Origin of the sequence: Altererythrobacter sp. KTW20L, from assembly GCF_023501975.1 — a bacterium.
GTDB lineage: Bacteria > Pseudomonadota > Alphaproteobacteria > Sphingomonadales > Sphingomonadaceae > Alteraurantiacibacter.
Map to the genome: position 1 here is coordinate 1 of NZ_JAMFLH010000013.1, position 57,671 is coordinate 57,671.

At 64.8% G+C, this 57,671-nt stretch carries 46 protein-coding genes, 1 tRNA gene and 1 pseudogene (1 of these 48 running past the window's edge); 24 read left to right on the top strand and 24 right to left on the bottom strand.

Going from position 1 to position 57,671, the window contains the following annotated elements; translation table 11 throughout:
- Nucleotides 1-369: pseudogene (locus M3P36_RS13170) on the bottom strand (hypothetical protein); the annotation flags it as partial.
- A 206-nt stretch (nt 370-575) separates the two neighbouring features.
- Between M3P36_RS13170 and M3P36_RS13175 the strand changes: the two are divergent.
- From M3P36_RS13175 to M3P36_RS13185, 3 genes are read left to right on the top strand one after another with little or no spacing between them, the layout of a single operon-like run.
- Nucleotides 576-1,253: a response regulator transcription factor gene (locus M3P36_RS13175; protein ID WP_249704155.1), complete on the top strand. Its 678-nt coding sequence runs from the start codon at nt 576-578 to the stop codon at nt 1,251-1,253.
- A complete protein-coding gene (locus tag M3P36_RS15285) occupies nt 1,243-2,631 on the top strand; it encodes a sensor histidine kinase (RefSeq protein WP_249704156.1) in 1,389 nt (462 codons plus the stop codon). Before M3P36_RS13175 ends, M3P36_RS15285 begins: the two co-directional genes overlap by 11 nt.
- Entirely contained in the window at nt 2,628-3,212 is a 585-nt protein-coding gene (locus tag M3P36_RS13185) for a hypothetical protein (protein ID WP_249704157.1), read from the top strand. Before M3P36_RS15285 ends, M3P36_RS13185 begins: the two co-directional genes overlap by 4 nt.
- Before the next feature lie 127 nt (nt 3,213-3,339).
- Here M3P36_RS13185 and M3P36_RS13190 read toward each other — a convergent pair whose 3' ends face one another.
- On the bottom strand, nt 3,340-9,759 hold the full coding sequence (locus M3P36_RS13190) for a beta strand repeat-containing protein (RefSeq protein WP_249704158.1): 6,420 nt from the start codon (nt 9,757-9,759) through the stop codon (nt 3,340-3,342).
- A 32-nt stretch (nt 9,760-9,791) separates the two neighbouring features.
- The gene (locus tag M3P36_RS13195) at nt 9,792-11,093 is read right to left on the bottom strand and encodes a tetratricopeptide repeat protein (protein WP_249704159.1); all 1,302 of its coding nucleotides are present in this window, start codon (nt 11,091-11,093) and stop codon (nt 9,792-9,794) included.
- 266 nt (nt 11,094-11,359) lie between these two features.
- Between M3P36_RS13195 and M3P36_RS13200 the strand changes: the two genes are divergently transcribed.
- The 5 genes from M3P36_RS13200 (at nt 11,360) to M3P36_RS13220 (ending at nt 16,520) form a co-directional block, all read left to right on the top strand.
- On the top strand, nt 11,360-11,773 hold the full coding sequence (locus tag M3P36_RS13200) for a sulfatase family protein (protein WP_249704160.1): 414 nt from the start codon (nt 11,360-11,362) through the stop codon (nt 11,771-11,773).
- Nucleotides 11,755-11,913 (top strand): hypothetical protein, encoded by a 159-nt coding sequence (locus M3P36_RS13205; protein WP_249704161.1) that lies wholly within the window; start codon nt 11,755-11,757, stop codon nt 11,911-11,913. Before M3P36_RS13200 ends, M3P36_RS13205 begins: the two co-directional genes overlap by 19 nt.
- Before the next feature lie 150 nt (nt 11,914-12,063).
- Nucleotides 12,064-12,447, top strand: a complete 384-nt coding sequence (locus M3P36_RS13210; protein ID WP_249704162.1) for a MarR family winged helix-turn-helix transcriptional regulator — start codon at nt 12,064-12,066, stop codon at nt 12,445-12,447.
- A 113-nt stretch (nt 12,448-12,560) separates the two neighbouring features.
- Nucleotides 12,561-14,531 (top strand): outer membrane protein assembly factor BamB family protein, encoded by a 1,971-nt coding sequence (locus M3P36_RS13215; RefSeq protein WP_249704163.1) that lies wholly within the window; start codon nt 12,561-12,563, stop codon nt 14,529-14,531.
- A 42-nt stretch (nt 14,532-14,573) separates the two neighbouring features.
- The gene (locus tag M3P36_RS13220; protein ID WP_249704164.1) at nt 14,574-16,520 is read left to right on the top strand and encodes a VOC family protein; all 1,947 of its coding nucleotides are present in this window, start codon (nt 14,574-14,576) and stop codon (nt 16,518-16,520) included.
- A 99-nt stretch (nt 16,521-16,619) separates the two neighbouring features.
- On the opposite strand, the gene M3P36_RS13225 is transcribed toward M3P36_RS13220, so the two are convergent.
- From M3P36_RS13225 to M3P36_RS13250, 6 genes are all read right to left on the bottom strand, one after another.
- On the bottom strand, nt 16,620-17,138 hold the full coding sequence (locus tag M3P36_RS13225; RefSeq protein WP_249704165.1) for a hypothetical protein: 519 nt from the start codon (nt 17,136-17,138) through the stop codon (nt 16,620-16,622).
- Nucleotides 17,139-17,250: 112 nt separating this feature from the next.
- Nucleotides 17,251-20,583 carry a TonB-dependent receptor domain-containing protein gene (locus M3P36_RS13230; protein ID WP_249704166.1) on the bottom strand — a complete coding sequence of 1,111 codons (3,333 nt, stop codon included), beginning with the start codon at nt 20,581-20,583 and terminating at the stop codon, nt 17,251-17,253.
- Between the two features lie 426 nt (nt 20,584-21,009).
- Nucleotides 21,010-21,085, bottom strand: a tRNA-Lys gene (locus M3P36_RS13235).
- A 20-nt stretch (nt 21,086-21,105) separates the two neighbouring features.
- On the bottom strand, nt 21,106-21,597 hold the full coding sequence (gene folK, locus M3P36_RS13240; RefSeq protein ID WP_249704167.1) for a 2-amino-4-hydroxy-6-hydroxymethyldihydropteridine diphosphokinase: 492 nt from the start codon (nt 21,595-21,597) through the stop codon (nt 21,106-21,108).
- Between the two features lie 117 nt (nt 21,598-21,714).
- Nucleotides 21,715-22,590 carry an N-carbamoylputrescine amidase gene (gene aguB / locus M3P36_RS13245; protein WP_249704168.1) on the bottom strand — a complete coding sequence of 292 codons (876 nt, stop codon included), beginning with the start codon at nt 22,588-22,590 and terminating at the stop codon, nt 21,715-21,717.
- Between the two features lie 45 nt (nt 22,591-22,635).
- Nucleotides 22,636-23,466, bottom strand: a complete 831-nt coding sequence (locus tag M3P36_RS13250) for a class I SAM-dependent methyltransferase (protein WP_249704169.1) — start codon at nt 23,464-23,466, stop codon at nt 22,636-22,638.
- A gap of 100 nt (nt 23,467-23,566) precedes the next feature.
- On the opposite strand from M3P36_RS13250, the gene msrA reads away from it, so the two are divergent.
- A complete protein-coding gene (msrA, locus tag M3P36_RS13255) occupies nt 23,567-24,103 on the top strand; it encodes a peptide-methionine (S)-S-oxide reductase MsrA (RefSeq protein ID WP_249704170.1) in 537 nt (178 codons plus the stop codon).
- Here msrA and M3P36_RS13260 read toward each other — a convergent pair.
- Both M3P36_RS13260 and M3P36_RS13265 read right to left on the bottom strand, forming a co-directional pair.
- Nucleotides 24,100-24,984, bottom strand: a complete 885-nt coding sequence (locus M3P36_RS13260; RefSeq protein ID WP_249704171.1) for a hypothetical protein — start codon at nt 24,982-24,984, stop codon at nt 24,100-24,102. The two genes, msrA and M3P36_RS13260, sit on opposite strands and share 4 nt — an antisense overlap.
- A gap of 69 nt (nt 24,985-25,053) precedes the next feature.
- Nucleotides 25,054-26,295 carry an RsmB/NOP family class I SAM-dependent RNA methyltransferase gene (locus tag M3P36_RS13265; RefSeq protein WP_249704172.1) on the bottom strand — a complete coding sequence of 414 codons (1,242 nt, stop codon included), beginning with the start codon at nt 26,293-26,295 and terminating at the stop codon, nt 25,054-25,056.
- A gap of 56 nt (nt 26,296-26,351) precedes the next feature.
- Between M3P36_RS13265 and M3P36_RS13270 the strand changes: the two genes are divergently transcribed.
- Nucleotides 26,352-26,510: a DUF1674 domain-containing protein gene (locus M3P36_RS13270; RefSeq protein WP_249704173.1), complete on the top strand. Its 159-nt coding sequence runs from the start codon at nt 26,352-26,354 to the stop codon at nt 26,508-26,510.
- Nucleotides 26,511-26,532: 22 nt separating this feature from the next.
- Here M3P36_RS13270 and M3P36_RS13275 read toward each other — a convergent pair whose 3' ends face one another.
- The 4 genes from M3P36_RS13275 to M3P36_RS13290 form a co-directional block, all read right to left on the bottom strand.
- Nucleotides 26,533-27,111 (bottom strand): hypothetical protein, encoded by a 579-nt coding sequence (locus tag M3P36_RS13275; protein ID WP_249704174.1) that lies wholly within the window; start codon nt 27,109-27,111, stop codon nt 26,533-26,535.
- Nucleotides 27,112-27,243: 132 nt separating this feature from the next.
- Nucleotides 27,244-28,266, bottom strand: a complete 1,023-nt coding sequence (gene hemH / locus M3P36_RS13280) for a ferrochelatase (protein ID WP_249704175.1) — start codon at nt 28,264-28,266, stop codon at nt 27,244-27,246.
- A 10-nt stretch (nt 28,267-28,276) separates the two neighbouring features.
- On the bottom strand, nt 28,277-30,679 hold the full coding sequence (locus M3P36_RS13285) for a molybdopterin cofactor-binding domain-containing protein (protein ID WP_249704176.1): 2,403 nt from the start codon (nt 30,677-30,679) through the stop codon (nt 28,277-28,279).
- A 36-nt stretch (nt 30,680-30,715) separates the two neighbouring features.
- Nucleotides 30,716-31,684, bottom strand: a complete 969-nt coding sequence (locus M3P36_RS13290; protein ID WP_249704177.1) for an Mrp/NBP35 family ATP-binding protein — start codon at nt 31,682-31,684, stop codon at nt 30,716-30,718.
- Between the two features lie 91 nt (nt 31,685-31,775).
- On the opposite strand from M3P36_RS13290, the gene hflK reads away from it, so the two are divergent.
- The 3 genes from hflK (at nt 31,776) to M3P36_RS13305 (ending at nt 35,549) form a co-directional block, all read left to right on the top strand.
- On the top strand, nt 31,776-33,008 hold the full coding sequence (gene hflK / locus M3P36_RS13295; protein WP_249704178.1) for a protease modulator HflK: 1,233 nt from the start codon (nt 31,776-31,778) through the stop codon (nt 33,006-33,008).
- Nucleotide 33,009: 1 nt separating this feature from the next.
- Entirely contained in the window at nt 33,010-33,843 is an 834-nt protein-coding gene (gene hflC, locus M3P36_RS13300) for a protease modulator HflC (RefSeq protein WP_249704179.1), read from the top strand.
- A gap of 167 nt (nt 33,844-34,010) precedes the next feature.
- Nucleotides 34,011-35,549, top strand: coding sequence for a trypsin-like peptidase domain-containing protein (locus M3P36_RS13305; protein ID WP_502798386.1), 1,539 nt, complete (start codon nt 34,011-34,013; stop codon nt 35,547-35,549).
- Nucleotides 35,550-35,634: 85 nt separating this feature from the next.
- Here the strand turns inward: M3P36_RS13305 and M3P36_RS13310 are convergent, their stop codons facing one another.
- From M3P36_RS13310 to M3P36_RS13330, 5 genes are all read right to left on the bottom strand, one after another.
- Nucleotides 35,635-37,821 (bottom strand): transglycosylase domain-containing protein, encoded by a 2,187-nt coding sequence (locus M3P36_RS13310; RefSeq protein ID WP_502798385.1) that lies wholly within the window; start codon nt 37,819-37,821, stop codon nt 35,635-35,637.
- 113 nt (nt 37,822-37,934) lie between these two features.
- A complete protein-coding gene (gene msrB / locus M3P36_RS13315; protein ID WP_249704182.1) occupies nt 37,935-38,360 on the bottom strand; it encodes a peptide-methionine (R)-S-oxide reductase MsrB in 426 nt (141 codons plus the stop codon).
- Nucleotides 38,361-38,503: 143 nt separating this feature from the next.
- Nucleotides 38,504-39,175, bottom strand: a complete 672-nt coding sequence (locus M3P36_RS13320; protein ID WP_249704183.1) for a glutathione S-transferase family protein — start codon at nt 39,173-39,175, stop codon at nt 38,504-38,506.
- An 81-nt stretch (nt 39,176-39,256) separates the two neighbouring features.
- On the bottom strand, nt 39,257-39,655 hold the full coding sequence (locus M3P36_RS13325) for a hypothetical protein (RefSeq protein ID WP_249704184.1): 399 nt from the start codon (nt 39,653-39,655) through the stop codon (nt 39,257-39,259).
- 37 nt (nt 39,656-39,692) lie between these two features.
- Nucleotides 39,693-40,220, bottom strand: coding sequence for a nuclear transport factor 2 family protein (locus M3P36_RS13330; RefSeq protein WP_249704185.1), 528 nt, complete (start codon nt 40,218-40,220; stop codon nt 39,693-39,695).
- 297 nt (nt 40,221-40,517) lie between these two features.
- Between M3P36_RS13330 and M3P36_RS13335 the strand changes: the two genes are divergently transcribed.
- The 7 genes from M3P36_RS13335 (at nt 40,518) to M3P36_RS13365 (ending at nt 50,802) form a co-directional block, all read left to right on the top strand.
- Nucleotides 40,518-41,948 carry an NAD-dependent succinate-semialdehyde dehydrogenase gene (locus M3P36_RS13335; protein WP_249704186.1) on the top strand — a complete coding sequence of 477 codons (1,431 nt, stop codon included), beginning with the start codon at nt 40,518-40,520 and terminating at the stop codon, nt 41,946-41,948.
- A 52-nt stretch (nt 41,949-42,000) separates the two neighbouring features.
- On the top strand, nt 42,001-43,560 hold the full coding sequence (locus tag M3P36_RS13340; protein WP_249704187.1) for an FAD-binding oxidoreductase: 1,560 nt from the start codon (nt 42,001-42,003) through the stop codon (nt 43,558-43,560).
- A 9-nt stretch (nt 43,561-43,569) separates the two neighbouring features.
- The gene (locus M3P36_RS13345; RefSeq protein WP_249704188.1) at nt 43,570-44,625 is read left to right on the top strand and encodes an amidohydrolase family protein; all 1,056 of its coding nucleotides are present in this window, start codon (nt 43,570-43,572) and stop codon (nt 44,623-44,625) included.
- A 42-nt stretch (nt 44,626-44,667) separates the two neighbouring features.
- Nucleotides 44,668-45,525 (top strand): SDR family oxidoreductase, encoded by an 858-nt coding sequence (locus tag M3P36_RS13350; protein ID WP_249704189.1) that lies wholly within the window; start codon nt 44,668-44,670, stop codon nt 45,523-45,525.
- Nucleotides 45,526-45,562: 37 nt separating this feature from the next.
- The gene (locus tag M3P36_RS13355) at nt 45,563-47,200 is read left to right on the top strand and encodes an MFS transporter (protein ID WP_249704190.1); all 1,638 of its coding nucleotides are present in this window, start codon (nt 45,563-45,565) and stop codon (nt 47,198-47,200) included.
- Nucleotides 47,201-47,202: 2 nt separating this feature from the next.
- Nucleotides 47,203-48,765, top strand: a complete 1,563-nt coding sequence (mdlC, locus tag M3P36_RS13360) for a benzoylformate decarboxylase (RefSeq protein ID WP_249704191.1) — start codon at nt 47,203-47,205, stop codon at nt 48,763-48,765.
- Nucleotides 48,766-48,939: 174 nt separating this feature from the next.
- Nucleotides 48,940-50,802 (top strand): DEAD/DEAH box helicase, encoded by a 1,863-nt coding sequence (locus M3P36_RS13365; protein WP_249704192.1) that lies wholly within the window; start codon nt 48,940-48,942, stop codon nt 50,800-50,802.
- Between the two features lie 62 nt (nt 50,803-50,864).
- Here the strand turns inward: M3P36_RS13365 and M3P36_RS13370 are convergent, their stop codons facing one another.
- Both M3P36_RS13370 and M3P36_RS13375 read right to left on the bottom strand, forming a co-directional pair.
- Entirely contained in the window at nt 50,865-51,440 is a 576-nt protein-coding gene (locus M3P36_RS13370; RefSeq protein WP_249704193.1) for a superoxide dismutase family protein, read from the bottom strand.
- An 82-nt stretch (nt 51,441-51,522) separates the two neighbouring features.
- Nucleotides 51,523-51,984, bottom strand: coding sequence for a DUF3237 domain-containing protein (locus M3P36_RS13375; RefSeq protein WP_249704194.1), 462 nt, complete (start codon nt 51,982-51,984; stop codon nt 51,523-51,525).
- Between the two features lie 92 nt (nt 51,985-52,076).
- Between M3P36_RS13375 and M3P36_RS13380 the strand changes: the two genes are divergently transcribed.
- A complete protein-coding gene (locus tag M3P36_RS13380; protein ID WP_249704195.1) occupies nt 52,077-52,343 on the top strand; it encodes a hypothetical protein in 267 nt (88 codons plus the stop codon).
- Here M3P36_RS13380 and M3P36_RS13385 read toward each other — a convergent pair.
- Both M3P36_RS13385 and M3P36_RS13390 read right to left on the bottom strand, forming a co-directional pair.
- Nucleotides 52,340-53,596 (bottom strand): serine hydrolase domain-containing protein, encoded by a 1,257-nt coding sequence (locus tag M3P36_RS13385; protein ID WP_249704196.1) that lies wholly within the window; start codon nt 53,594-53,596, stop codon nt 52,340-52,342. The genes M3P36_RS13380 and M3P36_RS13385 overlap by 4 nt on opposite strands.
- 26 nt (nt 53,597-53,622) lie before the next feature.
- Complete coding sequence (locus tag M3P36_RS13390; RefSeq protein WP_249704197.1) at nt 53,623-55,110, bottom strand: lignostilbene-alpha,beta-dioxygenase; 1,488 nt, start codon at nt 55,108-55,110, stop codon at nt 53,623-53,625.
- A 76-nt stretch (nt 55,111-55,186) separates the two neighbouring features.
- On the opposite strand from M3P36_RS13390, the gene M3P36_RS13395 reads away from it, so the two are divergent.
- From M3P36_RS13395 to M3P36_RS13405, 3 genes are all read left to right on the top strand, one after another.
- Nucleotides 55,187-55,651 carry a Saro_0803 family transcriptional regulator gene (locus tag M3P36_RS13395; RefSeq protein WP_249704198.1) on the top strand — a complete coding sequence of 155 codons (465 nt, stop codon included), beginning with the start codon at nt 55,187-55,189 and terminating at the stop codon, nt 55,649-55,651.
- Nucleotides 55,652-55,735: 84 nt separating this feature from the next.
- Nucleotides 55,736-57,046, top strand: a complete 1,311-nt coding sequence (locus M3P36_RS13400; RefSeq protein WP_249704199.1) for an MFS transporter — start codon at nt 55,736-55,738, stop codon at nt 57,044-57,046.
- 177 nt (nt 57,047-57,223) lie between these two features.
- Nucleotides 57,224-57,671 carry the start of an S-(hydroxymethyl)glutathione dehydrogenase/class III alcohol dehydrogenase gene (locus M3P36_RS13405; RefSeq protein ID WP_249704200.1) on the top strand. 665 nt of this gene lie beyond the right edge of the window, so only the first 448 of its 1,113 coding nucleotides appear in the window; the start codon lies at nt 57,224-57,226; its stop codon lies beyond the right edge, outside the window.

Below are 57,671 nucleotides of genomic sequence, written 5' to 3' on the forward strand. Positions count from 1 at the left end.
TTCCTCGCGCGCGCCAGAGGTGACTTGCGTGCCGGTGGAGGCGGCGCGCGGCAGCGGGCTGGGGCTGGGCAAAGGATTGGGCGGAGCGGACACCTCGCGCGCCGTTGCCTCGCGTCCGGGATCGCCTGCTGCGCCGGCATCGGGTTCAGGCTCCGGCTCGGGCGTTGGGGGCGGCGTGGTGACGATCACGGTAAAGCCCCGGCCCGCCTGCTCGACCATGCGCTGGGTGAATTCGGGCGCCAGCAACCTTATGAGCAAGGCGCCCAGCAGCAGGTGCCCCACCACGATTAGCCCCACCAGCCACCAGCGCGGGCGGCGGCGCGGGGCATAGCCACGGGGCGCAGGGTCTGGCCTATGGAGCTTCATCATGGTTGCGCGCTTCCGTTTTGCCGATAACCTAACGGTCAAGGGGACGAGGTGGCAAATCTAACAGCATATGTCATTGATGGGACAACGCGTGTCGCAAGCAGCCGTGCCGGGTGCAGGCTATGGCGGAATGGCGCAAATCGGCGCGCAGGCTTGCGGGTGGCCTTTCCGGGGGGCGTGCCGCGGGACGGAACGGTAAAGGATCGGGCATGAAGCTGCTCTATGTCGAGGACAATGCCGATGCCGCCGCCGACCTGACCGCGCTGCTGGCCCGGCAGGGGTGCCAGGTGGTGTGGGAAATGCGCGGGGCCGATGGCCTGCGCCGCGCCGCGCTGGAACAGTTCGACACCATCATCCTCGACCGTATGCTGCCCGACATGGACGGGCTGGAGATTGTCCAGCGTTTGCGCGCCAGCGGGGTCGATGCGCCGGTGCTGATGCTGTCGGCACTGGGACGGGCGAGCAACCGGGTCGAGGGGCTGGATGCGGGCGTGGATGATTACCTCGCCAAACCCTATGAGCCTGAGGAACTGATGGCCCGGCTGAAAGCGCTGGTCCGGCGGGCCGAGGGGCGGACGCACTCTGCCATCATCATCTACGGCCAGTTCGAATGCCACGTGAAGGCGCGCACCGCCTTCCGCCGCAATGTGCACGTGGCCCTCTCCCCCAAGGAATTCGAGCTGTTCCGCTACTTCATGGAAAACGCGGGCGAAGTCGTCACCCGCGACATGCTGCTGCGCGACGTGTGGAAGATGAACTTCGATCCGCAGACCAATGTGGTCGATGTCAACATTGGCCGCCTGCGCCGCAAGCTGGAGGCAGGCTTCGACAAGCCTGCGCTGGAGACGATCTGGGGCACGGGATACCGATTGACCCGTGGCGAGTAGTCCGATCATCCCCGCCAGCCGGTCCATCTTCACGGCCATCACCCGCCGCGCCACGTTGTTCGCGCTGGGCGCGCTGGCGCTGCTGTTCGCGGTGACCGGGTGGCAATCGTGGAGCGCGATGGAACGATCACTGCTCGCCACGGTCGATACCGACATCGCCGGCCTGGTCGATATCTATGCCTCAGGCGGCGAGGGCGAACTGCTCGCCCGGCTCGAGGACCGCTCCAGCGTGGTCAGTCTGGAAGGGCGGCAGGCGCGCTACATGCTGGTGCGGCCCGATGGCACCCCGCTGGGCGGCAACGTCAAGGCATGGCCCACGCTTGGCGCAGGCTTGTCGGAATCGGGTTTCCTGACCCTGGCCGACGGGACCGAGGTGTTCGCCCGCGCCACGCGGCTGTCGCCCGATCTCGACCTGCTGGTGGCCCGCACATACGAGCGCGACCGTGCGGCGCTGGTCCGGATGGCGCTACTGTTCGGTGGTACGGCCCTGCTGATCGTGCTGGCCACCTGGCTGCTCGGCCGCCGGGCCGCAGGCCACCTGCGCCAGCGGATCGGCGCGATCAGCGCGGCCTTCCGCGATGCCGAGGCAGGGCGCGAACCGGCCGGAGCGGACGACCTGCACGATGACGAAATCGGCGAGCTGGCCACCTATTCCACTCGCGCCATCGGCCGTTCGGCCAACCTGGCGCGCACCCACCGGCACATGTCGGACCACATCGCGCACGAAATCCGCACCCCGCTGACCCACCTCGACGGGCGGCTGATCAACGCCATGCGCGAACTGCCGCCCGAATGCGATCCGGCAGTGATCGAACAGTGCCGCCGCGATATCCGCGGGGTGGTGACCATGCTCGATTCGCTGCTCGACATCGCCAGCAGCGAGGCGCGGGTTGGTGATCTGGCGGGCCTCACCGAAGTCGACCTGTCCTCGCTCGCCAGTGATCTGGCCGAACTCTATTCCGGTAGTGCAGAGGAGGAAGGCGTGACCTTCCGCACTTTCATCGAGCCCGGCGTGACCATGATGGGCGAGCCGATGCAACTGACGCGGCTCATTTCCAACCTGCTCGACAATGCGCTGAAATATGTCCCGCGCGGCGGGCAGGTTACGCTGTCGGTGGCCAAGGGTCCGGTGATCGCGGTGCAGGACGACGGGCCGGGGGTCGAGCCGTCATTGCGCCCGCTGGTGTTCGACCGCTTCCGCGCCGGGCAGGCCCCGTCGGGCAAGACCAGCCACGGCCTGGGACTGGCGCTCGCCCGCGCCATCGCCCTGCGCCACGGCTTGCGGATTGCGCTGGTCGATTCCAAGGTGGGCGCGCATTTCATGATCAAGCCGCACGCGCTGTGGGATGCAGGGCCGAATCCGGGGGAAACGAAATGAAGCGGATGGGATCGCTTGTTGCCGTGATGCTGCTGGGGGGCTGCGCATCTGCTGCGCCCGCCCAGGCTCCGCTCGCCCTCACACCCGTGGCCCTGCCCGCTCCCACCGGTGACGCCTTGAGCGATGCTGTGGCCCTGCTGGCGGCAGCTGATGGAATCGACGATCCCGCCTTGCGCGCGCCCCTGATCGAACGGCTCGACGCGCTGGATGTGCGGTTGGCAGAGGGCGCGGGGGAAGACCCGCTGGCCCATTGGCGCAGCGAGCACCAGGCGCAAGGAGCCACCCCGTGGCGCGGGCGTGCGCTCGGCCCGGCCTATCGCCGTGCGCGGGTGGAACCGGGGCAGAGCCTGCGCATCGAACAGGTGTTCCTGGCCGGTGAACGCGCGCGCATTGCTGCCGAGTCAAGCGGCGGCGGCGAAGTTGCCCTGGCGATCAGGACTCCGCGGGCCGAACCCGTCTGCCAGCAGGACCTCTCCCCGCGCGGCAACTGCAACTGGCTGCCGATCTATACCGAACGCTTCTCGATCGAACTGGAGAACCGCGGCAGCCAGCCTGCCAGCGTCTATATCGTCTTCCGCTGAGAGCGAGCGCTTTTCCTTTTCTCTTTCCCGACAACAAGAAACCGGCCCTTCCCGCAAAGGAAGGGCCGGTTTTCAGATGCGGCGGGCGTCGGCAGACACGCCGCTCCTGTGCTCCATCAAGGGCGGGTCAGTTGGCCCGCCCTTGCGAGATGATGTGCGCCTCCAGCCGGGTCAGCTGCTCAGCCGAGAACTGGATGCCGCTGGCGGCCAGCTGATCCAGGCCCGGAGCCATCATGGCCACGCCCTGGCCCATGCCGTTGCCGGTGGAGATGTCGCCCGGCGCCACGGCCCAGCGATCCCATTCGGCCGGTGCAGGGGCAGTGCCGGTTGACAGGGTTGAGAAACCACCGCCCGGTGCCGAGGCATAGGGGTTGTTGTTGACCGTGGTTCCGGCGGCCTCGAAGATGGCCAGGCCGGTGGCCGAAACACCCCCGCCGAAATCGCCCACATTCAAGGCCACGCCGGCGAACTGGCCATTGGCACCATAGAGCGCACCGCTGACGCTCACCTGGCAGCTGGCAACGCAGGCTCCGCCTGTTCCCGTGACCGAGCTGTTGATCGAGTTGAACGCGGCAGAGAATGTCGGCCCTGCGGCGCCAAGCACAAGGTTGACCGCGCTAGCCGAAGGGTTGGCAGAACCACCGCTGGTGGCAACGCCGTAACCCTTGCCGCCGACATCCATCTGCAGTTCGAAGCCGACTTTGGACGTGGTGCCGAACTGGATCGCCAGGCCGCCGGTCAGCGTGCCCGGTGCCGAGCCGACCGTGTCGGTTGGCGAGGTGGTGGCAATCAGGTTGTAATCGATCTTGCCACTGGCGGGCAGACTTGTGGAGGCCGCGCCCGCCATGACATGATAGCCGCCGTTAGCTCCAACCACCGTGGGCGTGGTGCCGAAGACGTTGGCATTGGTCACGCTGCCGTTCGTCCAGCGCGCCCAGGCAAGCGCGCCGACATCGCCCGCTTCCACGACCTGCGTGGTGCCCGATGATGCGCTGCCGACCGCGGCGCCCGATACGCCGGTCAGGCCACCGTTGGCGAAGGTTGCCTCGCCCCCGAAGGCGAGCGCCAGTGTGCCGTTGGTGTAGGTGTAGAACACCTGGTCGGCGCGCGTGCCGGTGAAGTCGGAGGTGTATGCGCCGCCGCCGCCACCACCGCCGCCAGAGCGCGGATCGGTGCCGATGCTCGCTACCTCGGTTCCGGAAGCGCCGAAGATCGCCGTGCCAGTCACAATCGATTGGTCAGCGCGGAATTCGTTGATCAGATAGGTGAAGCCGGCATGGCTGGCACCTGCCCCGAAGAGCGCCCCGTTGATAGCGGTATTGCAGGTCGGCGTGCAGGCGTTGCCGGCCAGATTGGTGGTCACCACTTGCCCGCCAAAGGCATTGAGCGAATTAATCACCAGGCCGCCATTGCCGGGATTGGCCGCGCCACCCGTGGTCTGCACGTGCCAGCCCAGATCATCGACATAGACATCGAATTCCAGCCCGACCCGCGATGTCGCCCCGAAGCTTACCGCCAGCGCGCCATTGGTCAAAAAGCCGGTTGAATTGTCGGTGCCGAAATTGTCTGCCGGAGCAGACCCGCCAAGCAGAACGTAATTCACCGTACCGCTGGCTGGCAGATTGGTCGCCGGGGTCCCAGCAAGGAAATCGCGCACCCGGTTGGTATAGAAGCTGTCGCTTTCGAAATAGCGGGTGAAGGCGACGGTATCGGCAAAGCGCCCGAATTCACCTTCCGTGGCCCCTGCCTGCGGATTGATCGCGGAATTTCCATTGGGGGTGAGCGAAGTGATCACGCCATCATTGGCGACGACACCTGTTCCGACGAAGAAGTCGAGCGTATCAGGGGCCTGCACCACGCCATAGATGTTGCTGCCCAAAGCTCCACCGCCCAGATCAATCGCATCGCCCTTGGCGAAGGCCGCGGTTCCGTTGATGAATCCCTGCGAGTTCAAACCTTCCTGACGGATGGCATAGGAAAGGCCTGCACCTGCCGCGCCATCTCCCGAAAGGAAGCCCTGTACGAAGCTAAGGCAGCCGCTGGTGCAGAAATTGCCCGCCAGATTGGTGGTGATGATTTGCGGATTGGTCCCGACGGAATTGAACACGCCTGCCGCATTGATCGCCAGCCGCGACTGGCTGACATCGATCACGCCACCGTCAGTCGCCAGATTGAGCATATCGTTGCCGCTCGTGACATCAATATCGAGGCCAAAACGCGGGTTTGCCCCGAACAGGACCACTGCCGATCCGCTGACCGATCCGCTCGCCGTGCCTTCACCCGTGCGGGTGGGGGTGGTGAAACCAACAAGATCATAAGCCACCGTGCCGCTGGCGGGCATATTGGCCAGCGCATCCCCTGCAATAACGTGCCAACCGCCATTCGCGCCCAGCGGAGCAAAGCTGGTGGTGCCGTAATAGTCTCCAGCCGGAGTGCCGGACGCCCAGCGGGTCCAGGTAATCCCGGCACTGCTATCGCTTTCGGCAATGCTGGCGGAACCCAGTGCGAACACTTCCTGCACGCGGCTTTGGTAGCCAACAATGCGCCCCTGCGGATCATAGGTCACGCTGCCGCCGGACACCGCATCGTCGCCGACAAACAGATTGGCAAAGGCAAGGCTCTCATTGGTCAGGGTGGTCAGCACCCCGCCGCCACCGCCGCCGGGCAGGGTGCCAAGGCTGGGCAATGCGGTGCCGCTTTGGCCATATACCGCCAGCCCACTGACATTGGAGAACCTGGCATCGGTTGTGCCGTTCGCGGTGGCCGAGATTTGATAGGCAAAGCCCGCATAGGGTGCGCCATCTCCAAAAAGGGAGCCGAACACGCGGGTTGAACAGGACACTGCACAAGAGCCGTCGATCAGCGCTGTGGTGGTCAATTCTGTGCCGGAGGTGAAACTGAAGCGGCCATCTGCGCCGACCACCAGCCCTTGTGCATCAGGATCATCCGCGCCGCCGGCAGTGCGCGTATTCCAGCCGCGTCCACCAAAATAGACATCGAAATCAAGGCCCACTTCAGGAACGGGTTTGAAAACAACCGCCATACGCCCGGAGAATGAGCCGGTTGTGCCTTGCTCCACAAACACATCGGTGGGCAATGTGCCGCCAACCAGCGCATATTCCACAGTGCCGGAAGCTGGCAGATTGGTGGCGGGATTGCCAACCAGCAGATGCGTGTTCTGATTTGTGGCTTGGCCGCTCGGGGCCGGATTTTCATAGCGGGTAAAGGCCACATCATTGCCAAAGCGGCCATGCTCCCGCAGCGTGCCTGCGGTTGCGGCATGATTGGTGACCACGCCTCCATTGGTCGTTGTCGTGATCTGGCCATCGGCAGTTACAGTGGCAGCCGCGAATGGTCCAAAGGAGCTTACCCCCGGTTGCAACAAAGCTCTGTAAATACCTGTAAAAGTTGTATCCAGCCCGCCCGGTAGACCGCCGAAATTGTCCGGCACGCCGCCGCCGGCAAGGAAAGCGAGGAAGCTGGTGTAGAACGCGAGCACATCCCCGCTGAAGCTGGCGGCAAGCAGACCGGCGGCATCGAGCGCGGCGAGATAGGCTTCGATCTGCTCCGGTGTTAGCGCGGTATAGGCCGAAGGCAGCCCGCCACCTGCCAGGAAGGCATAGAACGCCTCTATCGCAGCCAGATAATCGACAAAGATCGGCAGGCCGCCAAAGTCGTCAGGATCGCCGCCGCCTTGCAGGAAGGCAAAATACTGCGTGAAGAAGGTGTTGAGCGAGCCGAATGCGGCCAACCCGCCTGCACCGTTCAAGGCCGCCAGATAATCGGCGATCTGTTGCGCGGTCAGCAGCGTGTAATCCCCCGGCAGGCCGCCTCCCGCCAGGAAGGCGAAGTAGGCATTCAGCGCGCTGACGTAGTCGGCATAGACCGGCAGGCCGGAAAACTCCGCCGGATTGCCGCCGCCCGAGATGAAGGCGAAGTACTGCGTGAAGAAGCCGTTGAGCGAACCATAGGCGGCAAACCCGCCTGCGCCGTTCAGTGCCGCGAGGTAATCAGCCACCTGTTGCGGCGTCAGCGCCGTGTAATCACCCGGCAAGCCGCCCCCTGCCAGGAAAGCATAGTAGGCATTCAAGGCGCTGACATAGTCGGCATAGACCGGCAGTCCGGAGAAGCCGTTGGGCGCACCGCCGGTGGAAAGGTAGGCGAAATAGGCCGTGTAGAAATCGGCCAGCCCGCCCAGTTGCGTGCCGAACCCGCCCGCTGCCGACAGCGCGGCAAGGTAGCTCTGTACCTGCGCCGGGGTCAGCGCGGTATAGTCGGCCGGAAGGCCGCCCGCATCGAGGAAGGCGAAGTAGGCCTGCAGCGCGCTGACATAGCCGGCATAGAGCGGCAGTCCGGCAAACTGGTCGGCATTGCCGCCTGTGGCAAAGAACGCGAAATAGGCATCGAGCAGGTCGGCATTGGCGCCCAGCAGCGCGGCCAGGTCGCCCGACCGGCCGATCGCGTCGAGATAGATCGCCAGCAGGTCCAACCCCGCCCCGTCATAGGCGCTCGGCAGGCCGCCCGCCGCGAGGAAGGCGGCATAGGCGTTCAGCGCATCGGCGAAGGCGGGCAGGTTGAGGACCGGCAGCCCGGTATAGACATCGGGGTTCCCGCCACCGGCAAGATAGGCGAGGTAGTCGGTGTAGAACCCGGCCAGCCCGGCAAGAAATGCGCTGGTCGCACCCTGCGCCTGCAAGGCGGCGACATAGGCGGCGATCTGTTCCTGCGTCAGTTCGGTGTACTGGCTCGGCAGGCCGCCCTGCGCGAGGAAAGTGTAATAGGCATCGAGCGCGCTGGCATAGCCGGCAAAGATGTTGGCATTGAGCCCGTTCCACAGGTCGATATTCCCGCCGCCCTGCAGGAAGGCGAGATACTGCGCGAAGAACCCGGCATTGCCGCCAAGGAACACTTCCAGCGCATCGGCATCGTCGAGCGCCGCAAGGTATTGCGCCAGCAGCGCCGGATCGCCGGTGAACTGGCTGGGCAGGCCTCCGCCCTGCAGGAAGGCGAAATAGGCATTCAGCTGCCCGGCATATCCGGCAAACACATTGGCATTGAGCTGCCCGAAGGCATCGGCCGCGCCGCCCTGCCGCAGGTGGGCGAGATAGGCGGCATAGAACGCGGCCTGGTCACCCAGCAGTTGCGCGAACAGTCCCGACCGGTCGACCAGGTCGAGATAGGCTTCAAGCTGTGCCGGGGTCAGAGTAGTCGAAGCGCTCGGCAGACCGCCGCGCTGGAGGAAAGCGAAGTATTCGCCCAGCGCCTCGGCATAGATCGAGGCGAAGGCAAAGCCCCCGGTATCGAGATAGGCGGCAAGGATCTGCTGGTCGGTTTCCGAAAGCTGCTGCGCCAGCCCGCTTGCGCCCAGGAAGGCGATGTAGGCATCAAGCACTTCCTGCGATGCACCCGCGAACTGCGCCGGATCGCCGCCGCCCCGCACAAAGGCGAAATAGGCTTCGACCAGATCGGTATAGGTGCGGGAAAACTGGTTGGCATTGCCGCCACCGCGGATGAAGGCGAGGTAGGTTTCGGCCAGCGCGCGGTTCTGCGCCGACAGCTCGGCAAGCCGCCCCAGCCTGCTCTGATAGGCGAGGAAAGCGTTGATATCGCCCACCGATGCCGGGCCGAACTGCGACGGCAGGCCGCCTGCCCGCACCAGGTCGAGATACTGCGTCAGGAAACCTGCATAGGCCGACAGGAATTGCGCGCCCGACCCGCCATTGGCGAGGTAGCGCAGGTAGGTGCGGATCACGTCGGCCTGGGCTGCGGGAAACGGCGTGCCGCCATTCAACCCTTCCAGATCGGCGGCCAGCGCCACCAGCCGCGCAAGGTCGCCCGCCGGATAGGTATCGAGCAGCGGATTGCCGTTGGCCGCGTCCAGCCTGCGGCCCAGCGCCACGACATCGGACGATGCACCGGCGGCGGCAAGGCCATCGCCCAGCGAAACCGGCAGGCCATTCTCGGCTGCTGCCACGGGGCCATCGTCAAGGTCGGCCACCGCCACTTGCGGTTCAGGGGCGGCAGAAGGCGTGTCCTGGCTGGCACGGGCGAAGGCGCGGCGGATGCCGCTGCGGCCCGAGCTTTCCCACATCTGCCCTTCGGCGAAGGTGCGACTGGTCCGCCCGCGGGTGATCGTGCTGGTGCCGGTCAGGGTGTGGCCGTCGCTCTCGCCCGCCTCGCCCACGGTGAAGCTGGCGGCATTGCCGGTGCCGCCCACGCGACCTTCGACCCCTTCGGGCATCCGCACCACGGTCTCGCCGCCCGCCGCGCCCGCCACGGTCACGCTGCCCTTGTGCAGCTCGATCGAGCCATCGGCGTTGAGCGTGAATTCCGCCCCGTCGACGAACGACAGTGTGGCGCCGTTGTCCAGCCGCAGTTGCAGCACGCCGGTGCCGTGCATCATCCGCTGGCCGGGCGTGACCTCGGTAACCCCGGTGGTCGAGAACAGCACGTCGGCTGCCTGGACCGGGACACTGGCGATGGCCAGAGCCGAGGCGGAGAGCAGCAGGGCAGCACTGGTGCGGCGAGTGGTGGATTGGCGGATCATGTTGTTGGCTCCCGAGGTCGCGTCGAGGAAGGTCAGAATTCGAGCCGCACACCTGCGGACAGGGTGAAGCGGTCGTAATCGTAGAGGGCGATGTTGCTCCAGTTGCGCGTGTAGGTGGCGCGCGGCTGGAAATAGAGGTTGCCGGCCAGCAGCAGCTTGAAGCCAAGCTGGGCGTCGATCCGCTCGTCGGCGCGTTCCACCAGGAACAGCGCATCGGCTGCATCATAGCGCCTGAGATCGAAAGCCACGCCGCCCTGCAGCGCAAGCCGCTCGGTCAGCGGATATTCGCCGCCGAGCGAAACATTGGCGAAGGCATTGGAAAAGGCATCGCCAGCCTGCTGCCGGGTCTCTTCCTTGCCCGCAGTCACGGTGGCCGAGACATTGCGCGTCACGAAACCGACAGCCACGGCATAGCGATCGGCATCGAGCAGCGGCTGGCCATCGAAATCGAGGCGATTGGCCTGCGCCGACAGGGTCAGCGCGCGGCCGCCGGTCAGCACGCGGGTGTATTGCATGACTGCGCCGTAGCTGTCGCGATAGCCGCTACCGTCCAGCCAGAAGCGCTGGACCTGGCCCGACAGCGACAGCACGTCGCGGTTGGCAAAGCTGTGGGCGAACCCGGCGGTGCCGGTCAGGCTCGCCGTATCGAACGCACTGCTGTCGAAATTGTCGCGCCACGATCCGAGGACCGAGGCGAACAGGCGGTCCTGCCGCGAGACGGCGGTAACGCCCGAGACACCGGCGGAAAGCTCGTAATACTCGTCATCCTGCGCGCGGGCGCCGGGGCCGAGCTGGCCGGGGCCGAGGAACGAGAACAGCGGGATGGTGAGCTGCGTTAGATCGGTCGCGGCGTTGATGTTGCTGTCATGCCCTGCGCGCGCATCGACATAGCCCGACACATCGCTGCCGCCGCCGGCGATCTGCCGGTCGAACTGGCGTACGAAGCCGGTAAAGCGCTGGCGCACCGGATCGGGCAGGCTGGGATCGTCCACCACCGTGGCGAATTCCGCGCGGGCAGTGTCGATATCGCCTGCCAGGGCATAGGCGCGGGCCAGTTCGGCGCGGGCTGCGGCATTGCCCGGCTGGACAGCCAGCACCCGCTGCAAGGCGATGATCGCCGCGCCATAGTGCCCGCTGTCGAGCGCGGCCGTGGCCAGCGCATAGTCGAAATCTGGATCGCGCGCCCGGTCCGCTTCCTGCAGCGCAAGGGCGCGGAACTGCTGTTCGGCCATTTCGGGCGACTGTTGCTGGGCCACGGCAGGCAGCGATGCTGTGGCAGCCAGTGCGGCCACCAGGCCCGCCATCAGGTGTTGGCGCAGGTTGTTGCGGATCATCGAATTCCCCCAAGGACCATCGGCACGCAATCGTGCGTGTGGCCAAAACCCTAAGGGGAAACCCGCGACGTGACCGCTGACAAGCAATGTCGAAGCTGTGACAGGTGCCGTTAGTTTTCGGATATTGCTGAAAGAAAGCTCGATTGCTTCGACAGTTGCGCACGGCGCGGCCTTCGCGCACAATGGCCGTGGTTGGCATCACGACACCGCATCATCCATGCGGCGGATCAGGGGAGAGATTTGCAGATGACCAACACCATGGGGGCATGACGCGCCGCAGCGCGATCGGCGGCGCTTTGGGAACGGCTGCGCTCGCGGTGGCAATGCCGGGACTGGCCCATACGCCGCACGCCAAGCCCAACTTCCTGTTCATCATGGCCGATGACCTCGGCTATGCCGACCTGTCCTCCTATGGCCGCCGCGAATACCGGACGCCGGTGCTTGACAGCCTGGCGGCGCAGGGGATGAAGTTCACCCACGGCTATGCCAACAGCGCGGTCTGTTCGGCCACGCGGGTAGGGCTGATCACCGGGCGCTACCAGTACCGCCTGGCCGTGGGCCTAGAAGAACCGCTGGAGACCAGCGCGCCGCCCGGCGGGGGCGCTACAAGTACCTCAAGATCAACAGCCATGAATACCTGTTCGACATCATCTCCGACCCGATGGAGCGCAGCAACCTGAAGGACCGCCAGGCCGATGTCTTCGCCGCACTGAAGCAGGCGTTCGACGACTGGAACGCGGGCATGCTGAGCGATCCGGCCGCTTCCAGCTTCGGCTGGGGGCCGCAGCACCTGGCGGATGATTATGACCAGCCCGACTGAACCCGCCCCTCCTGTCCACGATGGTTGCAAAAATGAATCATTTGTGCAATTTGTCCGGAAAGTTGGACAAAGTTAACTTGAGGGGGCGGTTCGCTGGACTGGGGGCTATTTTCCGACGCTGTCGGGCCGCGGGCGCGGCTGCTGCGCAACATGCTCCACGCCCGGTCGATTGCGGTCAGCGAACCCTTCGGTTTGCCGACAGGATCGCTCACCATCATGTCGCTGATCGCGGCCAATCCCGGCAATTCGCAGAAGCAGCTGGCCGACTGGGCGGGCATCACCGGTCCGGCATTGGTGGGCGTGGTGGACGAGCTGGAGAACCGCGGCCTGGTAACGCGCGAACGATCGCAGCAGGACCGGCGCCGCAACAGCCTAATACTGACCGACAAAGGCCAGCGCACGACCGAGGCGATGATGGCAGCCGTGGCGACCATAGAAGCGCCGATCCGCGATAGCCTGGGCTCCGAGGACATGCGGCAACTTATAATGCTAGTCGATCGCGCGGTCGGAGCGCTGCAGCAGGACAGCGAATAAGCCTGCCATCGATCGTGAAATTAGTTTGATTTCATAATTCTTCTAATGCTAACGAATATCCGATCGGAGGACTGGCTGGATTCGCTTGTCCGCTACCGGGAGGAAAAAACACCATGCGCTTGCCCACATTGTTGACAGCTTGTGCTGCCCTTGCAGTTGTCGGGGCCCTTGCCGGGGCCGCTGGCGGAACTGCCTCGGCCCAGGTGCCGGGGGAGCAACCAGCCGACTGGCCGCGCTATGCCCGCGATGACTGGGGCACCCGCTTCTCGCCGCTCGACCAGATCGACACCGGCAATGTGGGCCAGCTTGAACAGGCGTGGAACATGGTGCTGCGGCCCGATGGCGGCGGCGGGCTGCTGGGCGGAACCGTGCCCATCGTGGTGGACGGGGTGATGTACCTGCCGCTGGGCAATGGCGTGGTGGCGCTGCAGGCGCATACGGGCCGCGAGTTGTGGCGCCATGTCCCGGAAGGCGGCGGGCTGATCCGCCGTGCCGTATCGTGGTGGCCCGGAGAAGGTGCGAACGGCCCACGCCTGTTCTATTCGTTCGGCACCGGCCTGCGCGCTCTCGACCCCGCCACCGGACAGGTGGACACCAGCTTCGGCACCAATGGCGAAACCCTGTTCGATGGCGCACCCTATGGCTATCCGCCCAGCATTTTTGGCAATGTCATGGTGATCGGGGCCAGCGTGGGCGAGATGCCGCGCGGCACGCCCGGCAATACCCGCGCCTATGACGCGCGCACCGGTGCCAAGCTGTGGGAATTCAACAGCGTTCCGCAGCCCGGCGAAGTGGGTCATGAAACCTGGCTCGACGATGGCTGGGATGGCCGGTCGGGCACCAACATGTGGATCTGGTACACCACCGCCGATCCGGCGACGGACACGGTCTATATCACGCTCGGCAGCCCCAGCCCCAACTACTATGGCGGCGACCGGCCGGGCGACAACCTGTTCGGCAATTCGATCGTCGCGCTGGACATGCAGACGGGTGCCTACAAGTGGCATTTCCAGACCATCCACCATGACCTGTGGGACTGGGACCTGCCGGCCCCGCCGGTGTTGTTCGATGCCGTGGTGGACGGGGTCACCATCCCCGCCCTGTCGGAAACCGGCAAGCCGGGCCTGATGTACATCCTAAATCGCGAGACGGGCGAACCGATCCACGGCATCAACGAGATGCTGGTGGCCCCGGGCGACGTGCCGGGCGAATGGTATAGCCCCACCCAGCCGATCCCCGTTCTGCCCAAGCCGCTCAGCCGCATGTGGTGGACCACCGACGACGTGGTGACAGCCGAAGACACCACGCCCGAACATGCCCAGGCCTGCCGCGCCCTGCTCGACAGCTATGGCGGGCGGTTCTTCAATGCCGGGCCGTTCACCCCGTTCTTCCTGCACAAGCCGGGCGATCCGCCGCGCGCCTCGATCAACATGCCGCACAACGGCGGGTCCAACTGGGGCGGCAGCGCGGCCGATCCACGCAGCGGCATTATCTATATCAACACCACCGAAAGCGGGGCGATCGGCTGGGTGGAAGAGCGCGATCCCGAAGGCGACTATGGCCGCGGCACCGCCGCCTCGAACCAGCGCTATGACCGCGGCAGCCTGGCCGGGCCCGGGGCCTATTCCAGCTTCAGCGCCAGCTATCAGACCGACGATGGCCAGCGGGTCAACCTGCCGTGCATCCGCCCGCCGTGGGGCAGGCTCCATGCGGTCGATGGCAACAGCGGCGAGATCCTGTGGTCCTCGATCCTTGGCACCACGCCGCAACTGCCCGAAGGCAGGCAGGACACCGGCAGCAACAACACCTTCGGCGGACCGATCGCCACGGCAGGCGGATTGCTGTTCATCGGCGCGACCAACGATGCCGTGCTGCGCGCCTTCGATGCCGCCAGCGGGGCGGAACTGTGGGGCGCCACCCTGCCCTATGCCGCGCAAACCGTGCCGATCACCTACCAGGGCAGCGACGGGCGGCAATATGTCGCGGTCGTCGCCGCCGGAGCTCCCGCCACCGGTGCACCGCGTGACGAGAATAACCGCCCGCTCAACGGCGAGGCGCTGATCACTTTCGCCCTGCCCAACTAAATTTTGCCCAGCTGACGCGCCAGCCTTTCGATGGAGTTTCCCATGTTCCGCAAATCCCGCTTCGCTGTTGCTGCCCTGCTGCTGGCCTCGGCTGCTGCCGTACAGACCAGCGCGCAGACCACCGCAACCACGCCCGAAGGTGCGGTGATCCAGGTGGCGGACGACCTGCGTTATGCCCCCGGCTCGCTCTCACCCGAACAGCTTAGCGCATCCAATGCGGACATCTTCGTCCAGCCGTCGATGAACGTGTTCCGCCGCTTCCCGCGCGCGGCGACCGAACAGATGGTCAATTTCTACATCAACGCGCTGGGCCTCAGGTCATTGAACCCGATCCAGCTGACCGACACCCAGCAGATGATCCTGACCGGCGTCGGCAGCGGGCAGATCAAGCTGTCGGCCGGGCAGCCCGCCGGTCGCACCTATGCGCTGGAAGGCGGCCCGACCGGCGGCACCGGCCTGCGGATGTTCACCCTGACTTATCCCGACATGGACAGCGTGCGCACGCGCTTTGCCGAAGCAGGCTTTCCCGTGCCCCAGTTCCGCGATCTGGGCGATGGCACGCAAGGCGCGATGGCAGTCGATCCGGGCGGTTTCCCGGTGCAGATCATCGTGCGGCCCGGCGCGCAGGACAATTCCAACGATGGGGTGGGCGTGGGCATCGGCGTGTCCAACCTTGATGAAAGCCGCGCCTATTACCGCGAATTCGTGGGGCTGACCGAACTTCCGCCGGTCGGAGATGCCATGCTGGGCGTCACCAAGTATCCCTATCGCCATGGCGAAACCACGATCTATCTCTACCAGGTAGCAGCAGGCGTCCCGGCCGATAACGGCAGCTCCGGCATCCAGTATGTGGTGAGCGATGCGGCCCTCGCCGATGCCCGCGCCGCCAGCCGCAATATCGGGGTGCAGACGCCGCTGAACCGGCTCGCGGGCTTCGGCCTTGTCACCGTCTGGCTGGCCGATCCCGACGGCGTGACCAATTACTTCGCGCAAGTTGGCGGGCCGCGTGGCGGCGCAGATACGGCGGCGACCGATCCGCTAACGGTCCTGCCGCCTGTGCCCGATGACTATGTGCCCGCTACCACGGCCTGGGGCGATCCCGACTTTCGCGGCACCTGGCCGATCGACCACCTCAATGGCCTGCCGCTGCAGCGCACCGCCGAACAGGGCAACCGCCACTTCCTGACCGACGAGGAATATGACATCCGCCAGGCCCGCATCGAGCAGCTTGCCGGCCGCTATGCCGCCGAGGATGAGAGCGATGCGATGGGCCAGGGTCACTGGGTGGAAATGGGCGTGGGCAGCCGCCGCACCTCATTGCTTGTCGTGCCGCAGGATGGCCGCCTGCCCGCCATGACCGAGGAAGGCCAGCGTCGCGCTGCCCTGATGCGGTCAAGCTGGCGGGCCGGCCAGGAATTCAACCACTGGACCGATTTCGACAACTGGGACCGCTGCATCACCCGCGGCGTGCCCGCCTCGATGATGCCGATGATGTACAACAACGGGTTGCGCATTTTCCAGGCGCCGGGCCTTGTGGCGATCCAGATGGAGATGATCCACGAGACTCGCGTGATCTATACCGATGGCCGCCCGCCCATCCCGTCGCAGATCGGCCACTGGCTGGGCGAGAGCCGCGGCTATTGGGAAGATGCCAATACGCTCGTGGTGGCAACCACCAACTTCCGCCCCGGCCCGTCTGCCACCAACATCGTCACATCGGGCTCGCCGCCCAGCAACGATACGCCGACCAGTGCCGAAGCGAAACTGGTGGAACGCTTCACCATGACCGGGCCGGATTCGATCGTCTATGAAACGCTCTATACCGATCCGGTGGTGTTCACCGCGCCCTGGGGCGCGCGGCTCGACTGGGTGCGCGACGACGATTACGAGTTCTTCGAATATGCCTGCCACGAAGGCAACGTGCAGATCCGCAACTATATCACCGCCAGCCGTGCCGAGGCAGCAGCGACGGCGGCGGCTAATCCCTGAGCGACTGACACTGCGGAAACGACAATACCCGGATCGTCTGCGTCGATCCGGGTATTGTGCTGCCGGCAGGGGAGGCCCGCCGGGAGGGGGTCAGCCAGCCTAGCGCACGCGGCGCACGCGCAGTGAGCGCTGACCATCGTAGCGCATCATATAGCTGCCCAGTGCGGCTGGCTCGATACGGATACTGGATCCAATTTGTGGCGGATCGTAAGTCATAGGGGCGGCTTCGACGAACTGCCATTGCGCCCCGCTGTCCAGTGTCATTAAGTAGATTCCCGGCTGGAGCCGCTCGACCCCGGTCACACGCGCTATGAGATTTTCGCGACTGTCCCCTTGGGCGCGAGCGAGATCTCGTTCGACCTGTTCCGCTCCAAGCCCCCCCACAGCTGGAAGCGCGGTCCCCGTGCGTGGAGCTGCAACCGGTCCATCCGGCACGCCATCTTGCCGGATGGTGTTATCATAGCAGTTCACGCGCGCGGCGAGATCGGCGATTTGCGAACAGGCCCGCATAGTTATGACAATCTGTTCGTAGTCTTCTGCTTGGGACCGCGCGGGACCAGCATTTAACGCCGTACCTGCCATAATTGCGGACCCTATCAAGATGAGGCGCTTGTTCATGCAAGAGTCCTTCACTTGAGTGCGATCATAACAGAACGGCGGTGGGCCAGAATTTGGGAGCTGGAACCCACCGCCGCCTTCGAAGCAAGCCCGAGGGCCACGAAGTCAGGACCTAGAAGCCTACATTCACGCCAGCATAAAGGCGACGCCCGATGGTGTTGTGGTAAAAGCTGTACGAACCACCCGGCAAAGTGCGGTCGCCCAGCACATCGTTCAAGCGGAACGAGGCAAGCGGCGGCGCCTTGTTGAACAAGTTGTCTACGCCGAAGCGAACGTTGATGCTGTCCGACACGACGAAGCGCCCATTGAGATTGAACAGGTTGTAAGACGGCGTGTTGGAGATGATCGGCGCTCCGGTGTTGGTTAGCGTCGTCGAGTGGACCAGCGACGGAAAGTGCTGCCACTGCACACCGATGGTGGCAGGTCCGACCGAGTAGCTGACCCGGGTGAGCAGGCGATATTCGAAGGGGCTCGACTGCGTACCTACGTCACCACCGCCGGTCGATCCTGTGTAGTCGGTCATCGGGATCACGAACTGGTCGGGGGTCGTCTTGAAGTCTACGACATAGGTCGCGTTGACATTGATGTTGAGCCGTCCTGGCACCGGCACACCAACATCCCGGAAGCCGACACCCCAAGTAAGATTAGCATCAACGCCAGAAGTTTCGACTCTACCGAGATTGGCGTAGTTAACTTCGATCAGTTCGATATTGCCGCTCTGATCGTCGCGACGGATGCGATTACAGGCATCATTGATCTCGTAATTAGGGTTGAAGATCGCCGAATAGCACTGGCGCAAGACCGAATCCGGCCCCTGGAGGTCGATGCCATCCTTGATCGTGACGTTGTAGTAATCAATTGCCAGGTTCAGGCGACGCAGCCACGGGTTGTCCGACGGTGACTGGATCACGCCGCCGATGGTGTAAGTGATAGCAGTTTCCTCCTGCAATTCGCGCGCGCCGACTTCCAGCGATGGGACGCTGAAGCCAACCTGCGGGAAAACCCGATCCGGATCGTTGTAGTAAGCCTCGACCGCATCGGCAGTCATCGTGGCTTCGCACAAGCCACGGACTTGGGCGGCATTGGGGTTTCCGACATCGTCGGGGTCACTCGGATCGATCGGATTGGCCGAATAGTTGCCATAACCCACGGGCTGGGTGATCAGGCCGATCGAGCAGGCATCGCCATCGGCCGAACTGCGCAGTGTCTGGGTCCGGGCCGTGAACAGTTCACCAAGGTTCGGCGCGCGGCTCGCAACTTGGTATCCGCCGCGGAAGCGGAGCCAGTCGAACGGTGCGTATTCACCGTTGATCTTGTATGTGTGGACTGTGCCGACGGACTGGTAATCTGACAGGCGGTAGCCCAGCTCAAGGTTCAGCGCTTCGGCGAACGGCAAGTTATTTACCAACGGAACCAGCAACTCGCCGTAAATCTCCTTCACATTGGTCTTGCCGCTTGTGCTCGCCTGCGGGAACGTGCCTGCGGCGGTTTCGTAGAAGGTCGAACCCTCAACCGACGACGAATCGGCATGGAAGTCGATCGAGTTCTCTCGGTAATGCGTGCCCAAGGCAAAGCGCAGCTCGCCGTACGGCAGGTCGAACAGACCGCCTTGCAGGTTGGCCTCAATATATTCCTGCACAACGCGGTTTTCGAGTTGCAGATCGATGCTGGTGGCAAGCTGGCAATCGGCCGAGTAATCACCCGGATTTACCAAGGGGCTGAGGCCGGTCGTGCAAGTCGCAGTTGCACCATAGACGTTGTCAGCGGTGACAGCGAAATTGCGGCCAAAATTTGGAGCCTGCATGATCGTACGCCAACGCTCGACCGAGACATATCCATACTGGTCGGTTTTGGCAGTCGTCTCGCCATGCGAGGCGGTGATGTCCCATGTCCAGTCCGTACCACCCACATCGCCTTCCAGGCCCAGCAGCATATTGAATGTTTGGTTGCGATTTTCGGTCCGCCGGCGGCCGAACGCGGTGGGAATGACATTGACCCTATAGCTGGCGTTGGGGTTGGCGCGGCTGTTGAGTAGCGTCACCATGTCCGGTGTGACCGGATAGACTTGCCTGTTGGTGCAGCCGCCGACAGCCGGGCAGTCCAGTCCATATAGGCCGCCCGACAGGAAATCGGGATTCGTATTCCCGTTGGCCAGAACCGAAGACGGAATGTCGAAATCCGCATTTCCGGTGTAGATTTCGTTGTCATAGGGAATTTCGACACCAACGCTGCCAGACATCGAGTTGTAGAAGCTGACGGAGCGCGTTTCGGTCATGGCGTAATATGCCTGGCCGACCAGCCGGATACTGTCGGTTATATCGTATTCGCCCTTTGAGAAGAAGGCCCATCGATCCTGCGGGCTCGACAAGAGCTGGTCGGTGAAGTTTTCATACAAGCGGCCATCATCCGAAATCTTGCGGAAGAAGCCGTCCAGTTCGTCATTGTAGTTCACCACCACGAACCGGTCGGAAGGGGCGTCATAGCCATTGAGCCACAGCGAGTTGTCATCGTTGAAATACAGCGAGCCCGAACGCGGCACGTTGGCGAGGCCATCGGGAATGCCATAGACCGAATTGTAAGCCGCCTGGCTGGGCAGGTTGCGGCTGTTGGAAAAGTCAATGAAGTTTTGTGTAATGCGAGCATCGGTACCGCTGGTCAGCGGACTGCGGGCCAGATCATTAAACCACCTCCGATCCTGTCGAAAAACTTCACTACGATCATAGTGCTCGAGACCGATAAGCACGTTGCCCCGGCCATCGGCCAGCGCAGCGCCGATCAGGGCAGAGACGGTGTACTCGAACCCGTCACCCTCTTCCGTGACCGATCCCTGGGCATCAAGATCGACGCCTTCGAAATCGTCACGCAGAATGAAATTCACGACGCCGCCCACGGCATCAGCGCCATAGGTGGAGGATGCGCCGCCAGTAATCACTTCGACGCGGCGGACAGCGGCGGACGGGATTGAATTGATGTCGATCACGCCCGATCCGTTAATCGGCGTGCCGCGTCGGCCATCGACGAGCACGAGGTTGCGGTTCGATCCGAGCGAGCGCAGGCTAACGGTAGAAATGCCCACCGTGTTGTTCGCATTGGCCTGGATGTCCTGGGCATTGAACTGGGTCAATGCCGGTGTGAATTGGGGCAGGCGATTGAGGTTGGCTTCCAGGTTGATGGCCGCACTCTCTTCAAGCTGATCCGCGTCAATCGTGACCATCGGACTGGTCGCCGAGTACTCGGGGCGCGCAATGCGCGAGCCGGTCACGATGATCCTGTCCCTATCCATTGCGGACGCTGTCGGGATCGGCAGATCACCGTCATCTTCTGCCTCGGCCTCCTCCTGACCCTGGCTGGCCGATTGCGCCATGGCAGGCACGGAGATCGGCACGATCCCCGCAACGCCCAGCATCAGGCAGGCCTTCAGGGCCGCTGTGTCGAATTTCCTCATTGAATCCTCCCCTTTTGTTTTCACCCGGCGCTTGGCCGGCAGTCCTGTCCGGCGCGAACCCCTGTGGGCCTGCACACCGGTCCTCCCGCTCCTCCAGCGGGCCAAGCGGATCCGGCGCCGCTAGCTCCCGACGCGATACCCCGTAGGACTCAAATGATATGTTTTTGTTTCGATATCGTTAAATAATGTTTGTGCTTTGAATCATTGGATTTCTATCTAAAAAGATGGATGGCAATTATCCAGCTGTTTTTAAATGATATTAATCGGATCTCGCGACATGGACCGAACATTCTGACACCCTAACAGGTGGCCTGCGCCCGGTTGCCGATGCCGCGTCACCATTATTGAATGAAACGAATCTCGCCCGAATGCGCGCGGCTCCGGCTGGCAGGGGACATCGTTGGTGGGAGGCACCGGCAGCGGGGATGGTGAGCCCGACAGGATTCGAACCTGTGACCCGCTGATTAAAAGTCAGCTGCTCTACCTACTGAGCTACGGGCCCACATCGCTGGGTGGAGCGGCTCACCTAAGGAGGGGGCGGCGGCGGGTCAAGCGTGCATGGAGTTGCGCCATGGTCAACCCGCTGACGGGGTCGCGCCAGCCGGGTGCGATGGCAGCCGCCGGACCCAGCACGAAGTCGCGCTGGCGGAACAGCAGGTGCGGCACAGTGAGGCGGGGGCCGGCGAAGGTCCCGCCCGACCACAACACTATGTCGAGATCGATCACGCGGGCTCGCCAGCGCTGTCCGCGCTTCACCCGGCCGAGCTGCGCCTCGAGATGCTGCAAGGCCTGGAGCAGCCCTGCCGGATCAAGCGGGCTATCTAGGACCAGCGCGGCATTGGCATAGCGCCTGAGCGACGGCCCGACAGGCGCGGTTTCGATCACCGGCGACACCGCCAGCACCTGGCCGAGCGTCCCGTCCACCAGTTGTGCCGCTTTCGCCACCACGGCGCGCGGTTGGCCGATTGCCGGATGGCGCTGGTTGGAACCGAGCGCGAGGACATAGCGAAACACCTCGGCCTATCCCGTCATCCGTTCGTGTCGAGCGAAGTCGAGACACATGGTGCGGGGTGTCTCGACTTCGCTCGACACGAACGGGGATTGGGGCATCAGCATGGCGGGAAACAAGGCTCAGATATCCTGCGCGATCCGCCCGTAAAGCTGCGGGCGGCGATCGCGGAAGAAGCCCCAGCTGGCGCGGTGGCGTCGGGCGGCCTCGAGGTCGAGCGTGGAGACCAGCGTGCCGGTCTCGTCCGCGCCGAACTGTTCCACCAGATCGCCCCACTCGTCGGCAATGAAGCTGTGGCCGTAGAAGCTGTTGCCGCTTTCCTGGCTGCCTTCGTGGCCGATGCGGTTGGCGGCGACCACCGGCATGCAATTGCTTACCGCATGGCCGACCATGGCGCGGCGCCACATGCGGCTGGTATCCATGTCGCGGTCCTTGGGTTCGGACCCGATGGCCGTGGGATAGAACAATACCTCGGCCCCCATCAGCGCCAGGCAGCGGGCTGTTTCGGGATACCACTGGTCCCAGCAGATGCCGATACCAATGCGCGCGACGCCGGTTGGCGTGGGCAGATCCCATACCTTGAAGCCATCGTTGCCCGGGCGGAAAAAGAACTTTTCCTCGTAACCTGGGCCATCGGGAATGTGGCTCTTGCGGTAAGTGCCCATGATCTCGCCCCCGGCATCGATCATGGCCATGGTGTTGTAATAGTGGTGGCCGTCACGCTCGAAAAAGCTGGTCGGGATGGCGACCTTCAGCTTTGCCGCCAGCGCCTGCATCGCGATCACCGAGGGATGCTGGGCCGTGGGGCGGGCGAGCGCGAAGAACTCGTCCTTCTCCTCGCGGCAGAAATAGGGGCCGGAAAACAGCTCTGGTGGGAGGATCACCTGCGCGCCTTCGCTCGCGGCTTGTTCCACCAGGGCGGAAACGGCGGCGATGTTCTCGCCCTCGTCATCGGACGAGAGGGCCAATTGGAGGGCGGCGACAGAGAGCTTGGTCATGTGCGCCAGTTAGCGACTGGCGGCACCCTTCTCAAGCACGGGTTCTCAGGGCCGCTTGCGGAACAGCAGGGTCATCCGGTCGCTTTCGCCGATGGCCGCGCGGCGGGCACGCTCCTCGCTGCCTTCGGGAGCGCCGGCAAAGCTGGGCGGCAAGGACCACACGCCGCCTTCCCAGTTGGCCGGATCGTTGGGATTGGCGTTGATCTCGCTGCGCGCAACGAGTTCGAAGCCATAGGCCGACAGCAGCCCGATCACGTCGGCCTCTCGCTGGTAGCCGCGATCACCCAGGACATAGGACATCGGCTGGCCGGGCGCGGCGCGGTGCTGTTCGATGCCCAGCAGGCCATCATCCTTCAACATCATGCGCGCCGTGACCATGGTTTCGTGCAACCAGCCAAGACGGCGGATATTGTGCATTTCGCGGAAAATCAGGAAGCGGTCGGCCGTGCCTGCCAGTTCTGCCGGAACGGTGGCGGAATTGGCTCCGATCACTCGCGCGCCTTGTCCCGCGACCCACTGCTGCGCCTGGGGGGGCAGTGTTTCGGCATAGTTGCGCATGTTGGCCATGAAGCCCGTGGCGTCATCCGCAATCGTCGGGTTGAGGCCGATATAGGTGCCTTCCGCGCCGAGATAGGGAATCAGCACACGGCTGAACCAGCCACCCGCCGGCATGAAATCCACTACGGTCATGCCCGGCCGGACATCGAAGAAGGCCAGCGTTTCGGCCGGATTGCGGTACTGGTCGCGCGCCCGGTCGGCATCGCGGCGGCTATCTGCCAGCACTTCGGCCAGTTCGGTTGGGATCTGGAGCTGGGCCGCAGCGGGCATGGACAGGGCGAGCGCCGCAGTGGCGGCAAGGGCGGCAAGGATGCGCATTGGGGGGCTCTCCGTTGTGGTCTGGTCGATCCTACCCCGATGGTCCGGGATGACAAGCGGGTCTTTCGTCCCCATCTCGGCCCGGCAAGGAGACGGTTTGATGGCGCAGGAACAGGCAATCATCGCGGGCGGATGCTTCTGGTGCACCGAAGCGGTATTCAACGACGTGGTGGGGGTGAACGAGGTCGAGAGCGGCTATATCGGCGGCAGCGTGCCCGATCCCACCTACAAGGCGGTGTGCAGCGGCACGACCGGCCATGCCGAGGCAATCCGCGTGACTTTCGATCCCGCCGTGGTCTCGCTGCCCGAAGTCTACGACATGTTCATGGGCACGCACGATCCCAGCCAGCTCAATCGCCAGGGCAACGACGTGGGCACGCAGTACCGCAGCGCGATTTTCCCGCTGGACGATGCCCAGCGTGCCGAGGCCGAGGCGGCGATTGCGCGGTGGAACGAGGGCCATCCCGGCAGCCGCGCCGTCACCACCATCGAAGGCCCTGCCCCATGGTATCCGGCGGAGGACTATCACCAAGGATATTGGGAAGGCGAAGGCCAGCGCAATTCCTATTGCCTGGCGGTTATCCCGCCCAAGCTAATGAAACTGCGCAAGAGCTTTGCGGCGAAAGTGAAAACCTAGCCCAGCAGGCGCGCGAGCCAGTCCCGGAAACGGTCCCATAGTGACGGCGGCAGGTCGGGTTCAACTTGCGGCGCCTCGCGGACCAGCCGGGCTCGCAGGTGGCTGTGATCGACCTCGGCATCGGCTACGGCGAACTGGAAGCGGCGGGGCTCCTTCGGCATCATCCACGAGAGGTCGGGACCGTCATCGAAGTAGTCCGGTTCGGGCTCGGGTTCGGGCTCGACCGGTTCGGGCATCATCGCGGCGAGCGGCAGGTCGAGCACCGGCTCTGCTGGATCGGGATCGGGCTCGGGTTCGGGTTGCGGCTGGACCAGCGCAACAGGTTCCGGCTCCGGTGCGGGGAGCGGCGGTGCGACCTGCTCCTCCACTACCGGTGGCAGGGCCTCGGCCTTGGTCAGGTGGCGCATGCGCTTTAACTGGTCCTCGATCGATGGGACCGAAGCTTCCCATTCCTCGCTATCGTCGAGCGAATAGCTTGGCGGTGCCGGTTCTTCCACCGGATCGGGCAGACGCAGGACCGGTGCTGGCTCGGGCTCAGGCTCCGGTTCGTCCCATGCCTCTTCAACGGCAGCAGGGGCGGCAACCGGCGGCTCCCAGTCCTCGTCGGCACCCAGCGGGGCGAGGCCCAGCAGCATCGACGGCATGCGCGGGCGTGCTTCCGTCACTGGATCGTCGGCTGCTTCCATGATCTGCGCGCCGCCCATGGCGATGGCCTGGTGCGCCTGTTCCAGCTCTTCGGCGGCCAGCATCAGCACCGGACGCTTCTTCTTCGGCGCACGCGGACCGCCACCGAGCAGGCTGCCATAGGGGCTGTCCGCCAGTTCGCCCGAGCGCAGCCGCGCCTCGTGGTCGATGATTTCAATGCGCGCAGGAACGGCCATTGGTCGGGCCTAGGACAATATGGTCTCGTTGTCCTTTCCAGGCATGGTTACTTTGGCCTTAACCCGCCCCTATGGGGCCACGAAGCGGGCGATGAAAAAGCCATCGATGCCGCCCTGTTCGGCCAGCATGCCGGGGTGGGTGCGCACGGTGCCGTCGGGTGACGGGGCAATTCCGGCGGGCAGCTCGTCCGCCGTGACCGGATCGGGCGTGAGCGCAATTGCGGCCGCCTGTTCCTCGCCCTCGGCCTGTTCCATCGAACAGGTGGCATAGACCAGCCGCCCGCCGGGCTTGAGCCAGCCCGCCGCCCGTTCGACCAGCGCGGCCTGCAGTTCGGCCATCTCGGCGATCTGGCGCGGGCCGATGCGGTGGAGCACATCGGGGTGGCGGCGACAGGTGCCGGTGGCGGTGCACGGCGCATCGAGCAGCACAGCGTCATAGGGTTCCTTCGGTCGCCAGAGCAGGGCGTCGGCCTCGATCACGTCAGCGGTCAGCCCGGTGCGGGCGAGATTCTCGCGCAATCGCTCCAGCCGCTTCTCGCTCATGTCGAGCGAGGTGACCCGCCAGCCCGCCGCCGCCAGTTGCAGCGTCTTGCCGCCCGGCGCTGAACACAGGTCGAGCGCGAACCTGCCCTCGCCAGCTCCAAGGAAACGCGCGGGCAGCGAGGCGGCGAGGTCCTGCACCCACCAGGCGCCCTCGTCGAAGCCCTCCAGCTTCTCCACCGCCGTGCCGCGCGCCAGCCGCACATGGCCGGGCATCAGCGATGTGCCGCCGAGGCGCTGCGCCCATTCGTCGGTTGTCGCAGGATCCCGCAACGTCAGGTCGAGCGGCGGCGGAACGGCGAGACCGGGGGCGATCTCGTTCGCCAGCTCTCCCCAACGGGCCAGCGCCAGGTCGGGCAGGGTCGGCACTTCGGGCAAGGTCACGCCGCGCTTCGACAGGGTGGAGAACACCCCGTGCGCCAGCCGCCGCGGCCCGCCATCGAGCAGCGGCAGTGCCGTCGCCACCACGGCATGGGGCGGGGTTTCCAGCCGCAGCAACTGGGCCAGCATCAACCGCAGCACGGCGCGCGGCTTGGCATCGTCGGCCAGGCGGTTGCGGGTGGCGCTGTCGATCAGCGCATCGAGATCGACCAGCCAGCGCAGCGCTTCGCCCGCGATGGCGCGGGCCAGCGCCCGGTCGGCTCCGTTCTGCACGCCCTTGAGCGCAGAACCCTGCGCCGTGTCGAGCGTTTCGCCCCGGCGCAGCACGGCGTCCATCAGTTTGAGCGCGGCGCGGCGGGCGGGAAGTCCGGCAGGATTGTCTTGAACCATGCCCCGGCCCTTAAGCGGCATTGCATCGCGATACCAGTGCGCCCATCTTCATGCCCATGACCAAACGCGCAACCCAGCGGCCTGCCACATTCGCCAAGCCCGCCCACTGGAGCAACGATCCCACCCCAGCGCCCGCAGCGCCGGTCGATGACGAGGAGCTGAGCCCCACCCGTTATGGCGACTGGGAAAAGAACGGCATCGCGATCGACTTTTAGACGATAGATTTCTAGCCGCTTTCTAGTCCCGGCCCTCGCCCGATCCGAACACCTTCGCCCAGTCCACCTTCATCAGCGCCACCAGCATGGCCAGCATGGCCACCTGCAATGCCACGCCCAGCGGGCTGGTCAGGCTGTCCTGGAACACGTGGCCGACCGAGGTATGCTCCGCCACCAGCCCTGCGGAACCGGCATAGAAGGTATAGGACACCAGCCGCCCGGAAAAGAAAGCCAGGGTGAACGGCAGGATCCGCACTCCCGTCAGCCCCACGGCGGCAAACAGCTGCGCCGAAGGCAGGGGTGATACGGCAAACAGCGCCAGAGCGGCGAGGCCGCTATGCTTCTTGCGCTCGAACGCGGCGCGCGCGGCGGCGAGGTTGGCGCGGGTCTTTTCGGAGACATAGCGGGCAAAGAACCGGAAGCCGTGGGCCAGCACGTATCGCCCTGATGCCGCCGCCAGGGCCGCAACCGGCACCAGTCCCATAAGCGGCAGGTCCGAATTCAGCCCATAGAGCACCAGGATCGCCGCCGTCGGCGGCCCGAAGGCCGGCAGCAGGTTGATGCCGAACACCAGTGCAAACAGGATGAGGTATTCGGTCATAAGGTTCGAACGTTTTCCTCGATTTTCTGCGATTACACCCACGGTCCGTTCGCATCGAGCGAAGTCGAGATGCCGTGCTGCGGTGTCTCGACTTCGCTCGACACGAACGGGAGCGAAGTTAAATTGGCCGAACTAGACCCAGCCCGCCAGTTCCCGCCGGATCAGCCCTTCCAGCATCGCCATGCCATGTGCCCCATCGTTGAGACATGACAGCGCGGCAAACTGCTCGCCGCCTGCTTCGGTGAACTGCTCCTTGCCCCGGATCGCCAGTTCCTCCAGCGTTTCGAGGCAATCGGCGGAGAAGCCCGGCGCAGCGATGGCGAGGCGTTTGGTTCCTGCCGCCGCCTCTTCCTCCAGCACCGTGTCGGTGGCAGGCTCCAGCCACTTGGCCCGCCCGAAGCGGCTCTGGAACGTGGTCCGCACGCGCAAGTCAGAGCGACCAAGTGCGGTGGTCAGCAGGCGTGCGGTCTTCATGCAGTGGCAGTGGTAGGGATCGCCCAGTTCCAGCGTCCGCTGAGGCATACCGTGAAAGCTGAGCAGGAGCACTTCCGGCGCAAATTCCAGCGCATCGAGCTGCGCGCCAAGGTCTGCTGCCAGCGCCGCGATATATGTCGGATCATCGTGATAGGGTGGCATGACGCGCAATGTCGGTTGCCAGCGCATGGCTTTCAGCGTGTCGCCAGCCTTGTCCACCACGGTCGCCGTGGTCGCGCCGCAATATTGCGGATAGAGCGGGGCGAGCAGGATCCGCTCGCAACCGTTGGCCATCATCGCCTGCAACTGGCGCGGGATCGATGGCTCGCCATAGCGCATGGCCCAGTCCACCTGCACCTTATGGCCCAGCCGCTCGGCCAGGCCCAGCGCCTGGCGGTAGGTGATCGCGGCCAGTGGCGAGCCGTCGTCGGTCCATACCTGTTGATAGGCGTGGGCGCTCTTCTTCGGGCGCGTGTTGAGGATGATGCCGCGCAGGATCGGCTGCCATGCGATGGGCGGGATTTCCACCACGCGCCGGTCGGACAGGAATTCGGCCAGATAGGTCTTCACCGCTCCGGCAGTCGGCGCGGCAGGCGTGCCGAGGTTGACGATCAGCACGCCCACCTTGCCGCTTTTGACCGGCGGGTGGTCGGTCGGCAACTGCTGGTCAGTCCAGGTCATTGGTCAAGGCTCACTGGTCATCTGCTCCTGCATCGGGCTGCTGGCTGTCCAGTGCCTCGGCGGTAGTGGGTTGGCCGCCGCTTCCATCGACCGGGGCTTCGGTGCCCGCTTCGGGCGGCGGCGCGGCACGCATGGCGCGGGAAAGGTCGAACGGCAAGCTGCGAAGGGCAAGGCCGGTGGCCGAATGGAACGCGGCGGCCATGGCCGGGGCCACCGCAGGCACGCCGATCTCCCCCGGATCGAAGCTGTCGCCGTCGCTGTCCACCAGGTCCACGGTGATGCGCGGGCAATCGGCCAGCCCCGGCACCCGCAATTCGTTGAGGCGGGCAAGCGCAGGCCGCCCCTCGGCATAGCGGGTCGAGCAGCCGAGCGCGAGGCCGAGAGCGAAGACTACCCCGCCTTCGATCTGTTGCAGGGCGATGTCGCGGTTGACCACGCGGCCGATATCGACCGCCACGGCGATGTCGCTCACCCCGACCCCACGTTCATTGGTGCCAGCCGTGGCGACCACGGCCACGCGGCCGGTGCGTCCGCCCACCTCCATCCGGTGGCAGGCGATGCCCTGCCCGGTGCCACGGCCGCCGCCATCCCAGTCGCCCAGCCGCGCAGCGCGTTGCAGGCATTCGACCAGTTTCGGATCGCCGCCCAGCATCGCGATGCGGAAGCTCATCGGCTCGTGCCCGCCGCGCCGGGCAACCTCGTTGATGAAGCTTTCTATCATGAAGCAGGTGAGGCCGTGGGCATTGCCGCGCATCCGCCCCGATGGCAGCGGCAGGTCCACCGGCAGGTGATAGATCGCCAGGTCCGGAATGGCATAGGGCGGGTCGATGCCTTCCAGCGCCAGCGGGTCGATCTCGCCCGCCACCGCCTCGATCGCGGCCCAGCCGGTCAGGTTGTCGAACAGGCGGCGGCCGAATTCCAGCGCGGCAGGCGGCGTGGCAACGCGGACGCGCATTTTGGCGATGCGGCCATCCTGCGTCAGTTGCGCGCCAATCAGGGCGGCGGCGGGCGGGCGCGGTTGCAGGGCGAGCTGTTCCTCCGCCCGCGACCAGGTCAGTTGCACCGGGCGGTTCAGTTCGCGCGTAATCAGCGCGGCTTCGATGGCGTGGTCATGTTCCAGCCGCCGGTCGAAGCTGCCCCCGGCCGGCATGGGATAGAGCACCACGTCGGACCGGGCGATGCCGATGGCTTTTGCCGCGGCTGCCCGTGCTGCTTCGGGGGCCTGGCTCGCCATCCACAATTCCAGCCGTCCATTGGCCAGCCGCGCGGTTACGCTGGAGGTCTCGATCGTGGCGTGGACGGCAGGGGCGATGTCGTATCGCAGGGCCATCGACGGGGTGTAATTGTCGTCGCCCTCGCCCCGGCTGGCCAGCAACTGTCCCGATCCCCGGCGCACCGCATCGTCGAGCGCGGCCTCGATCCGTTCGCTGCGCACCACGCGTTCTGCAGCAAAGCGCGGATTCATCGCGGTGAGCGCGCGTTCGGCGGTCCACCAGTCGGTCGCGGCGGCGGCGAGCCAGCGCTTGCCGCGCACCACCCCCACCAGACCGCTGATCCCGGCAGTGTTCTGCACGTCATAGCCGGTCAGTTCCGCCTGTTCGCGCGGGCCGTGGCGGATCGCGGCATAGACCATGTCGGCCAGGCGCACGTCGGCGGCGAAGAGGTAGGAGCCATCGACCTTGGACGGCAGGTCGAGCCGGGGGAAGGCCGTGGCGGCCACCGCGTCGCCCGCCGCCAGCGCCGGATCGTCGAACGCCGGATCGCGCGGGGCCTGCGGGCGCAGAGGCGGGGGATCGGGCGGCTCGAACCCTGCCGCTTCCAGCGCCAGTTCGCCGAAAGTCAGCCGCCGGTCCTCGAACACCACGAAGCCGGCCTCGACCTCGCACTGCTCCCACGACACGCCCCAGCGTTCGGCGGCAGCCATTTCCAGCATGGCGCGGGCAGATGCGGCGGCGAGGCGGCAGGGCATTTCAAAGGCGGCCATGCCCGTGCCGTCGGCTGTGGCGGAAAAGCTGTTGCGTTCGGCCCATCGGCGCAGCAGCAGGTCGTCGGGCTCGTCGGCCAGGGCCTGGATGGCGGGCCGCCACAACGGAGCCCAGCGCGCCGCCAGCGGCAGGTTGGCATAGGCCCCACTGACCGGCGCGGGCTCCACTGCCACCTGCCGCCAGTCGGCCCCCAGCTCCATCGCCACGACCTGCGGCAACAGGGTGGTGATGCCCTGCCCCATCTCGAGCTGCGGCACGGCGACGGTCACTACGCCATCGCTGGCGATCTTGAGCCAGGCGTCGAATGCAGTCTCGCCCGCCAGTGGCTCCAGCGGGCTGTCGAACCGGCGCGGCAGCAGGGAAAAGGCGACGAGCAGCCCGCCGCCCACGGCAGCCCCCGTCAACACCCTGCGCCTGGTCAGCTTCAAGCCCGTTCTGCTCCTCTCTGCCCTTCTAGGCCCGTTTCAACCCTTGTTGCTATCCAGCCATTGGCCCAGCCTGCCGGCAATCGCGGCGAAGACCTGGCCCTGCTCGCCATCGCTGGCGGCGGGCGGCTGCCCGGTGTCGCTCGCCACGCGAATCGCCATGTGGAGCGGCACGCGGCCGAGGAATTCGTGCCCCAGCGCCCGCGCCGCCGCTTCTGCCCCGCCGCTGCCGAAGGGATCGCTCGCCTCGCCGCAATGCGGGCAGACATAGCCCGCCATGTTCTCGACCATGCCGACAACCGGGATTTTCGCCTGCGAAAACAAGTCGATGGCCCGCGTGGCATCGATCAGCGCCAGGTCCTGCGGAGTGGTGACGATCAGCGCCCCGTCGGGTTTGAACTTCTGCAGCATGGTAAGTTGCACATCCCCGGTGCCGGGCGGCAGATCGACCAGCAGCAGTTCCGCATCGCCCCAGTCGGCTTCCATCATCTGGGTGAGGGCCTGGCCCACCATCGGCCCGCGCCAGGCAATCGCCTTGCCGCCTTCGACCAGCTGCGCCATCGACAGCAGCTTCACGCCGAATTCACTGTCCACCGGGATCAGGGTATTGCCCTCGGCCCGCGGTTTTCCGCGTGCGGGGTCGAGCAGCATAACCTGGCTGGGACCATAGATATCGGCATCGACCACGCCCACCTTGCGGCCCATCTTGGCCAGCGCCACGGCGAGATTGGCGGTGAGGGTGGACTTGCCCACCCCGCCCTTGCCCGAGCCGACCGCAACGATCCGGCGCTTCACGCGCTCGCTCATCAGGGCGACGCGAACCTCGGTCACGCCCGGCACGCGGGATGCCGCCTGCTCCAATTCCTTCTGCAACTGCGCCGCCGCACTGCGGCCAAGGACCCCGGCATCGGCGATGATGGTGGCCACGCCATCGGTAAATTTGACCGAACGGACCATGGCGGAGAGTTCAGCAGGAAGGGCCTGACGGATGATTTCTGGGCTGCTCATCGCGCCCTGCTAGCGACACTTGTGACTTGGTGCAGCGAAAATTGCCGTCTCTCCCCTGTTTTTTGCGGATTTGCCCCCTATACAGGTTGGCATGGAGAGACTGGGCGGATTGTTCGAAAAGATCGCTTTGGCGATGGCTGGTAAAAAGAACCCCTGGGGCGGAAGCTCCGGCGGAGGCGGTTCCAGTGGTGATGGTGATGGTGGCGGACCCGACGGTCCGGCCGAGGGCAGCGAGGGCACGCCCCCGCGGGGTCCGCGCAATCCGTGGCTGCCCGGCGGCAGCGGCGGCGGCAATGACAACGGCGGTGAAGCCGGCGACAAGCCGCGCCGTTCCGCGTCGATCGAGGACCTGTTCAAGCATCGTGGCCCCGAAGGACCGCGCCGCACCGGCGGCGGCGGCCCGCGCGGCCCCAATTTCCGGATGCCGCAACGGCCCGGGGGTGGCAGCTGGCTGCCGCTGGGGCTGGGCGCGGTGGCAGTCATCTGGCTGTTCGTTTCCAGCGTCCACTTCATCCAGCCGCGCGAGCAGGCCGTGGTGACATGGCTGGGCGGGCGCTACTCCACCACGCTGGGGCCGGGCACGAACTTCACCATGCCATGGCCGATCCAGATCGTGGATGTAGAGAACGTCAGCGAAATCCGCACCGAGCGGATTCCCGAAGGCAACGAGGAAAAGCTGATCCTCACTGCCGACCAGAACCTGGTGAACCTGACTTACCTTATCCGGTGGAATATCTCGGACCTCTCGCTGTTCCGCTATCAGCTTGAGGAACCGCGCGAGACCCTGCGCGAAATGGGCGAGGCAGCGATGCGCGCCGCCGTGGCCGAACAATCACTCGACCGGATCCTGACAGGTGAAGGCCGCGCTTCTGCCCAGGAAGCCGTGCGCAACAATATGCAGGGGATGCTCGATGCCTTCCGGTCCGGCATCCAGGTGCAGGGCGTGGAAATCGAACGGACCGATGCGCCCGAACAGGTGATCGAGGCGTTCAACGACGTGCTCGCCGCCCGGCAGAATGCCGAACGCGCGATCAACGAAGCGCGCCGCTATGAACAGCAGTTGCTGGCGCAAGCACAGGGTGATGCTGCCGCGTTCGACAACATCTATGCCGAATATCGCCTTGCCCCAGAAGTCACCCGCCGCCGGCTCTATTACGAAACCATGGAAGCCGTGCTGTCCAGGACCGACAAGACCATCGTGGAGACTTCCGGCGTGACGCCTTACCTGCCGCTACCCGAATTCCGCCGCCGCCAGGTGTCGGGTGCTGCCGCCCCGGCCCCGTCGGATCCGCCAGCAGCCCCCCGCGTAAATGGAGGGCAGTGACATGTGGGAACAGCACAAGACCTCGATCATCGCTGTCGGCGTGGCGCTGGTAGCCTTGCTCAGCACCGTGGTGATCATTCCTGAAACCCAGCAAGGCGTGAAAATCCGCGCCGGGCAGCCGGTCTATACGGTCAACCAGTTCAAGCCGGACCAGCAGTTCGGCGAAACCGGCGCCGGTATCTGGTATCGAATTCCGCTTTACGAGCGCATCCAGATGGTCGATCGCCGCGTGCTCGACCTCGAAATGGAACGGCAGGAAGTGCTGGCAATCGACCAGCAGCGCCTGGTGGTCGATGCCTATGCCCGTCTTCGCATCATCGATCCGGTGCTGATGGTCGAACGGGCGGGGACCGAAGCCCAGTTGCGGATGAACCTGCTACCAATCATGAACTCGGCACTTCGGCAGGAGCTGGGCCGTCGTACCTTCGCCAGCCTGCTGACGCCGGAACGCGGCAACGCGATGACCAACATCAAGACCGCGCTCGACATCCAGGCGCGGCAATATGGTGCGCAGATCCTCGACGTGCGGATCAAGCGCGCCGACCTGCCTGAAGGCACGCCGTTGCAGGCGGCCTTCAGCCGGATGGAATCGGACCGGCAAGAAGAAGCCGGCACGATCCGCGCGGTGGGCGCGCGTGACGCGCGAATCATCACTTCCGAAGCCCAGGCCTCGGCCGCGAATATCTATGCCGAAGCCTACAACAAGGATCCGGAGTTCTACGACTTCTACCGCGCCATGCAGTCCTATCGCGCCACATTCGAATCGGATGATAGCGAAGCGGCCATCATCATGAGCCCGGACAACGAATATCTGCGCCAATTCCGCGGCGGCTAGAGTCCGGCCGCCTTCTCCCGGTCGACGACTACATTTGTCGTTCAAAGCCGGTTCAGGTGTCTTGGGGTGAAAATGCAGCGGGGACACACATGGCTTCGTCCGCCCTTGCGGATAGGCGAAGCGGCCATAGATTGAGCTATTGAAGGATGAACAAGGACGTGAAGCCAGTGCGATATTCTTACGGCATCACCTCGGCCCTGCTTGCCGGCGGGGCGGCCATCAGCCTGATCACCGGGATCCCGGCAGGCGCGCAAGTCGCGCAGAACGAACTGCTGCAGACGGGCAATGCCGTGCCGGTGGCCGGTGCGCCGTCAAGCTTTGCCGACCTGACCGAGGCGCTGACTCCGGCGGTGGTGAACATCTCTACCCGCCAGCGGGTGACGATCGAGAACACCAACCCCTTTGCCGGAACGCCCTTTGCCGACATGTTCGGCAATCGCGGCGGCGGCGGGCCGACGACCCGCGAGGCGCAGTCATTGGGCTCGGGCTTCATCGTTTCGGCCGATGGCTATGTCGTCACCAACAACCACGTGATCAATCCGCCGGATTCGCGGGCGCAACTCCAGTCTGTCACCGTCACCCTGGCTGACGGCTCGGCCTATGAGGCAGAAGTCGTCGGCAGTGACGAGCAGAGCGACCTGGCCGTGCTCAAGATCGGTCGTCCGCAACCCTTCCCCTTCGTCCGCTTCGGCGATTCCACCGCATCGCGGGTGGGTGACTGGGTGATCGCCATCGGCAACCCGTTCGGCCTCGATGGCACTGTAACTGCCGGGATCATCTCGGCGGTCTATCGCTCCACCGGCAACCGCGGCGCGTTCGACCGCTATATCCAGACCGATGCCTCGATCAATCGCGGCAATTCCGGCGGACCGCTGTTCGACATGGCGGGCAATGTGATCGGGGTGAACAACGCCATCCTGTCGCCCTCGGGCGGCAATGTCGGCATCGGCCTTGCCATCCCGGCAGAGGATGCGCAGCCAATCATTCAGCAGCTGATCAGCGGCGAGGAAATCGCCCGCGGTTTCCTCGGCGTGCAGATCAACCCGATCGATCGCGATTTCGCCGAGGCGCTGGGTATCCCGGAAAACAGCGGCGAATTCATCCAGTCGGTCCAGCCGGGCCAGGCGGCCGAGTCCGCCGGCCTCCAATCGGGCGACGTGGTGCTCTCGGTCAACAACGTCGACATCACGCGCAATACGAGCCTGTCTTATATCGTCTCCAATATCGCGCCGGGCACCCGGGTGCCGGTCGAATACCTGCGCGATGGCGAACGCCGCCGCGCCACGGTGACCGTGGGCCGCCGCCCGAGCGAGGCCGAACTGCGCACCCAGGCGCAGACCTTCGATCCCGACGATGAAGCCCAGGGCCAGATCGATCCGGGCAAGGGCACCGGCCTCACCGAACAGGCGCTGGGCGTGCAGGCCATCGCCTTGACGCCGCAGATCGCCCGCAGCCTCGGCGCTGCAGCCGATGTCACCGGCGTGGTGGTCAATGCGGTGGATGCCAGTTCGGACGCTGCCACCAAGGGCCTCGGTCGCGGCACCATCATCACCAGCGCCAATGGCCAGGCAGTGACCACGCCCGAAGCGCTCGAAGCGCAGGTCCGGGCAGTCCAGGCCGAAGGACGCGATGCCATCCTGCTCAGGATCATCGTGCGCGGCCAGCCGGCCCGCACTATCCCGGTCCGCTTGCGCGCCGCCAACTAGGCTTTCGCGCAGAGGCACGAAAAAGGGGCCGCTCCTTAGCCGGGAGCGGCCCCTTTTTCGTGTGTTCCCTCAGTCAATCCCGCTGTCAGGGTGCCGCGCCGCGTGGCGGATCGGCTCCGCGCCGAACATTGACATTGCCCGGCCCCTGGCGGGCGGAGGGAAGCGCACCTCCGGTCGCCTGTTCGAGGAAATCGTCGGTTGCCGCAGGGGGCGGATCGGGCAGGCCCATGCTCTCGACCCCGCCTCTGGGAGGCAACCCCGGACCGCCGCCACGCTCGCCATCCACATCGAAGCCGCTGCCTGATCGTGAGCCCTGGCCGGCCGGCTCGACCAGGTTGCCCTGCTCGTCGATGTAGTAATAGTCGCCCGGATCGCCGTAGTAATACTCGTCATCCGGCTCCAGCTGCCATTCGGGCAGTTGCAGGTCGGTATCGAATTCCTCGACCGGCCGGTCACGCACGGCATAGCGCATATAGGCAGCAAAGGCCCGCGCCGGGGCCGTGCCGCCCTGCAGGCCCGCAACCGCTGCGTTGTCATCCCGGCCCATCCACACGCCGGTGGTAATGCCGCTGGAAAAACCGACGAACCAGCCGTCCTTGTTGCTGGTGGTCGTGCCGGTCTTGCCCGCCACCGGCCGCCCGATCTGTGCCGCGCGACCGGTGCCGGTGTTGACCGCGGTCTGCAACAGGTCGGTAATGCCGGCGGCGACATAGTCGGGCACCAGGGTATAGGCGCGGGCTTCCTTGTGGCGGTACAACTCCTCGCCATCGGCCGTGGTCACCCGCACGATGCCATAGGGCTCGATCGACTGGCCGCGCGCGGCAACGGCGGCAAAGGCGCGGGTCATGTCGATCACGCGTACTTCGGAACTGCCCAGCACCATGGCGGGCTGGGTGTTGATGTCGGATGTTATGCCGAACCGCCGCGCCATGTTGGCGACATTGGAAAAGCCCACCTCGTTGCCCAGTTGCGCCGCCACTGTGTTGACCGAATAGGCAAAGGCCGACCGCACATCGATGTCGCCGGTGAACCGGCCATTGGAATTGCGCGGGCTCCACCCGTTGATCGTGACGGGCACATCGCGCACACCGGAGCCGGGCGTGTAGCCCGCTTCCAGCGCGGCGAGATAGACGAACAGCTTCCACGCCGAACCCGGCTGGCGCATGGCGGTTGTGGCGCGATTGTAATTGCTGGCGACATAGTCTGTCCCGCCCACCATCGCCAGGATCGCGCCATCGCGGTCCAGGCTGACCAGCGCGCCCTGGGCCCCGCCCGGCACGTTGCTGGTGATGGCGGCGGTAGCGGCGGCCTGCATCCCGGTATCGATCGTGGTCCACACCTCGATCGGCTCGAACGTGCCGTTGGGCAGCAGCAGGTCAAGCTGGGGGAGCACCCAGTCGGTAAAGTAGCGCACCGAATTCTGGCCCGATTCTGCGCGCAGGCGGACAGTGGTCACATCGACTTCGCGCGCGAGGGCCGGATCGAGATCGCCATAGCGGACCATCTGCTGCACCACCACGTTGGCGCGGCTGACCGCGGCATCGATGTCTGCAGTGGGCGAATAGCGGCTGGGCGCTTTCACCAGCCCGGCAATGATGGCGGCTTCTTCCAGCGTCAGTTCGCGGGCGGAATGGCTGAAGAACCGGCGGCTGGCCGAATCGATGCCATAGGCCCCGCCGCCGAAATAGACCTTGTTGAGGTAGAGCTCTAGGATCTGCTCCTTGGAGAAATTCCATTCCAGCGCCATGGCCAGGATCGCCTCGTTGACCTTGCGATCGAGTGTGCGGTTGGAATTAAGGAATACGTTGCGTGCCAGCTGCTGGGTAATGGTCGAGGTGGCCGACACCTGCCGGTCTTCCGAAAAGGCGTTCCACAGAGCGCGGCCCAGGCCCAGCGGATCGAGCCCGAAGTGCGAATAGAAGCGGTGATCCTCCACGCTGATCATCGCCTGCTTCATCACGTCGGGAATTTCGTCCTGCCGCAGCCACTCGCCATAGGACGGGCCAAGCGCCACGATCTCGCTGCCGTCGCGCGCGCGCACCACAATGGACTGGCCGGTCTGGCTGCTCATCAGGGCGGAATAGCTGGGCATCTCGCGCGCGGCGAAGAATACGGCAGTGAAAATGCCGATGGCAGCGACAATGCCGAGCGCGCCCCCAGCCATCGCGGCCCGCCTGAACCAGCGCCAGAACGTCGCCTTCCACCCGCTTGTGCGGGGAGGCGGCGCTGCACTTCGCGACTTTCTGGAGCGCTCGCCCCGCCTGCTTGCCATCTGGCTTCCGGTCACCCTTATTGCCGCGCGGTCATGTGCGCAGCATCAATCCCGCGTTGCCATGCATAGATCAAACCTAACATGGAATGAACACGCGGCAGCTGGCGTTCGGCCTAGTTATCCTCCGCCCTGTCGCTTGCCGCATCTTCGGGCAGGAAATCGAGGCTGGCCGAATTGATGCAATAGCGCAGGCCTTCGGGCCCGGGGCCATCCGGAAACACGTGGCCCAGGTGCCCGGCGCAGCGCGCACAGGTAATCTCGGTGCGGACCATGCCGTGGCTCACATCGCGATGCTCAGCGACCGCCTCACCGGCGGCAGGCGCGGTGAAGCTGGGCCAGCCCGAACCGCTGTCATACTTCGTGTCGCTGGCGAACAGCGGCAACCCGCACCCGGCGCATTTGTAGATGCCCGCCTGCTTGTTCTTCTCGTACTTGCCGGTGAAGGCCCGCTCTGTGCCGCCCTGGCGCAGAATGCGGTATTGTTCGGGCGACAGACGCTCGCGCCATTCATCTTCGGGCAGGTTCATCTTCTCCGGCATCGGTTTGCTCCTTTGCAATCCAATATGGGGCGGCGCTCACAGAAGTGAAGGCGCTCGCAGAGGCGCAGAGGCGCCGGGAAGATATCAAGCCTTCGGCTATGCAGCGACGTCTCTGCGACTTCCGCGACTCTGCGAGCGAATATCTAGCTATTCACATCCGCGTAGTGCCTGGGCGGCGGGATGCCTTCCATCTTTTCCTGCAGCAGCGGGCGGAAGCTGGGGCGGCTTTTCATCACCCGGTACCAGCCGTGCGCCTCTTCGTGCCCGGCCCAGTCGATCCCGCCGAGATAGTCGGCGACGGAGATCTGCGCGGCAGCGGCGAAATCGGCCAGGCTCATTTGCGCACCTGCCAGCCAGCGGCGGTTACCGACCAGCCAGTCGATATATTCCAGGTGCTCGTGCGCCAGCTTCATGGCGTTGCGCAATGCGCCGGAATCCGGCGTGGCGCGCAGCACCAGCCGCTTCTTCATCTTCTCGTGGAGCAGGGGGTGGGTCACATCGGCAAAGAAGTTCTCGTCGAACAAGGCCACCAGCCGCCGGATTTCCGCACGCTGCAAAGCGTTGCCCAGGATCAGCGGGGTGCGATCCTCGGTCTCCTCGAAATACTCGCAGATCGCCTGGCTATCGACCAGCACCAGCCGCTTCGCCTCGTCTTCCAGCACGGGCACGCGGGCGGCGGGATTCTTGCGATAGAATTCGTCGGTCGCATCCCATGGATAGACCCGCTCAAGATCATAGGCCACGCCCTTCTCGCTGAGGGCGAGGCGCGTCTTGCGGGAAAAGGGACAGAGGGCGAAGTGATGGAGCTTCCACATGGAACCCAAGTCTTTGCCCCATGCCATCGGTTCCCACAATAACGATTGCGACGGACTTGTGACTAATCCGCCCGGCGGCTGCTAGAGGCCCGCCTGTTCGAGCAGGCCCATGCATAGCGGCATGATCGCCTCGATCTGGTTGGCGGCAACAAGCGATTCCGCCTCGGCCGAGAGCAGGCGGTCGAGCACGTCCGGCCCGATGCCGGTTTCATCCATCACCAGCGCACTGGCGCGAACAAAGAATTCGCGGCCCCGTTCGCCCATGGGCGGCAGGGCCAGGGCCCAGTCCACGCCCGCTTCCTGGCGGAAAGCAACCAGGGCAAAAGTGGCCGAACAGCGCAGCAGCATCCGCTGGTCGAGATCGAGCGACGGCAGGGCAGCCCCAGGAGCAGGATCCCGCGAACGGTCCTGCGCCGCAGCGGGCACAGTCAGGCCCGATACCATGCCCAGGGCGGCGAGCGGGAGCAGCAGGCGGTTCATCCTGCCGCCCCTGCCAGCCAGCAGCTGAACACAGGCTTCACCCTGAGGATTTTTCCGCCAGGGCATCCATTGCCAGTACCGGGTTCACCGTGCCGCTGTCGCGCCCGGGGAGGAATTCGTTGCGGATGTTGCGATAGAAGAACTTCCACTCGCCATCCACGCGCTTCAGCTGGTCCTCGTAGATGCCATAGGTGCCCATCAGGATGGTCTTGCGCCCGGCTTTGTTGCGTTCGCCGCCGTTGTCGAATTCGAACCAGAAACCGGTGTGCCAGGCAAGGTCGCCCTCCACCCGGATGACCGAATGGCACAAGACATGGCGCAGCAGCGCAGGCTGGCCGTCGATGTCGGTGAACATCTTGCCGACCCGTTCCTTGAACGCCTTGCTTTCGGCCCGGATGTTTTCGCGGCCGGTGACCGTGCCGGTGGCATAATCCAGCGTGCCGTCCTCGGTGAAGGTATCGGCGTAGGTATCGAAATCGTTGTAATCCATGGCCATCAGGTAGCGCGCCATCAGATCCTCGATCTCGGCCCTGTCCCTGCCGTAGTTGTCGTCATATTTGGCCATGTCCGTTCCTGCTCCTCTGTTCCCGGGTTTGGCGCCATTATCGCGAAGCGGCGGAATGTCGCAAGGCCGTTGACTTCGTCCGCCGTCCCTATCAATCGTAAGCAACACATACGAATTGGGAGAGAGACTCGTATATGGCCACAGAGCCTGTTGCCATGCCTGGAACCAGGCTTTCCGCGAGAGCGCGCCGCCTGCTTTCCCTATTCCCGTCCTCCCTTTCGTGGTGACTTTGCCGCCGCACGGACCTTGCACCGCACCCCGCCTTCCGACAAGTTCGGGGCGCACGGAGATTATCTGATGACCCAATACCCAAGACTCCACATGATCATCAACGGCGAGCAGGTCCCGGCCGGCAGCCGCCGTACTTCCGACGTGGTCAACCCGGCCACCGGTGAAGTGATCGGCAAGCTCCCGCTGGCCGATGCCGCCGATCTCGACCGCGCACTGGAAGTGGCAGAGGAAGGCTTTGCCCTGTGGCGCAAAAGCACCCCGCAGGAACGCGCCCACGTGCTGACCGGCGCGGCGCGGCTGATGCTCGAACGGGCCGACGACATGGCCCGCATTGCGACGATGGAACAGGGCAAGCCCTTTGCCGAAGCACGCATCGAAGTGATGATGAACGTCGGCCTGTTCAACTTCTACGCCGGTGAATGCAGCCGCCTCTATGGCCGCGAACTGGTGCGGCCCGAAGGTATGCGCTCCACCGTGCGGTGGGAGCCGGTTGGCCCCGTTGCGGCTTTCGCTCCGTGGAACTTCCCGCTTGGCAATCCCGGCCGCAAGCTGGGCGCGCCGATTGCGGCGGGCTGTTCGGTGATCCTGAAGTGTGCCGAGGAGACTCCGGCCTCTGCGCTCGGCGTGCTGCAATGCCTGCTCGATGCGGGCCTGCCGCCAAGCGTGGCCCAGGCCGTGTTCGGCGTGCCCGATGAAGTGAGCCGCCACTTGCTCGCCAGCCCGATCATCCGCAAGCTGTCGTTCACCGGCTCCACCGTGGTCGGCAAGCATCTGGCGAAGCTGGCGGCGGACAACATGATCCGCACCACGATGGAACTGGGCGGCCACGGTCCGGTGCTGGTCTTCGCCGATGCCGATTTCGACAAGGCTTTGGCCACGGCCGTGGGTGGCAAGTACCGCAACGCCGGTCAGGTCTGCGTTTCCCCCACCCGCTTCATCGTGGAGGAGAGCATTTTCGAGCGCTTCCGCGACGGTTTCATCGAAGGGGCCAAGAAGGTCGTTGTCGGTAATGGTCTCGATGAAGGCACCACCATGGGCCCGATGGCCAACCCGCGCCGTCCCGAAGCGATGGACCGCCTGATCGGCGATGCCGTGGCCAAGGGCGCCAAGCTCGGCACTGGCGGCGAGCGCGTAGGCAACCAGGGCTACTTCTATGCACCTTCGGTCCTGTCCGAAGTGCCGCTGGATGCCGAGATCATGCACGAAGAACCGTTCGGCCCGGTCGCCATCATCAACCCGTTCAAGGCCGAAGACGCCATGATCGCCGAGGCCAACCGCCTGCCCTATGGCCTGGCCGCCTATGCCTGGACCAATGATGTCCAGCGCCAGCGGCGGCTCGCGGCGCAGCTGGAAGCTGGCATGGTCGGCATCAACAGCCACATGATCGGCGGGGCCGATGCGCCGTTCGGCGGGGTGAAATGGTCCGGCCACGGCAGCGAAGACGGGCCGGAAGGTGTCAAGGCCTGCATGGTGCTGAAAGCCGTTCACGAAGGCTGAACGCAAAGGACAAGAGGGGCAACAGCCTCCGGGATCGCAAGGGAGAGGATCGATGGACCAGCACACATTGCCAGCAGGCAGTCTCGATGCCGCAATTGCCGCGATGCAGGCCGCCCTGGGCAGCGAGCACGTGATCCTCGACGAGGAGCGGATGGCCGACCATGGCGATCCCTTCGCCCCGCCCGGAGAATGGTATCGCCCCGGCGCGGTGCTGATGCCGGGCAGCGTGGAGGAGGTGCAGGCGGTCCTGCGGATCGCCACCGAACATGGCACGCCGGTCTGGACCAGCAGCCAGGGCCGCAACAAGGGCTATGGCGGCGGCGCGCCGCGCGTGTCGGGCAGCTTTGCCATGAGCCTGCGCCGGATGAACCGCGTGCTCGAAGTGGACGAGGACAACTGCATGGCGCTGGTCGAACCAGGCGTCCGCTTCTTCGACCTCTACGAACATCTCAAGGCCACCGGATCGAAGCTGTGGATGAGCGTACCCGACCTTGCCGGCGGCTCGATCATCGGCAACGCGCTGGAACACGGCGTGGGCTACACGCCCATCGGCGACCATTTCGGCCATCACTGCGGCATGGAAGTGGTGCTGGCCAACGGTGACATTGTCCGCACCGGCATGGGCGGCATGTCCAATCCGCACAACTGGCTGGTCTATCCGCACAGTGCCGGACCAAGCTGGGACGGGATTTTCACCCAGTCGAACTTTGGCGTGGTGACCAAGATGGGCGTAGCCCTGATGCATGCGCCCGAAGTCTATGCGCCCGGCTGGTTCATGCTCGATAACGAGGAGCATTTCGGCACTTTCCTCGAAGTGCTGCGCCCGCTGATGATCGACGGGACGATTTCGAACCAGCCGATGATCATCAACGCGGTCTGCGCCGCATCCGCCTTCTGGGGGCGCGAGGACTGGTATACCGGCAGCGATGCCATCCCCGACGAGGTGATCGACAAGATAGCCGCCACGCCCGGCTTCGGCCGCTGGGTGATGCGCTTTGCTGTCCAGGGCGATGCGCCGGTCGTGGCCCACAACCGCGCCAAGATCGAAGCCGCCTTTGCCACGATTCCTGGCGCTTCGGTGGTGTTCGAGGAGTTCGACGGACACAACCTGCCTGCCTTCGACAACCCGCACCATAATGTGCAGGCCGGCATCCCCTCCATGGCGCTCGACCGCATGACCCGCTGGTACGGCGGCGAGGATGGCGGCCACATCGGCTTTTCCTGCGCCATGCCGATTGCGGGCAAGGATGGCACGGCCATCCGCGACCTGTGCGCGAAAGTCCTGCGGGAGCGCGATCTCGACTATTCCAGCGCCATCATCGTGGGCAGGCGCTCCATGATCCACGTGGCGCTGATCGTGTTCGACACCAGCAACGAGGAACAGACCCGAAGCGCCTATGCCGCGACCAAGGCCATGCTCGAACCGGCCGCCAGGCTTGGTTACGGCGAATACCGCAGCCATGTCGATTTCATGGATGAAGTTGCCGCGCTGTACGATTTCAACGACAATGCCCAACGCCGCCTGGCCGAGAAGATCAAGGACTGCCTTGATCCCGCCGGTATCCTTTCCCCCGGCAAGCAGGGCATCTGGCCCGCTTCCTATCGCAACTGAGGACGACACGTGACCCATGAACTGAAAACCGGCGGTGACCGCGGTTACCTGCGCATCGCCACCGAAGAAGCCTTCGCCACGGCGGAGCAGCTCGATGCCATCATGCGGCTGGTCAAGGAAGGCCGCGCCGACAAGGGCACTGTTTCGCTGTGGGGCTTTTACGGCACCAGCGCCAGCGAGCGCACCACCTTCATCCGCGAGCGCCTGCTCGACCTTGGCCCGCTGCGTATCGCGGCGATGGACGAGGCGGGGATCGACAAGGCGGTGCTCGCGCTCACCAGCCCCGGCACCCAGTCGATGCACGATCCCGAGGAAGCCCGCCGCATCGCCCGCAATGCCAACGATCACCTGAAGGACGCCTGCGAGCGTTACCCTGACAGGTTCCACGGCATGATCGCCATTGCCCCGCTCGACCCTGAATGGTCGGCCGAGGAACTGCGGCGCGGCAAGGAGGAGCTGGGCTTCCACGGGGTGCAGGTCAACAGCCACACCCACGGCCATTACCTGGACGAGGCGCAGTTCGACCCGATCCTGCGCGCCTGCGCCGATCTCGACCTGCCGCTCTATATCCACCCGCAGGGCCTGCCCGATGACATGATCGGCGACATGGCCAATGCCGGGCTGGATGGCGCGGTTTACGGGTTCGCGGTGGAGACCAGCTATCACGCGCTGCGCCTGCTGACGACGGGCGTGTTCGACCGCTACCCGTCGCTGCAACTGGTGCTGGGCCACGGCGCGGAAGGCCTGCCGTTCTGGATCGACCGGACAAACTACATGTTCAATGCCGGGGTCCGCTCGCAGCGCTATGACCGGCTGAAGCCGCTGCAGCATTCGCTGCATCACTATCTGCGGCACAATGTCTGGGGCACGACCAGTGGACTGCCCAGCCCCGCTTCGATCCGCCTGATGATGGAAGTGATGGGCGAGGACCGGGTGATGTACGCGATGGATTACCCCTACCAGTACGTGCCCGACGAAGTGCGGCTGCTCGACACCATGGACATGGGCGAGGCGCAGAAGCGCAAGTTCTTCCAGGCCAATGCGGAAACGCTGTTCAAACTGTAACGAATCGCGCAAGTCTGCACGCACGCGGAGGAGAGAGCCGAAATGACGACCTATGGCGTGGCCGGCGCGAGCGGGCAGCTGGGCAGACTGGTGCTTGGCGAACTGCTGGACAGGGTGGACGCGGGAAGCGTGGTGGCCTTCGGGCGCGATGTGGCCAAGCTGGCGGATTACGCGGCGCGCGGGGTTGATGTCCGGGCGATGGACTATGACCAGCCCGATACCCTGGCGGCGCAACTTGCCGGGGTGGACAGGCTGCTGCTGATTTCGGGTTCTGCGCTGGGCGAACGTCCGCGCCAGCACGGCGCGGTGATCGATGCGGCAAAGGCGGCGGGCGTTTCCTACATGCTCTACACCTCGATCCTCAAGGCCGACACCACGCCGATCAAACTGGGCGCCGAACACAAGGCGACCGAGGACATGCTGGCCGCTAGCGGCATCACGCACGATGTGGCGCGGCTCGGCTGGTATTCGGAAAACTACATGGGATCGCTGCCGGTGCAGGTTGAGATGGGCGTCATTACCGGGGCACAAGGCGCGGGCCGCGTATCCTCCGCTTCCCGCGCCGACTATGCCGCAGGGCTGGCCGCGCTGCTGGTCGAGGGCACGGGCGGCAAAACCTATGACCTGGCGGGTGACGACAGCTGGACCATGGCCGATTTTGCCGAGGAACTGGGCCGCCAGACGGGCAAGGATATCCAGTACGTCGACATGGGCGAGGCGGAATATGCCGCGTCGCTGGAGGCCGTCGGCCTGCCGCCCTATGTGGCCGCCGTGGTCGCCAACTCGGCCCATGCCACTTCGCTTGGCGCACTCGAAAACGACAGCCGCACATTAAGCGGCCTGACAGGACGGGCAACCACGCCCATCGCAATATCGATCGCCAAAGCGTTGGGCCAATAGGTCCAAGCGACAGGCGTGAACGGGAGAGAGTTCGGAGATGGCCACGATACCTGCGGAAGAGAATGATCCGCTGAAACCACGCACCAAGGTCAGCCGCGCCGGCTGGTATGCGCTGATGCTCGTCTCGGCCGCACAGGCGATGAGCCTGCTCGACCGGCAGATCCTGGCGATCTTGGCCCCCAGCATCAGCCGCGATCTGGGGATCGGCGATGCCGAGATCGGCCTGCTTTACGGAACACTGTTCGCCCTGTTCTATGCGCTGTTCTCGCTCCCGCTCGGGCGGCTGGTCGATGGCTGGATCCGCACGAAGCTGCTGGGCATTTGCCTCGCCTTCTGGTCAGTCTCCACCGGTCTTGCCGCCTTTGCCAACGGCTTCCTGCTGCTGGCGATCTCGCGGCTTGGCGTGGGCATCGGCGAAGGTGCCACGCAACCGGCGGCCAATTCGATCATCTTCGACGAGTTCCCACGCGAGAAGCGCGGCACGGCCATGGCCGCGCTCGGCATTGCCGTGGCGATCGGCCTTGGCCTGTCGATCGTGCTAGGCGGCGTTGTGGCCGAATGGTGGGACCTGCGTTATGCGGCAACCGGCGCTCCTGGCGGATTCTACGGCTGGCAGGTGGCCTTTCTCGTCGCCGCTGCGCCCGGCCTGCCGCTGGCTTGGCTGATCTACCGCATGAAGGAGCCGACCCGCGGCCAGATGGACGGGATCAGGACCAAGCCCGATCCCCATCCGTTCAAGGCCAGCGCTGCCGTGCTGGGCGCGGTCACGCCGGGCGCCAACTGGTTCATGCTGTGGCACCGCAAGGCGGGCGCGCGGCAATGGACCATCAACCTGGTCGGCTTCGCATTGATCGTGGCGGTCTGCGTCACCATGACGCTGCTGGCGATGGACTTTTCCCCCCGGCCCAACCTGGCGGTCCTGGGGACCGAGCTTAACCCCCACGTCCTGCAGTGGTTCGTGGCGGGATTCGGCGCTTTCGTGATCCTCAACCTGTTCCAGTCATTGAAGCTGACCGACATGCCGACCTACAAGGTCATCTGGTCGCCCTCGCTGGTGCTCCTGATGATGGTGGGCGGCTTCCAGACAGCGATCAACTATGGCGTGATGGGCTTTACCCCGTCTTTCCTCGTGCGCGAGTTCGACCTGTCGTTGACCCAGACCGCTATCCAGTTCGGCCTGCTGGCCACGGCTCTTGGCATTGCCGGGCCGATGGTTGCCGGGCCGCTGTCCGATTTCCTGACGAGGAAGCTGGGCGCGCGCGGACGGGTCTGGCTGACGCTGGCATCGCTGGGCATCTCGCCGGTGTTCGGCATCTGGGCCTATAGCGCCGACACGGTGATGGATTTCTACATCCGCTTCAGCGTCTATTCGATCATCCTCACCCTGTGGCTGCCGCCGCTCTACTCGCTGCTGTACGATCTGGTGCTGCCGCGCATGCGGGGGATCACCTCGTCCACCTATATCATCGTCTCCACCCTGCTGGGCTTGGGCACCGGCCCCTATCTTGTCGGCATCATCTCCGACCGGAACGGCGGCGATCTGGGCCAGGCGATCATCTCGGTCAACTGGATCGTGCCGGCCACCGTGGTGTGCCTGCTGATCGTGCTGTTCCGGGTGAACCGCGACGAGGCTTCGGTGCGCGAGCGGGCGCGGTCCGCCGGAGAGGATGTCTGATCATGACGACGACCATGACGGCCGGGCGCTGCAATGTCCGCGAGGCCGCCTATGCGGTCTTTGCCCACTATGGAGTGGACCGGCTGTTCGGTAATCCGGGCAGCACCGAACTGCCGATGCTGAAGGCCATGCCGTTCCCCTATGTGATGGGGCTGAACGAGGCCGTGGTGATGGGCATGGCCGATGGCTATGCCCGCTCCACCGGTCGTGCGGCGCTGGTCAACCTGCATAGCTCGGCCGGTACCGGCCACAGCCTGGGCAACCTGTTCACCGCGTGGAAGAACAACGCGCCGGTGGTGGTGACGGCGGGCCAGCAGGCGCGCTCGATCCTGCCCCATGACCCGTTCCTGGGCGCGGAACGGCCGACCGAATTCCCCCGGCCTTACGTCAAGTTCGCCATCGAACCGGCGCGGGCGGAAGACGTGCCGCTGGCGCTGGCCCGCGCTTTCGCCATAGCTCTCACCCCGCCAATGGGTCCGGTCTTCGTGTCGATCCCAGTCGATGACTGGGAGCGGGAATGCGACATGCCCGCCCTGCCCAGCCTTTCGCTACGTACCTTCCCTGACCCCGCCGGGATCGACGCCATCGCCTCCATGCTGGCCGGGGCCGACAACCCCGCGCTGGTGATCGGCACGGCCGCGGCAAATGCGGGCGCGTGGGATGCCGCCGTGGCGCTGGCCGAGAAGGCGGGCCTTTCTGTCTGGGCAGCGCCCTATGCCGCGCGAGAGACCTTCCCCGAAGATCACCCGCAGTTCGCCGGGTTCATCAACGCCTGGCGTGACCAGATCCGCGATGCGCTGGACCCGCACGACGCGATCCTCGTCGTCGGCGCTCCGGTGTTCACCTATCACGTCGAAGGCAGCGGCCCGCACTGGCCTGCACATGCCAGCCTGATGGCCCTGACCGACGATCCTCAGCACCTGTCGAACCTGCCCGGCGGTGGCGGCGTTCTGGGCGATATCAGGGCCGGACTGGAACAGTTGGCAGAGCGGCTGCCCGCCCGCAAGTTCACCGGCAAGACCCACCAGTTCATCGACCCGGCCCCTGAAATGAAGGCCGCCTATGTGCTCAAGCGCCTGTCGCAACTGCGCCCGGAAGATGCCGTCATCGTGGAGGAATCCCCGACAGCGCGTCACCCGGTGCACGTCACCCTGCCGATCCGGCGCGAGGGCGGGTTCTATTCCTGCGCCAGCGGTGGCCTGGGCTATTCGCTACCAGGCGCGATCGGTGTGGCTCTCGGCCAATCGGACAAGGTGATCGCGATCCTTGGCGATGGCGCTGCGATGTACACTATCCAGGGGTTGTTCACTGCCATGCAGGAGCAGGCGAACGTCAGCTTCTGCATCATGAACAATGCCGCCTATGCCGCACTGACGGGCTTTTCATCGGAATTCGGCATGAACCACGTGCCGGGCTGTGACCTCACCGGCCTCGATTTCGCCAAGCTGGCCGATGCCCAGGGGGTGCCGTCGCGAGTGGTGGCTAGCGTGGACGAGCTGGACGGCGCGCTCGAATGGAGCTTCGCGCAAGAAGGGCCAAGCCTGCTCGATATCCGCATCGCCTGACCTTCCGCGCCGAGCCATTTTTGGTTTCAGGCGAGACAGGTAAAGCCAAACGCGAATAATGCGTGTAGGGGCGCGGCCATCTGGCTGGTTCCGCGTGGGGTGGATTCGGCTTGACCGAACCCCCTGCGCTCGGCCGAATACCTTGGCGGCGCCACCCGAAAGCCGTTATCCTACATGTCCTTTCCCAATCTCCCGCCGCTTCTTTCCGCCGCCCTTACCGAGCGCGGCTATACCGAACTTACCGCCGTCCAGTCCTCCGTGGTCGAGGACGAGGCAAAGGGCCGCGACCTCCTGGTTTCCGCCCAGACCGGATCGGGCAAGACCGTCGCCTTCGGCCTCGCTATGGCCGAGGACATGCTCGACGAGAACGGCCAGGTGCCGCGCAATTCGGGTCCGCTGGCACTGGTCATCGCCCCTACCCGCGAATTGGCCCTGCAGGTCGCGCGCGAACTGGCCTGGCTCTATCGCGGCGCCGGCGCGCAGATCGCCACCTGCGTCGGCGGGATGGATGCCAGCAAGGAACGGCGCAACCTGGCGGGCGGCGCACAGATCGTGGTCGGCACGCCCGGCCGCCTGCGCGATCACCTCGAACGCGGCGCACTGAACCTCACCGGACTCAAGACCGCCGTGCTCGATGAAGCCGACGAAATGCTCGACATGGGCTTCCGGGACGAGCTTGAGGAAATCCTCGACGGCACGCCGGAAGGCCGCCGCACGCTGCTGTTCTCCGCCACCCTGCCGCGCCAGATCGTCAACCTCGCCAGCCGCTACCAGCAAAATGCCCTGCGCATCTCGACCGTGGGTGACGAGCGCGGCCACGGTGACATCGCCTACCAGGCCATCACCGTCAGCCCGCCGGAAATCGAAAACGCGGTGGTCAATCTGCTGCGCTTCCACGAAGCGGAAACCGCCATCCTGTTCTGCGCGACGCGCGAGAAGGTGCGCCACTTGCACGCCACTCTGCAGGAACGCGGCTTTGCCGTGGTAGCCCTCTCGGGCGAGCACTCGCAGAGCGAGCGCAACACCGCCATGCAGGCCCTGCGCGATCGCCGCGCCCGTGTCTGCGTGGCGACCGACGTGGCCGCGCGCGGCATCGACCTGCCCGGCGTTTCGCTGGTGGTCCATGTGGAGATTCCGCGCGATGCCGAAGCCCTGCAGCACCGTTCGGGCCGCACCGGCCGCGCGGGCAAGAAGGGCACGGCCGTGCTGATCGTCCCCTATCCGCGCCGCAAGCGCATCGAACAGATGCTGCGCGGCGCCAAGATCGAGGCCGAGTGGATCGAGGCGCCGACCGCGCAGATGATCCGCCGGCAGGACCATGCGCGCCTGCTGGAAAAGCTGCTCGAACCGGTCGAGGCCGAAGAGGAAGATCGCGAACTGGCAACCCAACTGCTCGCCCAGCGCACACCGGAGGAAGTGGCCATTTTGCTGGTCCAGGCCCACCGCGCCAAGATGCCGCAGCCTGAGGAACTGGTCGCCAACACCCCCGAAGCACGCGGCGCGGCCCAGGCCGACCGGCACCGCCCGGGCTTCGAGGATACTGTGTGGTTCAAGCTCGACATCGGCCGCAGCAATGGCGCTGATCCCAAGTGGATCCTGCCGGTGCTGTGCCGCCGAGGGCACGTATCGAAGAACGAGATCGGCGCGATCCGCATCGCTCCGGGCGAGAGCTTCGTGCAGATCCCGCGCGCCATCGCCGACAAGTTTGCCGATGCGGTCCGCCGCACGGGCGAAATGGAGCTGGAGGCTGGCGAGGATTCGCTCGGCATCGAACGCAGCGCCAATGGGCCGCAGGAAATGAGCCGTGGCCCGCGCCGGGTTTACAAGGACCGCCCCAACAACGCCCCGCGGGTCGAACCGCGCCCCACCGGCAAGCCCGGTGGCGGCGGTTTCTCCAGCACCCGGTCAGGCCCGGGCAAGCCCCATCGCAAGGGTCCGGGCGGCGGCGGCAAGCCATTTTCGGGCAAGCCATCGGGTGCCAGTTCGCCGTTCAGCAACAAGCCGCGCAAACCCTTCCCTGGCAAGCCGCGCGGCTAGGCAAAGCAATGCGGCCGGACCCCGAGGGGCCCGGCCGCACTGTAAGTCTCTCTTGATTTAGATCAGGCTGCTTCGAACACGCCGCAGGCAATGCGATCGCCGCTGTTGCCCGAAGGGTCGGTCGTCTGGTCGTCTTCGCCCGCATGGATGACGAAGGCCGATCCGTCGGCGTCCATCAGGCCTTCGAAGCTGGCTTCCATCGACAGCATATAGCTGAGCGTGCCCGTGCCATCGGCGCCAACCTCCAGATTGGGCATGTCGCCCGCATGCTGGCCACCCTCGCTTTCGAGACCATGGCTCATGCCGGCGGGGTTCCAGTGGCCGCCTGCTGCGGAGAAGTCGGGCGAGCACGATCCGGTCTCGTGGATGTGGACACCGCGCATGCCGGGCTCGAGGCCCATGACGGTGAGGTCGATCGTCACGCCGCCGCCAGAACCGGTGGCAGTAACCGTGCCGACTTCGTTGCCATCGGCGTCCAGCAGGGTCGCCATGGCATTCTGCGGGCCTGACTGTGCTTCCATCATGGCCGTGTCGTCACCCATCCCGGCATCGTCAGCCGGTTCGGAACCCCCGCAAGCGGCCAGGGCGAACAACGGCAGGGCGGCAAGCAGGGCGGCGGGGGCAACAGTGATGCGCATGGAAAATCTCCTTGATCCAGTAAGGACAAAGGATGAGGCCCCCGGGCGTTCCTGTAAATATGGCAAACTGCCTTAATGTGTATCAGAGCACCCGCCAGACCCACAGTTTGATCGAGCTGGCATAGCGTGCGCCGCTGCAAATGAAGATCGACTTGTTCATCCAGTCATAGGGGCCGGTGGGCGCGATGAATTCAGGCACGGTGCGGAAATAGTACTCCGCCGGATCGACCTCTTCGCCCCGCCGCAGCCGGTCCATCACTTCGGGCGGGCCATGGCGCAGGCCCTTGTTGCGGATCTGGATCAGCGCGCCGTCGTCGGTTTCGATGGCATAAATGGCATCGGCTACGGTCACGCCATCGGGGCGGGTCAGTTGCCAGTCGGCGCTGTTGCCCATCAGCTTGCCCGAAATCAGCGGACCTTTGACATAGCCACCGGCAGTGATCGGGATGATCCGCCGCGTGCCATCGACCACCGGGCCGATTTCGCGCGGAGGCTCCAAGTCGCCACTGGCTTCATAGACGAATTCGAGTTCGGGCTTGATCATGGGTGCTCCTGTTCCTCTGTGCTTGTCTCGGGCTGATTGCAGGTTCAACAAGCTGTATTAGTGTTTCTGGGCTTGAACGAGGGGTGCTGGTTATGGCCGAAGTGATTTTCATCCTCGCATTGGCCGCTCCCTTCGTCCTGATGGTCTGGCTGATCCGCGCGCGCAACAGGTCGCAGGCCATGGTGGCCGAAATCGAGGACAGCCAGTTCGAACGGGATCGCTATGCCACCGAGGAAGGCGACACGGCGGCCGACGGGCTGGTCCATGGCCGCCATCACTACGCCGACCATGACCTTATCCCGCCCGACAATACTGGCGGCGAACCTGCCGGGATCAGGGCCATGCAGGGCCACCGCTAGTCGGCCGGTGAATTGGCGACCCGCGCAAAGTAGCCGAGCACTTCGGGGTTCAGCCATTCGGGCTCGACCGGCGGGTTGTAGCTCAGCTTGACGATCACCGTGCGGGTGGACGGGTGGACATAGATGAACTGCCCGGCCAGCCCGACTGCGGCATAGGCGCCCGGTTCGGTGTCCACCTGCCAGGTCTGCAGGCCATAGCCGGGGAAGCCCGCCCCTGCAGGAGCGCCGGTGGGCCTCATCGCCGCCATCTGTGCCACCCAGCCTTCGGGCAGCACGCGGGTCTCGCCGACCATGCCATCGTCCAGCATGAGCTGCCCCAGCCGGGCAAAATCACGCAGGGTGGCGTTGTACCCCATGCTGTTTAGTGCCCGTCCCGTGCCGACCGGGCCATCGGCCAGGAAGTATCCATCATGCTCGGCGCCAAGTGGTTGCCAGATGCGGCTTTCCACCAGGTCCTCCAGCCGCTGCCCGGTCGCTTCCTCCAGAATCCAGCCAATCACCGCGGTATCGAGCGAGGCGTAGTTGAAAGTTGCATCGGGCGCACTGCGCTGGCCGATGCCGACTGCAAAATCGGCAAAGCGCGCTTCGTTGCGGACAATCGCGGTCTCGTGGATCTGCGCTGCCAGGCTGGGGTTGGTGCCGAAATCATAGCGCTCCTCGATATCCGCGCCGCTGCGCATTTCGAGGAGGTTGCGAACAGTCGCCTCGCCATAGGCGCCCTCGGCCAGCACCGGGACATATTTGCTGGCAAGATCATCGAGGGCGATCTCGCCGCGCTCCAGCGCCTGGCCCACCAGCATGGCGGTGATGGTCTTGGTCATCGAGAAGGCGATATGCGGCGTGTCTGCCGTCATCCGGTTGCGATAGTCCTCGAACACCACCTCGCCCTCCTTCAGCACCATGAAGGCATTGGTGAAGGTGCGATCAGCCCAGGCGGCATAGTCTCCATCTGCCCCGTCGATCATGGCGGTGGGCATGGCCAGGGCCGCCCCCTCAGGCAGGGCGCGCGCCTCTGCCGGAGCGGCCACGGTGCGGAAGGCGAAGACCTGATGGGTGTTGCGGAAGGTGAAGGAATTGACATCGGGGTTGAGCCATTGCCAGCGCATGGCGATTGTCGGGGCGCTGGGCGGCAGGCTGCCGAAGGTTTCCGCTTCGCCAAATGCCGCCGCCTCCGCAGCTGGTTGCGCGGCCTTGTCCGAAGCCGCGCAGCCTGCCAGCGCCAGCGCCGCCAGCGCCGCCGTCAATTTCTTCATTCGATCCTCCCCCTCTTGCCGTCCGGTTATGCCGGTTCGGCCACTCTTGTATCAAGCCCGATATCTTCTGCCCGGGCAAAATTGCCGTGCAGGCCGAAGCGCAGGCGGATCGGCACCTGGACCGTGGCGACCGGGCCCTTCTCGATTTCCAGCGCATCGAAGATCAGCAGGTCGCTGCGGTGGTCTTCCAGCCGGTTGCAGACCATCACGATCCAGCCGTCGCCCTCAGGCGCATCCTTGGCTCGCGGAACGAAGCACGGCTCCTGCAGGCTGGACACCGAGCCGCACCACCAGTGCTGCTCGGCACCGGTTTCCAGGTCTTTCAGGAACAGGCAGTTCATCAGGAACCCGCCAGCGCTGCCGCCTTTGAGTTCGCAAGGCCGGGCCATGTCCATCTCAAGGCTCCAGCCATAGCGGTTCTTCACGCCGGTGAAGCGGTCGTCGATGCGCGGGAATTCGCTGGCGGTATCGGTCAACTGCACCACCTCGTCGAACTCATCACCATTGCTGGCCATGTCCACCGTCCAGCGGGTCAGCTTGCTCATCGCTTCGGGACCGTTGAATGGCGCGCCGTGGATGTCGGGGAAGAACGGGAACATGTTGTTCTTCGCTTCGGGCACCACGAAATGGACCTTGCTGCCTTCCTGCCAGGCGTTGAGCACGTGGCTGGCAAAGCAGTTGTCGCGCTTGAACCAGCGGATGTCCTCGTCCTTCAGGTCATCGCGGCGCGGGATGATGCCGAGATAGACCTCCCTGGTGGTGTCGAACATGAAGGCGGGCTTGCCCTGTTCGAGCTGGTCCCACGAACCCACGCTGGGCACGATATGCAGCACGAGGTAATCCTCGGTGATACCGAAATCGTGCATCATGCAATAGTACGGCACCTTGAACCACTTCTCGCGCACCAGCGATCCATCGGGCGCGACTTCCATGTAGGATACGTCATCGCTGCAGATGCCGCTCGCGGCATAGCCAATGGCGACCATGTTGCCGGTGACCGGGTCGATCTTGGGGTGGGCAGTAAAGGTCTGGCTCTTCATTGCGCCATCAAAGGTTTCGAAATCCTCGGTCTCCATCGTGACCGGGTCCATCACCAGGGCGGGGCTATCCTCCTTCATCGCCCACAGCTTGCCGGCATAGATCCAGGCATTGGTGTTGGCGGTCGAACGGATCATGCCCTTGGTGGACGGATCGTCGGTCAGCGGGTTGCGGTAATTGCCGAACAGGCCGCGCCCGGCGGCTTTTTCCGCCTTGTACTTGGCCGTCTTGACATAGCGCTGTCGGAAATCGACCTGGCCATCGTGGATGTGGAACCGCGTGATGTTGCCATCGCCATTGAAGGCAATGTCGTCGCCCAGCATTGGCGGATAGATCGGATCGGGCTGGACGCGGAAGAACGCGCCGTTGAGTTCCTTGGGAATCGTGCCGGTGTGCTGCAGGTCGGTAATGTCCGCCTCGATCCGGCTGGGCGTGTTGAAGCCGGTGAACGACGGGGTATCGGGGAATTGCGCCATGACTTGAGTCCTCTCCTTGCACCGAATTGTATGCTTTACTAACAAATAGGCAATACCGGCATGAGGACAGCGCAGCTTGGATCGACCCGCATTGATCGTGGACAATGATGACACGGCCGCCCCGGATCTCGGAGCGCTCGACGGCATCGTCGGGTTCCACATCCGGCTGGCACACGGCGCTGTCTATCGCCATTTTTCGGAAACTTTCACCGGCCTGGACATGACGCAGAAGCAGGTTTCCGTGCTGTGGCTGGTGGGCGATCATCCGGGTATCGCCCAGATTGCGCTGGGCGGGCGGCTGCGCATGGACCGCGCGACCACCATGACAATCGTCAACCGGCTGCAGGAACGCGGTTACCTGAGGCGCGAGAGGTCGAGCAGCGACGGGCGCAAGCAATCGCTGTTCCTCACTCCCCTTGGCGAAAGCGCGCTGGAGGAAGCCAAAGCCTGCATCGAAAGCCATGAAACCTGGCTGAAAAGCCGCTTCACACCGGCCGAAATCGAAAAACTGGTGGAAATGCTCAGCCGAATCCACGATTGAGGGCGCTTAACGGGAGAGGAACCCAGCCTAATGGCTAGCATAGCTGCAAACAACGACCCCAAACGGGTGATCGAAGAAAGTCCGATGACGCTCCGAATGTGGATCATCGTCGCCGTCATGGTACTCCTTAACGCGAATGACGGGTTCGACGTGCTGTCGAGCGCATTTGCCGCGCCAGGCATTTCGGCTGAATGGGGGATTCCCCGCTCGGAACTGGGCATCATGCTCGGTGCGGAACTGGTCGGCATGGGCTTCGGCTCGGTCTTGCTGGGCGGACTGGCCGACAGGATGGGCCGCAAGCCCACCATCATCATTTGCCTGGTTATCGGCGGCATCGGCATGTTCCTGGCCTCGCAGGCAGGCGGCGTGTGGGACCTCACGGCGTTCCGTTTCATCACCGGCATCGGCATCGGCGGCATGCTCGCCTCGATCAATGCAGTGACGGCAGAATGCTCCAACAAGAAGGATCGCGGCCTGGCGATGGCGCTGATGGTCATCGGCTACCCTCTTGGCGCAGTGCTGGGCGGGCTGGTCGCGGCTGAGCTCTTGCAAGAATATACATGGCGCTCCATGTTCGTGTTCGGCGGCATCATCACCGTGGTCTGCGTGCCGCTGGTCATGCTGCTGGTGCCGGAAACCCCGGCCTATTATGTCGCCACGCGGCGTGAAGGCGCGCTGGAAAAAATCAACAAATCGCTGCGCTTCATGGGCCTGCGGGACATCGATGCCCTGCCCACGGCGATCCGCAAGGAAGATCAGCCCAAGATCACCGACATCCTGTCGAAGCCGGCCTTGCGCAAGGTCACCCTGCTGCTCGGCTTCGGCTATATGTTCCACACCTTCACCTTCTATTACATCCTCAAGTTCGCGCCGCAGATCGTGGCCGACTTCGGCTATGATCCGTCGGAAGCGGCAACTGTGCTGGTCTGGGCCAATGTCGGCGGGACCGTCGGCGGGTTCATCTTTGGCTTCTTCATGAAGAAATGGGACATCAAGGGCCCGACCATCGTGATGCTGCTGCTGGCGGCGATTGCAGTTGCCGCCTTCGGCATTGCCAAGGACAGCTTGTGGGGCTGGCGCATGGCCACCTTCTTCACCGGCTTCCTGACCAATGCCGCCATCGTGGGCTACTATGCTGCCTATGCCCGCGGCTTCCCGGCCTATGCCCGCGCCACGGGCACCGGTTTCGTGCTGGGGATCGGCCGCTTCGGTGCAGCGGGTTCGCCGGTCATCGCCGGCTTCCTGTTCACCATCTTGGGGAACGACCAGTTGCTGCCGGTTTCGATCATCATGGCAATGGGTTCTGTCGCTGCGGCGGTATTGTTCTTCATCCTGCCGCTGAAAGATGGCGACAAGGAATTCATGGACAATATTCCTGCTGGCGAGGCCCCCTGACGGGAGCCTCGCACATCATCGTCTGCGGGGGTCAAGCCCCGCTCGGCAAACGCACTACTGCGGCGCTTCCTCGACCGGGAAGCGCCGCAGGGGGGCATTTAGAGGTGGCGATTGGCAGAACAATAAGCCAATAGGATGCTAATTATTATCCTGCAGAACCAATTGAGAGACTGACCGATGAAGACCCGCGCCGCCGTTGCATTCGAAGCCAAGAAGCCGCTCGAGATCGTCGAGCTCGACCTCGAAGGGCCGAAGGCGGGTGAAGTGCTGGTGGAAATCATGGCCACCGGCATCTGCCACACCGATGCCTATACGCTGGACGGGCTCGACAGCGAAGGACTGTTCCCCTCGGTGCTGGGCCACGAAGGTGCCGGGATTGTGCGTGAAGTCGGCCCGGGCGTGACATCGGTCAAGCCGGGCGACCATGTGATCCCGCTCTACACGCCGGAATGCCGCCAGTGTAAATCGTGCCTGTCGGGCAAGACCAACCTGTGCACCGCGATCCGCGCCACGCAGGGCAAGGGCCTGATGCCCGATGGCACCAGCCGCTTTTCCTACAAGGGGCAGACGATCTTCCACTACATGGGCTGTTCGACCTTCTCGAACTTCACCGTGCTGCCGGAAA

What these genes read in the sequence shown, in the direction of transcription:
- M3P36_RS13175 (WP_249704155.1), top strand. Translation starts at nt 576, where the DNA reads ATGAAGCTGCTCTATGTCGAGGACAATGCCGATGCCGCCGCCGACCTG.
- M3P36_RS13185 (WP_249704157.1), top strand. Translation starts at nt 2,628, where the DNA reads ATGAAGCGGATGGGATCGCTTGTTGCCGTGATGCTGCTGGGGGGCTGC.
- M3P36_RS13190 (WP_249704158.1), bottom strand. Translation starts at nt 9,759, where the DNA reads ATGATCCGCCAATCCACCACTCGCCGCACCAGTGCTGCCCTGCTGCTC.
- M3P36_RS13195 (WP_249704159.1), bottom strand. Translation starts at nt 11,093, where the DNA reads ATGATCCGCAACAACCTGCGCCAACACCTGATGGCGGGCCTGGTGGCC.
- M3P36_RS13200 (WP_249704160.1), top strand. Translation starts at nt 11,360, where the DNA reads ATGACGCGCCGCAGCGCGATCGGCGGCGCTTTGGGAACGGCTGCGCTC.
- M3P36_RS13205 (WP_249704161.1), top strand. Translation starts at nt 11,755, where the DNA reads ATGGAGCGCAGCAACCTGAAGGACCGCCAGGCCGATGTCTTCGCCGCA.
- M3P36_RS13210 (WP_249704162.1), top strand. Translation starts at nt 12,064, where the DNA reads ATGCTCCACGCCCGGTCGATTGCGGTCAGCGAACCCTTCGGTTTGCCG.
- M3P36_RS13215 (WP_249704163.1), top strand. Translation starts at nt 12,561, where the DNA reads ATGCGCTTGCCCACATTGTTGACAGCTTGTGCTGCCCTTGCAGTTGTC.
- M3P36_RS13220 (WP_249704164.1), top strand. Translation starts at nt 14,574, where the DNA reads ATGTTCCGCAAATCCCGCTTCGCTGTTGCTGCCCTGCTGCTGGCCTCG.
- M3P36_RS13225 (WP_249704165.1), bottom strand. Translation starts at nt 17,138, where the DNA reads ATGAACAAGCGCCTCATCTTGATAGGGTCCGCAATTATGGCAGGTACG.
- M3P36_RS13230 (WP_249704166.1), bottom strand. Translation starts at nt 20,583, where the DNA reads ATGAGGAAATTCGACACAGCGGCCCTGAAGGCCTGCCTGATGCTGGGC.
- aguB (WP_249704168.1), bottom strand. Translation starts at nt 22,590, where the DNA reads ATGACCAAGCTCTCTGTCGCCGCCCTCCAATTGGCCCTCTCGTCCGAT.
- M3P36_RS13250 (WP_249704169.1), bottom strand. Translation starts at nt 23,466, where the DNA reads ATGCGCATCCTTGCCGCCCTTGCCGCCACTGCGGCGCTCGCCCTGTCC.
- msrA (WP_249704170.1), top strand. Translation starts at nt 23,567, where the DNA reads ATGGCGCAGGAACAGGCAATCATCGCGGGCGGATGCTTCTGGTGCACC.
- M3P36_RS13260 (WP_249704171.1), bottom strand. Translation starts at nt 24,984, where the DNA reads ATGGCCGTTCCTGCGCGCATTGAAATCATCGACCACGAGGCGCGGCTG.
- M3P36_RS13265 (WP_249704172.1), bottom strand. Translation starts at nt 26,295, where the DNA reads ATGGTTCAAGACAATCCTGCCGGACTTCCCGCCCGCCGCGCCGCGCTC.
- M3P36_RS13270 (WP_249704173.1), top strand. Translation starts at nt 26,352, where the DNA reads ATGACCAAACGCGCAACCCAGCGGCCTGCCACATTCGCCAAGCCCGCC.
- M3P36_RS13275 (WP_249704174.1), bottom strand. Translation starts at nt 27,111, where the DNA reads ATGACCGAATACCTCATCCTGTTTGCACTGGTGTTCGGCATCAACCTG.
- hemH (WP_249704175.1), bottom strand. Translation starts at nt 28,266, where the DNA reads ATGACCTGGACTGACCAGCAGTTGCCGACCGACCACCCGCCGGTCAAA.
- M3P36_RS13290 (WP_249704177.1), bottom strand. Translation starts at nt 31,684, where the DNA reads ATGAGCAGCCCAGAAATCATCCGTCAGGCCCTTCCTGCTGAACTCTCC.
- hflK (WP_249704178.1), top strand. Translation starts at nt 31,776, where the DNA reads ATGGAGAGACTGGGCGGATTGTTCGAAAAGATCGCTTTGGCGATGGCT.
- hflC (WP_249704179.1), top strand. Translation starts at nt 33,010, where the DNA reads ATGTGGGAACAGCACAAGACCTCGATCATCGCTGTCGGCGTGGCGCTG.
- M3P36_RS13310 (WP_502798385.1), bottom strand. Translation starts at nt 37,821, where the DNA reads ATGGCAAGCAGGCGGGGCGAGCGCTCCAGAAAGTCGCGAAGTGCAGCG.
- msrB (WP_249704182.1), bottom strand. Translation starts at nt 38,360, where the DNA reads ATGCCGGAGAAGATGAACCTGCCCGAAGATGAATGGCGCGAGCGTCTG.
- M3P36_RS13320 (WP_249704183.1), bottom strand. Translation starts at nt 39,175, where the DNA reads ATGTGGAAGCTCCATCACTTCGCCCTCTGTCCCTTTTCCCGCAAGACG.
- M3P36_RS13325 (WP_249704184.1), bottom strand. Translation starts at nt 39,655, where the DNA reads ATGAACCGCCTGCTGCTCCCGCTCGCCGCCCTGGGCATGGTATCGGGC.
- M3P36_RS13330 (WP_249704185.1), bottom strand. Translation starts at nt 40,220, where the DNA reads ATGGCCAAATATGACGACAACTACGGCAGGGACAGGGCCGAGATCGAG.
- M3P36_RS13335 (WP_249704186.1), top strand. Translation starts at nt 40,518, where the DNA reads ATGACCCAATACCCAAGACTCCACATGATCATCAACGGCGAGCAGGTC.
- M3P36_RS13340 (WP_249704187.1), top strand. Translation starts at nt 42,001, where the DNA reads ATGGACCAGCACACATTGCCAGCAGGCAGTCTCGATGCCGCAATTGCC.
- M3P36_RS13350 (WP_249704189.1), top strand. Translation starts at nt 44,668, where the DNA reads ATGACGACCTATGGCGTGGCCGGCGCGAGCGGGCAGCTGGGCAGACTG.
- M3P36_RS13355 (WP_249704190.1), top strand. Translation starts at nt 45,563, where the DNA reads ATGGCCACGATACCTGCGGAAGAGAATGATCCGCTGAAACCACGCACC.
- mdlC (WP_249704191.1), top strand. Translation starts at nt 47,203, where the DNA reads ATGACGACGACCATGACGGCCGGGCGCTGCAATGTCCGCGAGGCCGCC.
- M3P36_RS13365 (WP_249704192.1), top strand. Translation starts at nt 48,940, where the DNA reads ATGTCCTTTCCCAATCTCCCGCCGCTTCTTTCCGCCGCCCTTACCGAG.
- M3P36_RS13370 (WP_249704193.1), bottom strand. Translation starts at nt 51,440, where the DNA reads ATGCGCATCACTGTTGCCCCCGCCGCCCTGCTTGCCGCCCTGCCGTTG.
- M3P36_RS13375 (WP_249704194.1), bottom strand. Translation starts at nt 51,984, where the DNA reads ATGATCAAGCCCGAACTCGAATTCGTCTATGAAGCCAGTGGCGACTTG.
- M3P36_RS13380 (WP_249704195.1), top strand. Translation starts at nt 52,077, where the DNA reads ATGGCCGAAGTGATTTTCATCCTCGCATTGGCCGCTCCCTTCGTCCTG.
- M3P36_RS13385 (WP_249704196.1), bottom strand. Translation starts at nt 53,596, where the DNA reads ATGAAGAAATTGACGGCGGCGCTGGCGGCGCTGGCGCTGGCAGGCTGC.
- M3P36_RS13390 (WP_249704197.1), bottom strand. Translation starts at nt 55,110, where the DNA reads ATGGCGCAATTCCCCGATACCCCGTCGTTCACCGGCTTCAACACGCCC.
- M3P36_RS13400 (WP_249704199.1), top strand. Translation starts at nt 55,736, where the DNA reads ATGACGCTCCGAATGTGGATCATCGTCGCCGTCATGGTACTCCTTAAC.